Consider the following 54048-nt stretch of genomic DNA (forward strand, 5'->3'; position numbering starts at 1 on the left):
ACACCGTTGAAGAAGAAATAAGGAGAGCGAATATGGAACTTAAGCTTCTCCAAGACAACGGTACTTTAGGTGCAGGCGTACAAGCCTCGCCAGAAGTATTCGAGCGCGAATATAACGAAGCATTGGTACACCAAGTGGTAGTGGCATACCAAGCAAATGCACGTAGTGGAAACCGTGCACAAAAAGACCGTGAGCAAGTTAAGCACACAACCAAGAAGCCTTGGCGTCAAAAGGGCACTGGTCGTGCACGTGCTGGTATGAGTTCTTCCCCGCTATGGCGTGGAGGTGGTCGTATATTCCCGAATTCCCCAGAAGAGAATTTCAGCCAAAAAGTAAACAAGAAAATGTACCGCGCTGGTATGAGATCGATTTTGTCTCAGTTAGCTCGCGAAGGTCGCTTGAATGTTGTTGATCAATTTAATCTTGACGCTCCAAAGACTAAAGTTTTAGCTGACAAAGTTAAGGCAATGGGCTTGGATTCAGTTTTGATCATCGTTGATCAGGTTAGCGAGAATTTGTTCTTGGCATCACGCAATTTGCATAAGGTTGCTGTATGTGAGCCACAGCATGCTGATCCATTAGCTTTGGTTCAATACAAAAAAGTATTGGTTAGCAAAGCTGCGATCGCAAAAATTGAGGAGTTGCTGAAATGAGCCAAGTCCGTAAAAACGATCACAATCTAATGAAGGTTCTGCTTGGACCGGTTATCTCTGAAAAAGCAACTATGGTTGCAGAGAAAAACGAACAAGTAGTGTTCCAAGTAGCTCGCGATGCTAACAAGCTCGATGTAAAACAAGCAGTTGAATTGCTCTTTAAAGTGCAAGTTGACTCAGTTCAAATCGTGAATCAAAAGGGTAAGCCTAAGCGCTATGGCCGTTTTGAAGGTCGTCGTGACCACACTAAGAAGGCCTATGTGAATTTGAAGCCAGGTCAAGAAATTAACTTTGAAGCGGAGGCGAATTAATCATGCCTTTGATGAAGACAAAACCGACCTCACCAGGTCGTCGCTCAATGGTCAAGGTGGTCAATCCTGACCTGCATAAAGGTAAACCTTTTGCAGCGTTAGTAGAGCCACAGTTTCAAAAAGCGGGTCGTAACAATAATGGCCACATCACTACCCGTCATAAAGGTGGTGGTCATAAGCATCACTATCGTGTTGTTGATTTCAAACGTAACGACAAAGATGGCATTCCAGCTAAAGTAGAACGCTTGGAATACGATCCAAACCGCAGTGCAAATATTGCATTGATCGTGTTTGTGGATGGTGAGCGTCGCTACATTCCGGCTGCTAAAGGCATGACTGTTGGCCAAGCCATCATGAATGGTTCCGAAGCACCGATCAAATCTGGTAATAACTTGCCTATTCGCAATATTCCAGTTGGTAGCACTATTCACTGTGTTGAATTATTGCCAGGAAAAGGTGCGCAAGTTGCTCGTTCCGCCGGTGGTTCAGCAGTGTTGTTAGCTCGTGAAGGTGTATACGCTCAAGTGCGTTTGCGCTCCGGTGAAGTTCGCCGTGTTCTGATCGAGTGCCGCGCTACTATTGGTGAAGTTGGTAACGAAGAGCATAGCTTGCGCGTGATTGGTAAAGCTGGTGCAAACCGCTGGCGTGGTATCCGCCCAACCGTTCGCGGTGTGGCAATGAACCCAGTAGATCACCCACACGGTGGTGGCGAAGGTAAGACTGGCGAAGGCCGCGTACCTGTATCTCCATGGGGAACTCCAACCAAAGGTTATCGTACACGTCGCAATAAGCGTACAACATCGATGATCGTTCAACGCCGTCAAAAGCGCTAAGCGATTAAGGAAAAATAGATATGACACGTTCAGCTAAAAAAGGCCCATTTTGCGAAGCCAGCTTGGTAAATAAAGTTGAAGTCGCACAAGCCAACAAAGACAAGAAGCCGATCAAAACTTGGTCACGCCGTTCAACAATTCTTCCAGACTTTATCGGTCTGACAATTGCTGTACACAACGGTCGTCAACACGTTCCGGTTTATGTATCAGAAAACATGGTGGGTCATAAGTTAGGCGAGTTTGCCTTGACCCGTACTTTCAAAGGTCACGCTGCTGACAAGAAAGTTGTGAAGAAGTAAGGGGATGATGATGGAAGTTAAAGCTACTCACAAGAGCGCCCGCATTTCAGCGCAAAAGACACGTTTGGTCGCCGACCAAATTCGTGGTTTGCCGATTGCACGCGCATTAAACATTTTGAATTTCAGCCCCAAGAAAGCTGCCTTCATTGTGAAAAAAGTAGTTGAATCAGCGATTGCAAATGCTGAACACAATAAAGGTGCCGACATTGATGAGCTCAAGGTATCGGCGGTAATCGTTGATAAAGGTACATCCTTGAAGCGTTTCACTGCGCGCGCTAAGGGCCGTGGCAATCAAATCGAAAAACAAACTTGTCACATTAGCGTGACCTTGAGTAACTAAGGAAAGATATGGGACAAAAGATAAACCCAACCGGATTCCGACTCGCGGTAACGAAGAATTGGACATCACGTTGGTATGCAAACAATACTGATTTTGCAAAGATGCTGAAAGAGGACGTTGATGTCCGCATCTATCTGAAGAAGAAGTTGAAGAATGCATCTGTTAGCAAAGTAGTGATCGAGCGTCCTGCTAAGAATGCACGCATCACTATCTATAGCTCACGTCCAGGCGTTGTAATCGGTAAAAAAGGCGAAGATATTGAAGTTCTCCGTCGTGAATTACAAAAGCGCATGGGTGTTCCAGTTCACGTCAATATTGAAGAAATTCGTAAGCCAGAAGTTGATGCGCAATTGATTGCTGACTCTATTACTCAACAGTTAGAGAAGCGCATCATGTTCCGTCGTGCAATGAAGCGTGCAATGCAAAGTGCAATGCGTCTTGGCGCGCAAGGCATCAAGATCATGTCATCCGGTCGTTTAAACGGCGCAGAAATTGCTCGTCGCGAATGGTACCGCGAAGGTCGTGTTCCACTTCATACATTGAAGGCGGACATTGACTACGCAACATCAGAAGCTGAAACAACCTACGGCATCATCGGCGTAAAGGTTTGGGTTTACAAAGGCGATACATTGGGTCGTGGTGCAGAAGCTCAAGTAGCTGCTCCATCTACAGAACCAGCTGCCGAAGAAAAGAAAACTCGTCGTGCTCCAAGCAAAACAGCTGCTCGTAAACCAGCTGCTGGCACTGACAAGCCATTAGTTGCTGCTAAACCAGCAGTAAAGCGTGTGCGTAAGGTCGAAGCACCTGCCGCAGATACGCAGAAGTCAGGAGAGTAAGCATGCTACAACCAAAGCGTCGTAAGTATCGTAAGGAACAAAAAGGCCGTAACACTGGCGTGGCAACACGCGGTAGCTCTGTAGCCTTTGGTGACTTTGGATTGAAGGCCGTTGGCCGTGGTCGTTTAACTGCTCGTCAAATCGAGTCGGCACGACGCGCAATGACCCGTCATATTAAACGTGGTGGTCGTATCTGGATTCGTATTTTCCCAGATAAGCCAATTTCACAAAAACCTGCTGAAGTACGTATGGGTAACGGTAAAGGTAACCCAGAGTACTACGTAGCTGAAATTCAACCAGGCAAAGTGCTTTACGAGATGGATGGTGTGGATGAAACTTTGGCGCGCGAAGCTTTCAAGCTTGCTGCCGCTAAATTACCTTTGCAGACCACTTTCGTGATTCGCCACTTAGGTTGATCGGGATAGAGATTATGAAAAATAAAGAATTAGCAGCTAAAGATCTGACTGGCTTGAACGCAGAATTGACAGAGCTCTTAAAGACTAACTTTAAGCTCCGCATGCAAAAAGGCACTCAGCAACTCACTAATACCAGCCAATTGGGTAAGACTAAACGCGACATCGCTCGTGTAAAGACTTTTATCACCCAAAAGACTACACAGAAATAAGGAAAAAGGGCTATGACAGAATTATCTAAACCCTTACGCCGCACCCTTGTGGGCCGCGTTGTTAGCGACAAAATGCAAAAAACTGTGACGGTGTTAGTTGAGCGTCAAGTTAAGCATCCAGTGATTGGTAAGTATGTTGGCCAGTCCAAAAAGTACCATGCTCATGACGAAGCTGGCACATACAAGATGGGTGATACCGTTGAAATTGCTGAATCTAAGCCAATTTCACGTACTAAATCTTGGGTTGTGACCCGTTTAGTTGAGGGTTCAAAGGGTATTTAAGGTATTTTTTAGGGGATTTGTGAAGATTCTTCCCAAATCCCTGATTTACGTAGTAGAATAGAAGGCTTCTCTGGTTTTATTGGAGAATCAGTGTTTTTCATTAATTCCGGGTTTTAACTTTCGTTAAAGCCCATAGACGGAACCAAGACTGTTTGCCTTTGGCCAATAAGTTGGGGATTAGAAATGATACAAACCGAAAGTAGATTGCAGGTCGCCGATAACACAGGCGCCAGTGAAGTTTTGTGCATCAAGGTATTGGGCGGCTCTAAGCGTCGTTACGCCAGTATCGGTGATGTCATCAAAGTCAGCGTTAAGTCAGCTGCTCCACGTGGCCGTGTAAAAAAAGGCGATATTTATAACGCTGTTGTAGTGAGAACAGCTAAGGGTGTTCGCCGTCCAGACGGTTCATTGATTAAGTTCGATGCAAACGCTGCGGTATTGCTCAACGCTAAGTTAGAGCCAATTGGCACACGTATCTTCGGACCAGTGACACGCGAATTGCGTACTGAGAAGTTCATGAAGATCGTTTCTCTCGCCCCCGAAGTGATTTAAGAGGCTGATATGAAAAAGATTCGTAAAGGTGATTCCGTAGTTTTGTTGACTGGCCGCGATAAAGGCAAGCAAGGAACTGTAACGGCCGTTCTCGAGAACAAATTAGTGATCGAAGGCGTAAATATTTATAAAAAGAGCGTTAAGCCAAACCCAGCTGCAGGTGTAACCGGCGGCATGATTGACAAGACTATGCCTGTTCACATTTCTAATGTGGCTGTGGTTGACGGTAACGGCAAACCATCACGTGTTGGTATCAAACTCGTTGACGGTAAAAAGCAGCGTTTCCTCAAAACCACTGGCGCAACTTTAAGCGCATAAGGGGCACGGAGAAATTATGAGCACACGTTTCCAAGAACACTACCAAGAAAAAGTTGTTGCTGATTTGATTGCCAAGTTTGGTTACAAGTCGGTAATGGAAGTTCCACGTATCACCAAGGTTACCCTGAACATGGGCTTGGGCGATGCGGTGAATGACAAGAAAATTATCGAAAATGCAGTGGGTGATTTAACTAAAGTTGCGGGCCAAAAGCCAGTAGTAACTAAAGCTAAAAAAGCGATTGCTGGATTCAAAATTCGTCAAGGCTACCCAATCGGTGCCATGGTGACATTGCGTGGTTCACGCATGTACGAATTCTTGGATCGTTTCGTTACTGTTGCATTGCCACGCGTACGTGACTTCCGCGGTATCTCTGGCAAAGCATTTGATGGCCGTGGTAACTACAACATTGGCGTTAAAGAACAGATCATTTTCCCTGAAATCGAATACGACAAAATTGATGCCCTCCGTGGCCTCAACATCAGTATTACGACGACTGCTAAAACCGACGAAGAAGCAAAAGCTTTGTTGGCAGCATTCAAATTCCCTTTCCGCAATTAAGAGGCTAACGTGGCAAAACTATCCCTAATTGAGCGCGAGAATAAGCGCGCTAAAACTGTAGAGAAGTACGCTGTAAAGCGTGCCGAACTGAAAGCAATCATTGCTGATCAATCACGCAGCGATGAAGAGCGCTACGAAGCTCGCTTGAAACTACAGGCACTTCCACGTAACGCAAGCCCGATTCGTCAAAGAAATCGTTGTTCATTAACCGGTCGCCCACGTGGCACATTCCGTAAGTTCGGTTTGGCTCGTAGCAAGATTCGTGAAATCGCCTTCCGCGGCGAAATCCCCGGTTTAACCAAGGCCAGCTGGTAAGCGGCGAAAGAATTAGGAGAACTCATGAGTATCAGCGATCCAATCGCCGACATGTTGACCAGGATCCGCAATGCGCAAGCAGTGCAGAAACCACTAGTCACAATGCCGTCGTCAAAAGTTAAAGTAGCCATCGCAAAAGTTTTGCAAGATGAAGGCTATATCGAAAGTTTTGAAATCAAAGGCGAAGCAGCTAAGCCAGTGCTCCACATTGATCTCAAATACTATGCAGGCCGTCCTGTTATCGAGCGTATTGACCGTGTATCGACGCCAAGTTTACGTATCTATAAAGGCCGTCATGACATTCCAGAAGTAATGAATGGCTTGGGCATTGCAATTATTTCAACCCCTCAAGGCGTAATGACAGACCGTAAAGCACGTGCAACAGGCGTGGGCGGCGAAGTTATTTGCTACGTAGCTTAAGGAGCGAAATATGTCCCGCGTAGGTAAATCACCAATTACAGTTCCTAAAGGCGCTGAAATCAATATCAATGGTGCAAACGTGACTGTTAAAGGCCCATTGGGTACTTTGACGCATAACTTGCACCCTTCTGTTGGTTTGAAACAAGCAGATGGCGTATTGACAGTTGTTTTGAATAACGACTCACCAGAAGCTGGTGCACAGTCAGGTACAGCCCGTGCTTTGGTAAACAACATGGTTGTCGGCGTAACTACTGGCTTTGAGCGCAAGCTCAGCCTGGTAGGCGTTGGCTATCGTGCTGCAGCTCAAGGTGAAACATTGAAATTGCAGTTGGGTTTCTCACACGACATTATTTACAACCTTCCAAAGGGTGTAAAGGCGGAGACTCCATCGCAAACCGAAATCATTATTAAAGGTTCCAACAAGCAGCAAGTTGGCCAGGTCGCAGCCGAAGTTCGCGCATACCGTTCACCAGAGCCATACAAAGGCAAGGGTGTTCGCTACGTGGATGAGGTTGTGCATCTGAAAGAAACTAAGAAGAAGTAAGCGAGATTAGAAAATGAATAAAGACGAATCCAGACAAAGACGCGCTCGGCAGACTCGTATTCGCATTGCCGAAGCATTGGCAAATCGCTTAACAGTTATCCGTAGCAACACACACATTTCTGCACAGGTATATAGCCCATGCGGAACCAAAGTTGTAGCAGCCGCTTCAACAATGGAAAAAGAATTGCGCCAAGCGATCAAAAACGGCGGCAACGCTGAAGCGGCAAAACAAATCGGCAAATTAGTTGCTGAGCGTGCTGTTAAAGCAGGCATTGTTGATGTTGCATTTGATCGTTCCGGTCATCGTTACCACGGCCGTATTAAGGCCTTAGCTGAAGCTGCGCGTGAAGCCGGCCTGAAGTTCTAATAAGGTTTAGGAAAAAACATGGCAAAAATGCAAACTAAGATGCAAAACGAAGAGCGTGATGATGGTCTTCGCGAGAAGATGATCGCTGTTAACCGTGTAACTAAGGTGGTTAAGGGTGGTCGTATTCTCGGCTTCGCTGCACTCACTGTTGTTGGCGATGGCGATGGCCGCATCGGCATGGGTAAAGGCAAATCAAAAGAAGTTCCAGTTGCTGTTCAAAAAGCAATGGATGAAGCTCGTCGCAAGATGATCAAAGTAACTTTGCGCAAAGGTACTTTGCAGCACACTGTTACTGGTCAACATGGCGCGTCACGCGTTTTGATTTCACCAGCTAAAGACGGTACTGGAATTATTGCTGGCGGCCCAATGCGCGCAATTTTCGACGTAATGGGTGTAACTAACGTGGTTGCTAAGTCACTTGGCTCTACAAACCCGTACAACTTGGTTCGTGCAACCATTGATGGTTTGAGCAAGATGAGTACTCCTGCTGAGATTGCTGCGAAGCGCGGTAAGTCAGTTGAAGAGATTCTCGGCTAAGACCAAAAGATTAGGAATCTACAAATGACAACATCTAACTCCAAAGTCAAACTGCAATTAGTACGCAGCTTGATCGGTACACGCGAAAGCCACCGTGCAACTGTACGAGGCTTAGGCCTTCGTCGTATCAATTCAGTTTCTGAATTGGAAGACACTCCAGCTGTTCGCGGCATGATTAATAAAGTTTCTTATCTAGTTAAAGTTGTTAGCTAACTAGCAAGCAAATAGGCAAATATTATGGAACTCAATACACTTAAGCCCGCAGAGGGCTCCAAGAAAAACCGTCGTCGCGTAGGTCGCGGCATTGGTTCTGGTCTTGGCAAAACTGCTGGCCGTGGTCACAAAGGTCAAAAATCCCGTTCCGGCGGCTTCCACAAGGTTGGATTCGAGGGCGGTCAGATGCCAATGTACCGTCGTTTGCCAAAACGCGGTTTCGTATCTTTGACACGTCGTCACGTTGGTCAAATTACATTGAACGACCTAGCAAAAATCAATTTGCCAGAGGTGGACTTATTGGTTTTGAAAGCACATGGTTTTGCTGGCGAGCAAATCAATGCTGTTAAGGTTGTTAAGACAGGTGAACTCAAGATTGCCGTAACCCTTAAGGGCATTACAGCGACTGCTGGTGCAAAAGCAGCTATCGAAGCAGCTGGCGGCAAATTGCTTGAAGCGGCTTAATCGATCTTTTATTTAATATGGCTTTAGCACCTACCAATAACACAGGCACTGCAGCAGGAGGCAAGTTTGGCGAATTACGTCAACGCTTGATTTTCTTGGTGTTGGCTTTGCTCGTGTTCCGTTTAGGTGCACATATTCCAGTTCCTGGTATCGATCCAGACCAACTGGCACAATTATTTGCTGGCCAAAAAGACGGCATCTTGGGAATGTTTAACTTGTTCTCAGGCGGCGCGTTATCTCGCTTTACTGTATTTGCCCTGGGAATCATGCCCTATATTTCTGCATCGATCATCATGCAGTTGATGACTATCGTTGTGCCTTCATTAGAGTCTTTGAAAAAAGAAGGTCAAGCGGGTCAACGTAAGATTACTCAGTACACCCGTTATGGCACAGTATTTTTAGCAACTTTCCAGGCACTGGGAATCTCCGTTGCTTTGCAAGCTCAGCCAGGCTTAGTAGTAAATCCAGGTTTGATGTTTGAACTCAATACCGTAGTGACTTTGGTCACTGGCACGATGTTCTTGATGTGGCTAGGTGAACAAATCACTGAGCGCGGTTTAGGTAACGGCATCTCCATCATCATTTTTGGCGGTATCGTTTCCGGCTTGCCGAATGCATTGGCAAGCTTATTAGAGCTAGTTCGTACTGGTTCGATGAATATCATTTCTGCATTGCTGATTGTTGTAATTTGCGTAGCAGTAACTTATTTTGTAGTATTTGTAGAGCGTGGTCAGCGCCGTATCTTGGTGAACTACGCTAAGCGTCAGGTTGGCAATAAGATTTATGGCGGCCAGTCTTCTTATTTCCCATTGAAGCTAAATATGGCAGGTGTTATTCCCCCAATTTTTGCTTCATCCATTATTTTGTTCCCTGCAACGATTGCTGGTTGGTTCACATCAGGCGAACCAGGCAATATCGTCAGCAGAATCATTAAGGACTTGGCGGCAACCTTAGCTCCAGGTCAGCCTGTGTACACCATTTTGTACGCAGCAGCGATTATTTTCTTCTGTTTCTTCTATACCGCTTTGGTGTTTAACAGCCGCGAGACTGCTGAGAATTTGAAGAAGAGTGGTGCATTCGTTCCAGGTATTCGCCCGGGTGATCAAACAGCGCGCTATATCGACAAGATCTTGGTGCGTTTGACATTGGCTGGTGCGATTTACATGGTTTTGGTTTGTTTGCTACCAGAATTTTTAGTCTTGAAGTACAACGTGCCGTTCTATTTTGGCGGTACTTCATTGTTGATTATTGTTGTTGTTGCGATGGATTTTATGGCTCAAGTTCAGTCATTTGTGATGCAGCAGCAGTACGGTTCTTTGATGAAAAAAGCTAACTTTAAGATGGGCGCCTAACTGAATGTCTAAAGACGATGTAATTCAGATGGCGGGTGAGATTGTAGAAAATTTGCCGAATGCGATGTTTCGCGTGAAGCTAGAAAACGGACACGTGGTTCTTGGGCACATTTCTGGAAAGATGCGGATGCACTACATTCGCATTTTGCCGGGAGATAAGGTAACGGTGGAGATGACTCCTTACGACCTGACGCGCGCCAGAATCATATTCCGGGCGAAGTAAAGATTAAGTAGTACCTATTTTTAAGAGGTGAGTTATGAAAGTTTTAGCATCCGTTAAGTGTATTTGCAGAAATTGCAAGATCATTAAGCGCAAACGCGTTGTGCGCGTGATCTGTTCTTCAGACGCACGTCATAAGCAGCGTCAAGGCTGATCTGGTTAATTAAGAGGAAATCTCATGGCACGTATCGCTGGGGTAAACATCCCAAATCATCAACATACTGTTATCGGTTTAACAGCAATTTTTGGTATTGGCACAACTCGTGCTAACAAAATTTGTCAAACCACGGGTGTTGCAATCAATAAAAAAGTTAAAGATCTTACTGACGCTGACTTGGAAAAGTTACGTGATGAAGTAGGTAAGTTCATTACCGAAGGTGACCTTCGTCGTGAAGTAACTATGAGCATCAAGCGTTTGATGGACTTAGGTTGCTACCGTGGCGTACGCCATCGCAAGGGCTTGCCTGTACGTGGTCAACGTACTAAGACTAATGCGCGTACCCGTAAGGGCCCACGCAAGTCTGGCGTGCAACTGAAGAAATAATCAAGAAAGTTTATTGACATGGCAAAACAACAATCCGCTTCCGCCGCATCACAGCGCACTCGAAAGAAAGTTAAAAAGAACGTTGCTGACGGTATTGCACACGTTCACGCTTCTTTTAATAACACCATCATTACGATCACTGATCGTCAAGGAAATGCGCTTTCATGGGCAACTTCTGGCGGCCAGGGCTTCAAGGGCTCGCGTAAGTCAACACCTTTTGCTGCTCAGGTAGCTGCAGAAGTTGCTGGTAAAGCTGCAGTTGAATGCGGTATCAAGAATTTGGAAGTTCAGATCAAGGGCCCGGGCCCAGGTCGTGAATCAGCAGTTCGCGCTTTGAACTCTTTGGGCATCAAGATCACTGAGATTCAAGACGTCACTCCAGTTCCACACAATGGTTGCCGTCCTCCTAAGCGTCGTCGTATCTAAGCTAGGAAGTTGGCAGTACAAGTTTTAGTAGTTTTTTATTAAAAGCCCACTGTTCATCTGATTTAAAGGGTGAACTCACCGCCGGTCGCAAGACTGCGGCAAAGAAAGGAAAGCATCGTGGCACGTTACTTAGGGCCTAAGGCCAAATTAGCACGTCGGGAAGGTACCGACTTATTTTTAAAGAGCGCACGTCGCGCCCTGTCAGACAAGTGCAAGTTAGATACTAAGCCTGGTCAACATGGTCGTACATCTGGCTCAAGAACATCGGATTACGGCAATCAATTGCGTGAAAAGCAAAAGGTTAAGCGTATTTATGGCGTTTTAGAGCGTCAATTCCGCCGTTACTTCGCAGAAGCTGAGCGTCGTAAGGGCAACACTGGTGAAACATTGCTCCAGTTGCTTGAGTCACGTCTCGACAACGTGGTTTATCGCATGGGCTTTGGTTCAACCCGTGCTGAAGCGCGTCAGTTGGTTTCTCATTGTGCAATTTTGCTCAATGGTAGTCCAGTGAATATCCCATCTATTCAGGTTAAGCCTGGTGATGTTGTTGCAATTCGTGAAAAAGCGAAGAAGCAAGCGCGTATTACAGAATCATTGAATTTAGTTCAGCAAATGTCTGCAGTTACCTGGGTTTCAGTTGACGCAACTAAGCTGGAAGGAACATTTAAGCAAGTGCCCGACCGCGAAGATATCAGCGGCGAAATTAATGAAAGTTTGATCGTCGAATTGTATTCACGCTAATTAGGCACTCTCAAGGAAAAAATATGCAAACAAATTTGCTCAAGCCCAAAATTATTTCTGTTGAAGCGCTTACCGCCAACCAAGCTAAGGTTGTTATGGAGCCGTTCGAGCGTGGCTATGGCCACACACTCGGAAATGCATTACGTCGCGTACTCTTATCCTCAATGGTTGGTTACGCGCCAACTGAAGTAGCAATTGCAGGTGTTGTTCATGAGTACTCCACTTTGGATGGCGTTCAAGAGGATGTAGTAAACCTTTTATTGAACCTCAAAGGTATCGTATTTAAGTTGCAGTCACGTGATGAAGTCACGATCAATTTGCGTAAAGAAGGCCCAGGCGTCGTTACAGCAAAAGATATCGATCTTCCGCACGATGTAGAAATCATGAACCCTGACCACGTAATTGCTCACTTGTCTGCTGGTGGCAAGCTGGATATGCAGATCAAGGTTGAAAAAGGTCGTGGCTATGTGCCAGGTAACGTGCGTCAATACAACGATGAGACTACTAAGATTATTGGTCGTATTGTGTTGGATGCCTCATTTAGCCCAGTAAGCCGTGTTAGTTACGCTGTTGAATCTGCTCGTGTTGAGCAACGTACTGACCTTGATCGTCTCGTTATGACTATCGAAACCAATGGTGTGTTGTCACCTGAAGAAGCGATTCGTCAAGCAGCTAGTATCTTGGTAGATCAGTTGGTTGTATTCGCAGCTCTCGAAAGCAGTGAAGTTTCTGGTGATTTAGCACCAAGCCGCTCTTCAATGGTTGATCCTATGTTGATGCGTCCAGTAGATGACCTCGAGCTCACAGTTCGCTCTGCAAACTGCTTGAAGGCTGAGAACATCTATTACATCGGTGACTTGATTCAACGTACAGAGAATGAATTGTTGAAGACGCCTAATTTGGGTCGTAAGTCTTTGAATGAAATCAAAGACGTATTGGCTGCTCGTGGCTTAAGTCTTGGCATGAAACTCGAAAGCTGGCCTCCAGCTAACCTCGAGAAATAATTAGAAAGGAAGCATCATGCGTCACGGAAACGGCTTACGCAAACTAAACAGAACATCTTCACATCGCCTGGCGATGCTGCGCAATATGTCCAATTCTCTTTTGGAGCACGAAGTAATTAAAACCACTTTGCCAAAAGCAAAAGAATTGCGTATGGTTGTTGAGCCTTTAATTACCTTGGGTAAAAAAGACAACTTAGCAAACCGGCGCTTGGCATTTAACCGCACTCGTGATCGCGATATCGTGACCAAACTCTTTACAGAGCTCGGCCCACGTTATGCAACACGTCCAGGTGGCTACCTTCGTATTTTGAAGTTTGGCTTCCGTCATGGCGATAATGCGCCTATGGCTTTGGTTGAGTTGGTAGATCGCCCAGAAGTTGAAGAAACAGCAGCAACTGAAGAGGCTTAAGTCTCTAGCTTGCAAAAGAAAGCCAGGCTTCGGTCTGGCTTTTTTCATTTACGAGTTATAAAGATGGTATGCCTCAAGCTCTCTCAGTCAATTCTTATAAGCTATTAGTAGTTGTTACTAGTCTTCCAAATATGGAGGCAGCCACGGCTTTGGCTAAAGCCTTGGTTGAGACCCATCTCGCAGCCTGTGTCCAAATTAGCGAAGGGCTGTATTCGGTTTATCGGTGGGAAGGAAAGATTTGTGAAGAGCAAGAGGTGCTCTTGTCAGCCAAAACGGTATTGCATCAATGGGAAGAAATTTGTGCGTTTATTAAAGAAAGTCACCCGTATGATTTACCTGAGGTTTTGGCATTTTCACCAGAACAATATGAGCAACAGTATGGTCAGTGGGTCCGCTCTGAGGTAAATTCGAGGTAATGAGAGCTTACTTTTTTCTGGTGAAGATTTTTGCGCTACTAATTTTGCTTTCTGGGCAAGTATTTGCAGCACCCGATTTTTTGCCCCCAGAGAAAGCATTTCGGGTAGAAGCTTCTTGGTTAGAAAATGCTAATCAAATTGAGATCGAATTGATTCCTGCCAAGGGCTATTACATCTACCAAGAATCCCTTAAATTCCAGGCTGGTGCTCGGCCCGGAAACCTACATAATATAAGACCTGCATTACCGTCTGGTATTGAAAAGTTCGATGAAACTTTTCAGAAAAAATTGCAGATATACAAGCAGCCCTTTATGGCGCTATTGGATGTTAAGCCGATTACAGGTAAGCCTATCTATGCAGAGGTGACTCTGCAGGGATGCGCAGAAGCCGGCATTTGTTATCCACCCATGACCTTGAAGTTTTTATTAGCAGGGCCTGGTGTTAAGGCAGCGCCACTACCTGAAATATTGGATGGTGTAAAAGCTAGCGTTAATGCTTCAGTTGAATTTAGCTTGGCTGATTTATGGCGTGAACGAGACGATATTAATGCGATTAGTCGTTTTCTAGAAAGCACAGCTCCTGGGTATTTATTCCTAGCCTTTTTTGTATTGGGACTGGCCTTGGCATTTACGCCTTGCGTGTTACCAATGCTCCCGATTTTGTCGAGCGTAATCTTCGGTTCCCAAGGTGGCAAAACAATTTCTAAAGGACGCGCAAGCCTTTTGGCGCTCTCTTATGTTTTAGGTATGGCTATGGTCTATGCATTAGCGGGAACCTTAATGGCGGCACTTGGAGGTAGCGTACAAAGGGCCTTGCAAAGCCCGGTTGCATTAGCTGCCTTTGCCCTATTGCTGCTATCTCTCTCAGGCAGTCTATTCGGCCTCTATCAGCTTCGCTTGCCAAGCTCATGGCATCACCATGTCGATAAGTTGGCGGGTCGTCAAAGGGGGGGTAGCGTGCTTGGAGCCTTTGCCTTGGGCGGAATCTCCACCTTGGTTGCTAGCCCCTGTATTACAGCTCCCTTAGCGGGTGTTTTAGCCTTTATCGCCCAAACAGGGTCTATGAGCCTAGGGGCTGGATTGCTATTTGTCATGGCCTTAGGAATGGGACTGCCACTTCTTTTTATTGCGATTGAAGCGCGCATTTTGATTCCGTCGACCGGCATTTGGATGATATGGCTACAGCGCACCTTGGGCGTTTTACTTGTGGCTACTGCTGCTTGGATCGCATCTCCTTTGATCCAAAAAAATGAGCCTGCTGGGTCTGTAAAAACAGTGAATGGACAAAAAATCCATCAAGTCGGCGACTTGTCTTTTGTAGTAATTTATTCGCTAGCAGAGTTGGATGCACAGCTAATCAAAGCTAAGCAAGATCACAAATTAGTCTTGCTCGATTTCTATGCGGATTGGTGCATCAGCTGTAAGGAGATGGAGGTAAATACTTTTGCTAATCCAGAAGTCAGCGAGACATTAAAACAATTTGTTTTGCTGCAAGCTGATGTGACTGCAAATAGCCAAGAAAATCAAGCACTGCTAAAGCGCTATGGGCTGTTTGGGCCGCCAGGTATTCTGATCTTTAATCTAAATTCGCAAGAGCAGGCGGATCAACGCGTGATTGGCTATATGCCACCTCAGCGTTTTATTGAGCGCTTGCAAAAATTACTGCGGAAATAATGACGATGTTTAAAATACACTCGATTTATATTGCTTCCCAGGCTGGTCATCTCATGAGTAAAAGGGATAGCGCAAGGCTTACCGCTGGAGTTGGTATTGAGGGAGATAGATATGCTCTGGGTATTGGCGCATTCTCAGGCTCAATCCCGGCAAAGATCAGAGATATCTCTCTTATCGCACTTACAGGTATTGAATCTGCTAACGAAGAGTTAGTAGCGAGTGGATTAAAAACATATCTTTCAAGTGAAGCAAGAAGAAATATCGTTATAGAGGGCATCAGCCCAGAAGATCTCAATCAGTTAGTTGGGAAAGAATTTTTTCTGGGCTCAATTAGGCTAAGAGCTACAGAGTTATGCGTTCCTTGCGAGCGCCCGGCAAGCCTAAGTGGGAAGCCCAATTTTATTTCTGCCTTTAAAAATAGAGGCGGTATTAGGGCTCAAGTTTTAGACTCTGGTGAAATCAGAGTTGGCGATCAATTCAAGGATGTTTTACTTGCTTGACTGAATGAGTCTTGCCGCTTCAAGTGCGAAGTAAGTGAGAATACCATCAGCACCTGCACGTTTAAATGCTAGCAATGACTCCATCATGACGGCATCGTGATCGAGCCAACCATTTTGTGCGGCTGCTTTAAGCATGGCATATTCACCGCTTACTTGATAAGCATAAGTGGGGTAATTAAACTCTTCCCTAACTCTGCGCACGATGTCTAAATAGGGCATACCTGGCTTGACCATGACCATATCAGCACCTTCGCTAATATCCAGAGCAATCTCCCGTAAAGCCTCGTCGCTATTAGCACAATCCATTTGATAGGTTTTTTTATCAGCCTTGCCTAGGTTCTTTGCTGAACCTACTGCATCTCTAAAGGGGCCATAAAACGCAGAGGCGTATTTGGCTGAATAAGCCATGATGCGCGTATGAATCAATTGCTTTTGTTCGAGCGCTTCACGAATTTTTCCAATGCGTCCATCCATCATGTCTGATGGTGCAACGATATCGACGCCGGCCTCAGCCTGAGTAATCGCTTGCTGAACCAATATTACAGTCGTCTCATCATTGAGGATGCGACCTTGATCATCAAGCACCCCATCTTGACCATGGCTTGTGTACGGGTCAAGCGCAACGTCTGTCATGATGCCTAAATTGGGGAAGCGTTTTTTGAGTTCGCGGACTGCAGCAGGAATGAGTCCTTTAGGATTAGAGGCTTCTTTGCCGTCTGGAGTTTTTAATGCTGCATTAATGACTGGAAATAATGCTAATACAGGAATCCCTAGATCCACGCACTCTTGCGCAACTGGAAAGAGTAAATCTAGGGACATGCGACTCACGCCAGGCATTGAGGCAACACTTTCTGATTTGCCTTCGCCTTCGAGCAAGAAAACAGGGTAAATCAGATCGCTTGCTGAAACAGAATTCTCTTGCATGAGGCGACGTGACCACTCATCACGACGCATGCGGCGAGGGCGATGCCCCGGAAAATTAAGCAACGAGTTAGCTGGTGATGTCATCTTCATGAGTTTCTGCTTCAAATAGCCATTTAATAATTAAATTATCTGCCTCTTCAAGGCCAATACGTTTTGTACTTGAAAATAATTGTGCCGTAAGTTGCTTGGAGTCGCCCGTGCCATCAGGTAATGCTGGATCATATTGCTGCAGTTGCTTCTTAACAGCCTCAAGAGCGTGTTTGCATTCGCTTTTATTCAATTTGTCGCATTTACTCAGCAAAATGTGGATTGGCTTGCCAGTTGGCACAAACCACTGAATCATTTGCTCATCTAGGTCGGTAATCCCGCGCCGGGCATCCACAATCAGGACCATGCCGACCAATTGTTCCCGCTCTTGCAAATAGTCGCTTAGAAGGCTATTCCAGTGGTATTTGGTTTCATGGTTAACAGCGGCATAGCCGTAGCCTGGCAAGTCCACCAAATAGGCTAAAAGGTCATCTTTAGCGAAAAGGCCAAAATAGTTGATATGTTGGGTGCGACCAGGCGTTTTACTGGCAAAAGCGAGCCTTTTCTGATTGCAAAGGACGTTAATAGCACTGGATTTGCCAGCATTTGAGCGGCCAGCAAAGGCTGCCTCACGCAGGGGCGTGGCAGGCAGACAATGGGTGTCATTGACTGTGGTGGCAAATCGGGCTTGAAAGAGTTTAGACATGTCCTGAAGCTATTGTAAAATCACGCAAAATCATGAAATATCTCATGGTGTTGGGTAAAAAGGTTGTAAATGCAGGGCCCAAACACTTTTAGGAATTTTTGCCAAGGTAAACATAATGCGTCAAAGCTCCCAAATCTCCAAATTAACTGGCTTACGTGCTGGTTTTGCGGTTCTTTCTATTTTCGCTCTGATTGGTATTTCTGGGGCTGCCATTGCTTCTGATGCCGCTCCAATGGCTCCAGCAGTTGAAGCCAAGGCTGCAGTGCCAGGCAAACCAAAGGCTGATCCGGCTGCTGGTGAGGCTCTTTACTCCAATGGAGACGCGACCCGTGGTGTAACCGCTTGTATTACTTGCCATGGCCCGAAAGGCCAAAGCGCAGTTAGTACATGGCCTAAGTTATCTGCGCAACACGCCGCATATACCACTAAGCAATTGAAGAATTTTAAAGAAGGCACTCGTGCTAACCCAATCATGATGGGTATGGCTGCAACATTGACAGAACAAGATATGCAAAACATTTCTGCCTTCTTGTCTAAGCAAGTGATCTCACAAGGCGTTGCACAAAACAAAGAAACGATTGAGCTGGGTCAAAGTATTTACCGCGGTGGTATTGCTGCCAAGGGCGTTCCAGCTTGTGCTGCTTGCCATAGCCCTACAGGCGCTGGTATTCCTGCTCAATACCCATTGTTAGGTGGCCAATGGGCTGATTACACAAATGCACAGCTGCTTGCGTTCCGTGAAGGCGTTCGTAAAAATAGTAGCCAAATGACAACGATTGCGACCAAACTTTCTGATAAAGAAATGAAAGCTGTTGCCGACTACATCGCTGGCTTGCATTAACAAATTCTGAGTTTCAATAAAAAGCCCGCTCATGAAGCGGGCTTTTTATTTGCTTCTACTTTTCGGAAATTAGTTTGGCAGCATTGTTTCGCTTGAAAACAGGTCTGATGTTTTTTCACGGGCACGAATGACATAAGCACTTTTGCCATCAACCATAATCTCTGCTGGTTTTGGGCGAGTGTTGTAGTTCGATGCCATCACAAAACCATAAGCGCCAGCAGAAAGAATTGCTAGAAGATCACCCTCCTCCACTGCAAGTTTGCGATCTCTACCAAGCCAATCACCAGATTCACAGACAGGCCCAACAACATCGTAGGTCAAGCTCTTAGCCTCTTTGGTTTCAACAGGAACAATGCCATGATGCGCTTCATATAAGGCTGGGCGCATCAGTTCAGTCATGGCAGCATCAACAATGCAGAAGTTTTTCTCGAGACCAGGTTTGAGGTACTCAACAGTGGTGAGCAGTACGCCGGCATTGCCTACCAAGGATCTGCCTGGCTCAAGAACAACATCTAGATGAGCAAAACCTCTATCTGCTACATGGTTCAAAAGAGTATTGGTGAACTCAGTAATGTCAGGAGGTATTTCATCGCCATAGGAGATTCCGAGGCCGCCACCCAGATCAAGATGATGAATCACAATGCCTTCTTTCTTGAGGATCTCGACTAAATCTAAGACTTTATCTAAGGCGTCTAGGTAGGGCGCGGTCGTGGTAATTTGGGAGCCAATATGGCAGTCAATTCCAACCACATCAATCTGTGAGAGTTGGCTAGCTTCACGATAAGTTTTTAAAACCTCGTGATAGGCAATGCCAAATTTATTTCCTTTTAAGCCGGTAGAAATGTAAGGGTGTGTTTGCGCATCGACATCTGGATTAACGCGCAAAGAAATTGGAGCGCGGCAGTTCAATTTGCTTGCGACACGATTGATATTGTGAAGCTCGGCAATGGATTCCACATTGATACACTTCACTCCAACCTGAAGCGCAGAGGCGATTTCAACAGCAGATTTACCAACGCCGGCGAATACGAGACTTCTAGGATCGGCGCCAATCGCGAGAGCACGAGCTAATTCACCACCACTCACTAAGTCAAATCCCGCACCGAGTTTTTTGAAGCAATCAATCACCGCCAAATTACTATTGGCTTTCATGGCGTAATGCACGCGTGCACGGCGCTTGCCATTGCTATCAATGCAAGCCTTGTCATAGGCCTGGTAGGCCTCAGTCAGCGCCTTTTTGCTGTAGATATAAAGCGGCGTACCAAATTCTTTTGCTAAGTCTGCAAGCGGAATTTCTTCGGCATACCAATGACCTTCACGCTCAGTAAATCCAGATAATTTGGGAAGTGGAATTGCCTTACTTGTCATTACTTGGCCGATGATGAATTGCTGGTATCAGCAGGAGTTTGTGGTGGATAGAGCTTGCCTTTTGGTTCCGGCTCCGTTGGGGCTGGCGGCACATTTGGCACATTTGGAATAAATAGAGGACCCCTAACCCCACATCCAGCAAGGGCTATTAGGAGGGCAATACAGAGGGCTCTATTGAGAATCGCTATCATGAATGTCTCTAAAACGAATGATTGAATATAGCATGCAGGACTCGGGTATGAATCCAAATAATTTGAGCGTGGAAACCATTGATGACAAGCAGTTTCATCAACTGGGCAGCAATTTATTGCAGTCTATTGAGGTGGCTTTAGAAGCCGCTGACGATGAACTGGATCTCGATTTGGATGTGGAGCGCCAGGGGGGCAACGTCATCACTATCCGCTTTCGGGATAAAAGCGTGATTGTGGTCAATACGCAGCCACCTTTGCATGAAATTTGGGTGGCAGCTAAGTCTGGCGGCTATCACTACCGATGGTCAGGAACCCTAGCTAAGCCTTTGTGGCTTGATACCAAAACCGGCAAAGAATTGCTGAGTGATTTGACTGATTTCGCCAGCGTACAAGCTGGTCAAGCGGTCAAGATTGGATTGCTTAATCCTTAGACTGCGCCAGTAGCGGCCAAGGTTTCGATTACCTGGATATCAGGCACGCTCTTGATTTGAGCCTTACCCATTTTTTCCAAGAGCACATAGCGAATTTGGCCGCCCTCAGTTTTCTTATCAACCTGCATTAGTTCCATATAGCGTTCTGCGCCAAATTTTGGTGGAATGGTTGGCAAGTTCATTGACTTGATAATTTTTGTGAGGCGCTCCAGCTCCGCTTTACTGATGAGGCTTAAGCGACAAGATAAATCAGCGCCCATCACCATACCGCAGCCAACGGCCTCGCCATGTAGCCATTCCCCGTAACCCATGCCAGCCTCTATTGCATGTCCAAAGGTGTGGCCAAAGTTGAGGGTTGCACGAATGCCGCCCTCTCGTTCATCGGCAGAGACTACTGTGGATTTAATTTCGCATGAACGAAGTACTGCGTGACCCATTGCATCGGTATCGCAAGCAAGTAAAGCCGATGCATTTGCTTCGATCCAATCTAAAAATTGAGCATCAGCAATTGCACCGTGTTTCACTACTTCAGCAAGCCCAGCCGAGAGCTCTCTGGGGGGCAAAGTCTTGAGCGTGTTGAGATCTGCAATGACGGCTACAGGTTGATGAAAAGCCCCAATCATGTTCTTGCCCAAAGGATGATTGATACCAGTCTTCCCTCCAACCGAAGAATCAACCTGGGCTAGCAAAGTAGTGGGAACTTGAATGAATCGAATGCCTCGCATAAAACTGGCCGCAGCAAAGCCCGTCATATCTCCAATCACGCCACCGCCTAAGGCTATCAACATGGTTTGGCGATCGGCACCAAACTTCAAAAGATCATCAAAAATAAGCTGCAGATTTTTCCAGTCTTTGTATGACTCCCCATCAGGCAGAGTAATCGTCCTGACAGGTTTTCCGAATATTTCTATGGTCTTAGAAAGGCGTGCAGCATAGAGTGGCGCAACCGTAGTATTAGTAACGATATAAATTGAAGTTGCTTTTTCGCAGGCAGAAAATAAGCTGGGCTGATCAATCAGGTCGGTGCCAATGTAGATTGGATAGCTGCGGTTGCCAAGATCAACTTCAAGTGTTTTCATTATAGTTTTCAAGCGGAGAGTTCAAGTTGCATGATTAGGGTGTTGACCAGTTGATTGACGCTGGGCTTGCCAGTTTCAATAACGTGATCAGCAATTTCGCGATAAAGCGGGTCGCGAATGATATATAAATTTTCTAGAACTTTTTTAGCGTCACCATTGCGAAGTAGGGGGCGTCCTTCACTACCCTTGGTGCGATGCCAAAGCTCGGTTGGATTTGCATGTAGATAAATCACGGTACCGTATTCGCTGAGGGCTTGACGATTTTCAGGAAGCAAAACTGCTCCGCCTCCGGTGGCAAGAACAATGTCATGTTCGCTGGTAATTTCTCGAATGGCTTGAGCCTCGCGTTTGCGAAACCCTTCTTCACCTTCCATTTCAAAGATAACCGGAATCTTTACACCACAGCGTTCTTCAATCACATGATCGGCATCTAAAAAGCGGCGCCCTAATTTTTTGGCCAACACTTTTCCGACCGTTGACTTTCCGGCGCCCATGAGGCCGATTAGAAAGATATTGTTTTTCGAAGAGTTCACCCTTCGATTTTATTAGGGTTTGTCGAGAACGGTAGGGGTTAGGAAGACCAGTAGTTCGGTTTTATCTTGTAATTTAGATTTATGGCGAAATAAGTGGCCAATGAGCGGAATATCTCCCAGTAAAGGCACTTTGACTTCATCCTCTCGTTCTGTGGTTTGAAAAATGCCCCCAATGATGGCTGTGCCACCGTTTTCAACGGTAACCTCAGAACTCAGGCTTTTCGTATCAATTGCGTACCCTTGTTCAGTTTTCATGCCAATGGTGTCTTTGTTGATGCCAACCAGCATGGAGATCTTTCCATCAGGATGAATTTTTGGCAAAACCTCTAAACGTAAATTTGCCTTCCGAAATTGCAATTTGCTGCCACTTTGGGAGGTGGTTTGATAGGGGAGCTCAGTACCTTGCTCGATCGTAGCTTTTACCTGATCTCCGGTCATGATGCGTGGATTGGAGAGGATCTTGCCTTGACCGTCGGACTCAAGGGCAGATAGCTCCATTTGCAAAAGACGGCTCCCGCTTTTTGAAACGAGAGTTGCGGCGACTGTTGCTGGATTAAAGCCGCTTAATCCCGACCCACCCAAATCAACATTACTAGATAGTTTTTTATCTGGGCTAATGCCTAAAGAGTTTGCTTGGTAACCAAGCTTGACTCCCAGCTCGCGGGCAAAGCGCTCATCTGCTTCTACAATGCGGGCCTCTATGAGGATTTGTCTTGGACTATTAATATGGTCGCCACCAAAGGGCAGAGCGGCATCTTCACGCCGATGCTTTTGGAATGCAGCAATTTCTGCATGGGGGCCGATCCAGTAAATATCCCCGTTGCGAACTAGCCGCAGCCCCCTGCTCGCCAGAATCGAGTGAAGCGCTGTTTGCCACGGGGTATTCTTGAGCTCAACAGTAATTCTCCCTTTGATCGATTCGCTCAATAAAAAGTTAGTGTTGCCAAGCTTGGCAAGGATCTGTAAAAGTTCGACGACTTCAATATCGGTAAATTGCAGACTAATGGGAGCATCCACTAAATTTTGTTTAGGCATGTTTGCCTGAGTGGGGTCAACTAAAAAAGTGAGTAAAAGACTAATACAAAAGCCGAATTTTCTTATTTGTTTATTCATGTGTTTTAGGCTTTGTTTCATTCGGATTTGGAGGGTCTGAGAATGACAGTTTTGCCCTGAGGGTGGGTGAAAGCAGCAAAGTCTTTTTCAAGCTGCGTCAATCGCCAATCGCCCAAAACGAGCGCACCTGTTTCAAACATCGCGTTGCTCCTACCGGCTTGGAAAAACCCTTGGTGGGCGCCACCCATTTGACTTACCCCTAAATAACGCCAGCGTCGAAGTTCTGACTCATGAGGATGGGTCTTGGGCTTAGCAACAGCCCTGCTGATTGGCTTATTTTCCTTTAATGAGTGAATACTTACTTCTATTAATTCTATTACTTCATATAGATCATCTTGATCACGTTCCAGATCAGTGCGCAATAGGGCAAACGCTTTTTTGAGTTCAGATATCTCCTTAGGGGAGTCTTGAGCTAGGACTTCAGAACTTCTTTTTAGGGACTCATAGGCCATTAATAACGCTATGCCAACAGCGATTGCGCATAACCCTAAAGCGAAAGCACCCCCTAATTTATGCACTTGAATGGGCGGGATTAAATTTTTTAAATCCTCCAGTTTTGGCTGCCCATTATTCTGGTTTTGATGCTCGGGGCGATCGATTTTTGGGGAGCTTGTTTTGCGGATTCCGTTTGGATCAGGAATAGCTGGATCGTCACCAAGCTCACTCAAGATTTCATCGAAAGAACGGGGGGAAATATGGCGGGATGGCATCACCATATTTTTTATACTTAAGCAATGGATTGCCATCAGCATGGTTTGAACCTTATGTCGGGAAAGATCAGTTAAAAAACCCAAAAACAAGGGTTTTGGAGCTTTTAAGAAAATTACCCAAGCACCCTATAATTTGAGCTTATGGCCCTCCCACCAAAAGATAAGCCGCCACAAAACCAGCGACCAGTCCGTCAGTTCGACAGAAGTCCACGGCATCCACGAGTAGGGCCTGGCTCACCTCGTAAATCTTCTAGCAATCCCTTAGTGAAGGCCATGCTAATTATTGGCGTGGCATTTGCCTTGGTAGTAATGCTTTTAATGGGTTATGCCTTTTTGGTAGCAAAACCGAACTTACCGAAAATTTCGGCATTAACAGACTACAACCCAAAAACACCACTCCGGATTTATACGGCAGATAAGGTATTGATTGGTGAGTTTGGCGAAGAGCGCCGTAAGGTTATTCCTTTGGACGAAATACCGCTTAGCATGCGCAATGCTGTTCTAGCTATTGAGGATGATCGCTTCTACTCTCATGGCGGAGTCGACTATGTAGGCATTTTGAGGGCCGCCCTGACTAATTTGCGTGGGCATTTATCTCAGGGTGCTTCAACCATCACCATGCAAGTAGCGCGAAACTTCTTTTTGAGCAATGAGAAAACTTTTAGTCGAAAAATCTATGAAGTGTTGTTGGCCTGGGAAATTGAGTCTCAGCTAACAAAAGACAAGATTCTTGAAATTTACATGAATCAAATTTTCTTAGGGCAAAGGGCCTATGGCTTTTCAAGTGCAGCCCAGATTTATTTTGGTAAAGAATTAAAAGACATCACGATTGCTGAGTCTGCAATGTTGGCTGGCTTACCTAAGGCTCCCTCGGCATATAACCCTGTAAGCAATTTCCGTCGCGCCAAAATTCGTCAAGAATATATTTTGCAGCGCATGCGGGATCTAGGGTACATTTCATCGGAAAACTATCAAAAAGCCATGGTTGAGGAGTTGCATATTCGCGGCCTTGGCAATGAATTTGCGGTGCGCGCGGATTTCCCAGCAGAAATGGTGCGTCAGCTTTTGTTTACTCAATACGGTGAGGCCATTTACTCGCAAGGAATAGATGTTTACACAACAATCTTAAAAGCAGATCAAGATGCTGCCTATAAGGCAGTCCGTCGCGGTATTTTTGAGTATGATCTGCGTCATGCTTATCGTGGTCCAGAGGGTTTTATCGACCTTCCTGAGGATCGGGTGAAGCGTCAGCGTGCCATTGATGAGGCTTTACTTGCTTACCCACAGTTGGATGATTTGCAATCAGGGGTTGTGCTGGATGTAAAGCCAAAAGAAATGCAAGTCATGATTGCTACGGGCGATACGATTACCTTGAAGGGTGAAGGTATGAAATTAGCATCGGCATCGATCACTGATAGCACCCAGCCTAAAAAACGCTTACGTCCAGGCGCTGTCGTGAGATTGCTTTTGGATGGTGGGGTTTGGAAGTTAGCACAATTGCCTCAAGTCGAAGCAGCTTTCGTCTCAATGAATGCAGAGACCGGCGCGATCTTGTCCTTGGTAGGTGGCTTTGACTTCCGTCGCAATCAATTCAATCACGTGACTCAAGCGCTGCGTCAGCCAGGCTCATCCTTTAAGCCTTTCATCTATGCAGCGGCAATTGAAAAAGGCTTTACGCCAAGCACCATGGTGAATGATGCGCCTTTATCGATTGGCAGCATGGAGACCGGAAGTCAAGCTTGGGAGCCAAAAAACTACGATGGTAAATATGAGGGCATGATGCGATTGCGCAATGCTTTGGCTAAATCGAAGAACTTAGTTTCTGTTCGCATTATTCGTGCGATTGGCCCTTCTTATGCACAAGAATATATTCAGCGTTTTGGCTTTGAGCCTGAAAAACACCCACCTTATTTGACAATGGCTTTGGGTGCAGGTTCGGTGACGCCATTGCAAATGGCGTCGGCCTATAGCGTATTTGCAAATGGTGGCTACCGCGTTGACCCCTTCTTGATCGATAAGATGGTTGACTCCAAAGGAACAGTTTTGTTCGAGGCAAAGCCTGCCCGTGTTGGTGACGGCGCCAATCGTGTTTTGGATGCCCGCACTGCTTTTGTAATGGACAGTATGTTGCAAGAGGTTACTAAGACAGGCACTGCAGCATCTGCTAGAGCTAAGCTCAGTCGTAATGATATTGCCGGAAAGACTGGTACTACCAATGATTCACATGATGCTTGGTTTGCTGGATACAACCCAAAAGTAGTTGCGATCGCTTGGATTGGTTTTGATAAGCCGGCCAGCCTGGGTGATCGTGAGACTGGTGGCGGTCTTGCCTTGCCAATGTGGATATCCTATATGTCAGTAGCTCTGAGGGATGTGCCGCAGGAGTCCCGCGTGGTTCCAGAGGGTGTGACACAATCCGATGGAGACTGGTTTATTCCTGACTTTTCTCGTAGCGGTGGCCCACGCGAACTGCAATAGTTCGTTTTCAACATGGCTCGGCAAGCGCGCACTGTAATACCTGGCCAAGCAATGCATGTCATGGTGCGCGGCAATAATCGAGAAACTCTTTTTTTTAACCCAGAAGATCGTCACATTTATTTGGAGTGGTTGCGAGAAGCGGCAAGACAATTTGCCTGTGCAGTCCATGCATTTGCCTTAATGCCTAACCATGTGCATTTGCTGATGACGCCACAATATGAAGATTCACTTGCTAAAACAATGCAATCTCTAGGTAGGCGCTATGCGCAGTACTTCAATCAACAACACCACCGGTCGGGAACAATTTGGGAGGGCCGCTATCGCTCTTCCTTGATTGACCCGGATTATTTTTTGCGTTGTATGCGCTACATTGAACTGAACCCGGTGAGGGCTGGCTATGAATCAAGTCCTCAAAATTCAGGGTGGACTAGCTTTGCCACCCATATCGGCGGTAAGGCGGATCCATGGCTGGTGGATCATCAGGTTTTTTGGAAGCTCGGAAACACCCCTTTTGAGAGGCAAATGAAATGGGCAGAGTTTGTCAAGGATGGTGCACCTCACTGGGAAGACCGACAGATCACCGAATCCTTGCTTCGATCTAAGCCTTGGGTAAGTGATATCTACGCAAACAAGCTTTTTAAGGAAAATCCAGATATTGCTAAAATTCGATACCGTGGACGCCCTAGAAAAATTAACTCAATAAATTCAATTACTTAGATTCTTTCTGCTGTGCCTCTGCTTGACTTCTGAATGACTCTGTCCCTATTTAAATAATTCATTTTGGTGCGGTTAGTTAAAAAATGGGACAGACACATTTTATTTCTATTGCATCGGTATGGGTATTCACCTATATTTGATCCTCCAAAAGTAATCAGGCCATTGATGCCACTCGGAAACACTATGACTACACAATTTAATTCTGATCTTCGCCCAATTGCTCAAGGTCTATATGACCCCCGTAATGAGCATGATGCTTGCGGCGTAGGATTCGTAGCGCACATCAAGGGTAAGAAATCCCACGAGATTGTTGCTCAAGGCTTGCAGATTCTGGAGAACTTAGATCACCGGGGTGCGGTCGGTGCTGATCCGTTAATGGGTGATGGCGCTGGTATTTTGATACAGATTCCAGATACTTTGTATCGCGAGGAAATGGCAAAGCAAGGTGTGACATTACCGCCGCTCGGTGAATATGGCGTCGGCATGATTTTCTTGCCAAAAGAGCATGCGTCCCGTTTAGCTTGCGAACAAGAATTAGAACGCACTGTACGTTTAGAAGGTCAGGTTGTTTTGGGTTGGAGAGATGTACCGGTTGACGTGAAATTGCCGATGTCTCCAACAGTGCAAATGACAGAGCCATTCATTCGTCAAATTTTTATTGGCCGTGGCCGCGACATCATGACAACAGACGCTCTTGAGCGTAAGTTATATGTCATACGTAAAACGGCAAGCCATGCAATTCAGGATTTGCATTTGAAGCACGGTAAAGAATATTTCGTTGCTTCAATGTCTGCGAGAACCATTGTTTATAAGGGTTTGCTTTTAGCGAACCAAGTGGGCGCATATTACCAAGATCTACAAGATAAGCGCACAGTATCAGCACTTGCATTAGTGCATCAACGGTTTTCTACCAATACTTTCCCTGCATGGGAATTGGCCCATCCATATCGCATGATTGCGCACAACGGCGAGATCAATACTGTTAAGGGTAACGTCAATTGGGTGAATGCACGAGAGGGAGCAATCAGCTCTCCAGTGCTAGGTGATGATTTGAAAAAATTGTGGCCACTCATTTATCCGGGTCAATCTGACACTGCTTGCTTCGATAACTGCTTAGAGTTGTTGGTGATGTCTGGCTATCCATTGGCACAAGCCATGATGATGATGATTCCTGAGGCCTGGGAACAGCATGCGTTGATGGATGACAATCGCCGTGCTTTCTATGAATATCATGCGGCGATGATGGAGCCGTGGGACGGTCCAGCAGCAATGGCCTTTACTGACGGTCGTCAAATTGGCGCAACCTTAGATCGAAATGGTTTACGTCCTGCGCGTTACTACGTAACTGATGATGACTTGGTCATCATGGGCTCAGAGGCTGGTGTATTGCCAATTCCTGAAAATAAAATTGTTCAGAAATGGCGTTTGCAGCCAGGCAAGATGTTTATGATCGACATGGAACAAGGTCGCATCATTGATGATGTTGAGCTCAAGAATGCTGTATCAAAAGCGAAGCCTTATAAGAGTTGGATCGATGCAGTTCGCGTCAAGCTGGATGAAGTTGATGCCAGCAAAGCGGACTTGATAGATGAAAAAACCACAATTCGTCCAGCGGCTAAATTATTAGATCGCCAACAGGCATTTGGCTACACCCAAGAGGACATCAAGTACCTCATGGCTCCAATGGCTATGAATGGCGAAGAAGCTATTGGTTCAATGGGTAACGATAGTCCCCTGGCTGTTCTCTCAAATAAAAATAAGCCTCTTTATAACTACTTCAAGCAGTTATTTGCACAGGTCACCAATCCTCCGATTGATCCAATCCGCGAAAACATGGTGATGTCTTTGGTCTCCTTTATCGGACCAAAGCCAAACTTGTTAGACACCAACAACATTAATCCTCCAATGCGCTTGGAAGTGAGTCAGCCAATTTTAGATTTTGATGACATCACGAAGATTCGTCATATTGGTCACTACACCAACGGCAAGTTCCGCTCATACGAATTAGATATTTGCTACCCAGCAGCATGGGGTAAGGCTGGCATCGAAGCACGCTTGGCATCTTTGTGTGCAGAAGCGGCGGATGCAGTGCGCTCCTGCTACAACATTTTGATCGTCAGCGATCGTCAAGTGGATGAGAAACATGTTGCTATCCCAGCTTTATTGGCGACCTCTGCAATTCATCAACATTTGGTTGAAAAAGGATTACGTACTAGCGTAGGTCTCGTTGTTGAAACTGGTAGCGCACGTGAGACACATCACTTTGCACTCTTGGCAGGTTACGGCGCTGAAGCCATTCACCCATACCTCGCCATGGAAACTTTGACCGAAATGGCTAAAGGCTTGTCAGGTGATTTGTCTAGTGAGAAGGCCGTTAAGAATTTCATTAAGGCGGTTGGTAAAGGTTTGCAAAAGGTCATGTCCAAGATGGGCATCTCTACCTATATGTCTTATACCGGCTCTCAGATTTTTGAAGCAATTGGACTGAACCACGAAATCATTAATCAGTATTTCAAGGGCACCCCATCTAACGTAGGTGGTATTGGTGTATTTGAAGTGGCTGAAGAAGCTTTGCGTATGCATGCCGCCGCGTTTAGCAATGACCCGGTATTAACCAACATGCTTGATGCTGGTGGTGAGTATGCTTTCCGTATCCGTGGTGAGAACCATATGTGGACACCGGACACAATTGCGAAATTGCAGCATTCCACTCGCATTGGTGCAGAGAAGGGCTACCAGACCTATAAAGAGTACGCCAACATCATCAATGACCAAACTAAACGCCAAATGACTTTGCGTGGCTTGTTTGAGTTCAAGATTGATCCAGCAAAAGCAATTCCATTGGATGAAGTGGAGTCTGCAAAAGAAATCGTGAAACGTTTTGCTACGGGCGCAATGTCTTTGGGCTCAATTTCTACTGAAGCACATGCTACTTTGGCCATTGCAATGAACCGTATTGGCGGTAAGTCCAATACTGGCGAGGGCGGCGAAGATCCAAACCGCTATGTGAATGAACTCAAAGGTATTCCAATCAAGAAGGGTGAAACCCTGGCAAGTGTTTTGGGTAGCGATGTTGTTGAGGCGAATATTCCATTATTGGATGGTGACTCCTTGCGTTCAAAAATTAAACAAGTTGCATCTGGTCGTTTTGGTGTAACCACTGAATATTTGCGCTCTGCTGATCAAATTCAGATCAAGATGGCACAAGGTGCTAAGCCAGGTGAAGGCGGTCAATTGCCGGGCGGAAAAGTATCCGATTACATTGGTAAATTGCGCTTCTCCGTGCCAGGAGTGGGTTTGATTTCTCCTCCTCCACACCACGATATTTACTCAATTGAAGATATTGCACAATTGATTCATGACCTAAAGAACGTCAATCCAAAAGCAGATGTATCTGTCAAGTTGGTATCTGAAGTTGGTGTTGGTACGGTTGCAGCTGGTGTTGCGAAGGCAAAAGCAGACCACGTTGTAATTGCTGGCCATGATGGCGGTACTGGCGCATCACCACTATCTTCTATTAAGCATGCTGGTTCACCATGGGAACTCGGTTTGGCTGAAACCCAACAAACCTTGGTTCTGAATGGTTTGCGTAGCCGCATTCGTGTGCAGGCTGACGGTCAAATGAAGACTGGTCGTGACGTTGTCATCGGCGCATTGTTAGGTGCAGACGAATTTGGTTTTGCAACTGCCCCATTAGTGGTTGAAGGTTGCATCATGATGCGCAAGTGTCATTTGAATACCTGCCCTGTAGGCGTTGCTACTCAAGACCCAGAACTGCGTAAGAAGTTTTCTGGCAAGCCAGAGCATGTTGTGAATTTCTTCTTCTTCATTGCTGAAGAGGCTCGAGAGATCATGGCGCAATTGGGTATTCGTAAGTTTGATGACTTGATCGGTCGCGTTGATTTGTTAGATACCCGCAAAGGCATTGAGAACTGGAAGGTTCATGGCTTGGATTTCAGCAAGATCTTTGCTGCGCCACAAGTAGCTGCAGAGGTGCCGCGGTATCAAGTATTGACACAAGAACACGGCTTGGCAAGTGCTCTCGACAATATCCTGATTGAGAAGAGTGAGCCTGCTTTAGAGCGTGGCGAGAAAGTGTCATTCATCGTTCCAGTGAAGAACGTAAACCGCACTGTGGGTGCAATGCTCTCTGGCGAAGTGGCGCAGCGTTACGGTCATGCTGGCTTGCCTGACGACACTATCCATATTCAATTGAATGGCACTGCTGGCCAGAGCTTCGCGGCCTTCTTGGCGCGTGGCATCACTTTGGATTTGGTTGGTGATGGCAATGACTATGTTGGCAAGGGCTTATCTGGCGGACGCGTGATTGTCCGTGCTCCTCACGAGTTCCGTGGTGATACAGCTCAGAACATCATTGTTGGCAATACTGTTTTATATGGTGCGATTGCTGGTGATGCCTTCTTTAATGGAGTTGCTGGCGAGCGTTTTGCAGTGCGTAATTCTGGAGCCACTACGGTTGTAGAAGGTACTGGAGACCACGGCTGTGAATACATGACAGGTGGAACTGTGGTTGTGCTCGGCTCAACTGGCCGTAACTTTGCTGCTGGTATGAGCGGTGGCATCGCTTATGTATATGACGAAGATGGTATGTTCGATAAGCGCTGCAATACCAGCATGGCAAGCTTAGAGAAAGTACTGCCTTCAGCAGAGCAAATTGCCAAGATGCCTCAGTCTGAGTGGCATGCCCCAGTTGATGTAAAAGATGGTGGCGAACGTTTAACAGACGAGCAAATTTTGAAGGGCTTAATCGAGCGTCATTTCCGTTACACCGGTTCAGAGCGTGCTAAAGCGCTATTAGCCGATTGGGAAAATGCCCGTGGCCGTTTTGTAAAAGTCCTCCCAACTGAGTACAAACGTGCTCTAGGTGAGTTATGGGATAAGGCACAAAATAAAGCTGTCGCCGCTTAATTAATACGGATATTAAGAAAAGATACTAAGGATTAGATATGGGTAAGGTCACTGGTTTTATGGAGTTTGAGCGCGTCGATGAAACATACGAAGCGCCCGTTAAACGTCTCCACCATTACAAAGAGTTCGTTGCCGCATTAACTGATGAAGAAGCAAAAGTTCAGGGTGCTCGCTGTATGGATTGTGGCATTCCGTTCTGTAATAACGGCTGCCCGGTTAACAACATCATTCCTGACTTCAACGATTTGGTATTTCATAACGACTGGAAGAATGCTTTAGATGTTTTGCAATCAACCAATAATTTCCCAGAGTTCACTGGTCGTATTTGTCCGGCGCCTTGCGAGGCTGCTTGCACCCTCGGTATTAACAATGATGCGGTTGGAATTAAATCCATAGAGCATGCGATTATTGATAAGGGCTGGGAGAATGGTTGGGTTAAGCCTCAGCTATCCAAAACTAAGACCGGTAAAAAAATCGCTATCGTTGGTGGCGGCCCTGCAGGTATGGCAGCCGCTCAGCAATTGGCGCGTGTTGGTCATGATGTGACTGTATTTGAGAAGAATGACCGTGTTGGCGGTTTGCTTCGCTACGGTATTCCTGATTTCAAAATGGAAAAGTGGTTGATCGATCGTCGCGTGGAACAAATGCAAGCTGAAGGCGTGAAATTTGAAACGGGTGTTTTTGTCGGCAAAGAAGCCATGGGCGCCGAAGTAAAAAATTACTCCACAAAAACCGTTTCGCCTGAGCAATTAATGAAGGATTTTGATGCGGTAGTCATTACCGGCGGCGCAGAGCAGCCACGCGATTTACCTGTTCCAGGTCGGGAGTTGGCGGGTGTGCACTATGCATTGGAGTTTTTGATTCCGCAAAATAAAGAGAATGCTGGCGACTTCAAAAATGAAATTCGTGCTTCTGATAAACATGTTGTAGTCATAGGTGGTGGCGACACTGGTTCAGATTGCGTTGGCACATCGAACCGCCATGGCGCTACAAAAATTACCCAGTTTGAATTGCTCCCACAGCCTCCGGAAGTGGAGAACAAGCCTTTGGTATGGCCTTATTGGCCAACAAAATTGCGCACTTCTTCTTCCCATGAAGAGGGCTGTGATCGTGACTGGTCGGTAGGCACAAAGCGTTTTGAGGGTAAAAACGGCAAAGTAGAAAAGCTGATTGGTGTCCGTTTGGAATGGAAAGACGGCAAGATGGCTGAAGTTCCCAACTCTGAATTTGAGATCAAGGCAGATTTAGTACTGTTGGCAATGGGATTCGTATCTCCAGTGCAACAGGTTCTCAATGCTTTTGGTGTTGAAAAAGATGCCCGTGGTAATGCCAAAGCTACAGTAGATGGCCAAAATGCTTACCAAACCAACATTCCAAAGGTGTTTGCAGCTGGTGATATGCGTCGCGGACAGTCTTTGGTGGTTTGGGCAATTCGTGAGGGGCGTCAATGTGCTCAGGCAGTAGATGAGTATTTAATGGGGTCATCTGTTTTACCCCGATAATATCGGGGATATGAACACTGTCTACCTAAACTCTTTGGATCCAAGCACGCAATCAGTAGGCGAAGTTGTCGTTTCTATTCAGGATGTGGACTTTTCCTATGCGCCAGGTGAGCGACAGATTTTGTCGGGCCTCAATATGGAGTTTCGTCGCGGCCAAGTAGTCGCGGTCATGGGAGGATCAGGCTGCGGAAAAACTACTATTCTGCGTTTAATCGGCGGTCAATTTACTGCTCAATCTGGCCAAGTATTGTTTGAAGGTAAAGATATTGGCAAGATGAATAGCGATCAATTAATGGCTGCTCGCCGCCGCATGGGCATGCTATTTCAGTTTGGCGCATTATTTACCGATCTCAGTGTTTTTGAAAATGTCGCCTTTCCTTTGCGTGAGCACACCGATCTAAGCGAAGCCCTTTTGCGCTCCTTAGTATTGATGAAGTTAAATGCAGTCGGGTTGCGCGGCGCCCGTGATTTAATGCCATCACAAATTTCTGGTGGCATGGCGAGACGTGTTGCACTTGCGCGCGCCATCGCTTTAGATCCTCCGCTCATCATGTATGACGAGCCCTTTGCAGGCTTAGATCCAATTTCCCTGGGAATTACCGCACGCTTGATACGGGATCTTAATAACGCCCTGGGAGCCACGAGTTTACTGGTTACCCACGATGTTGAAGAAACTTTTGAAATTGCTGACTATGTGTATTTTATTGCGAATGGCCGCATTGGTGCGCAAGGTACGCCGGATGAATTAAGTCGCTCTACAGATCCATTTGTGAGGCAGTTTTTGGATGCAGCACCTGATGGTCCCGTACCCTTCCATTATCCAGGCCAAAGCTTGGCAGAAGATTTTGGGGTCAGCGTTTAATGGTTGCCCTTCATAAAATTCTCGATTTATTCGGTGACCTTGGATTTTTTGTTCGCCGTAACTTAAGTAGCCTTGGTCTTGCAGCGAGAATGTTTGTAGCAGTGATTTTGCGTTCGGGATTTTTGCTCAAAAGACCTCGGTTAGTCGTAGATCAAATCCTATTTGTTGGTAATCACTCTTTTGTGATCATTGCGGTTTCCGGTTTATTTGTGGGATTCGTGCTGGGATTGCAGGGTTACTACACCTTAAATCGGTATGGCTCAGAGCAGGCATTGGGTTTATTGGTGGCACTTTCCTTGACTCGTGAATTAGGCCCAGTGATTACTGCTCTATTGTTTGCTGGTCGTGCTGGGACTTCATTGACCGCAGAAATTGGTTTGATGAAGGCTGGCGAACAGCTCAGTGCAATGGAAATGATGGCGGTTGACCCATTGGGTCGGGTGATTGCCCCTCGGCTTTGGGCTGGCATTATTTCCATGCCAATTTTGGCAACGATTTTTACCGCGGTAGGCGTGATGGGGGGCTATTTTGTTGGCGTCCCCTTGATTGGCGTTGATTCTGGGGCCTTTTGGTCTCAGATGCAGGGTGGAGTAGACCTCTTTTCAGATATTGGCAATGGCCTAATCAAAAGCATGGTCTTTGGTGTAGCAGTGACCTTTATTGCCCTTTATCAAGGCTATGAAGCGAAGCCTACGCCTGAGGGCGTATCACAAGCCACCACTCGGACGGTGGTGATTTCCTCTTTATCGGTTTTAGCATTGGATTTCCTGCTAACCGCAATGATGTTCTCGAACTAGAAAGAATAAACTGGGGCTCTTATGAGAAAAAGTGCAATTGATATTTGGGTAGGAATTTTTGTTGCCATTGGTTTGTTGGCAGCTTTATTTCTTGCACTAAAGGTTGGCAATATGAATGCAGTGTCATTTGCACCAACTTACAAAATTTCTGCACGCTTTGACAATATCGGTGGTTTAAAGCCTCGTGCGCCCGTGAAGAGTGCTGGCGTGGTAGTTGGTCGTATTGCCAATATTTCTTTTGATGATAAAACCTATCAAGCAACTGTCGTGATGACCATTGAAGAGTCTTATAAGTTCCCCACAGATTCTGCGGCCAAAATTTTGACTTCAGGATTATTGGGTGAGCAATACATCGGCTTAGAAGCGGGTGGCTCAGATGACTTTTTGGCGGATGGTGAAAAAATTTCCCAGACTCAATCGGCGATTGTTTTAGAAAACCTTATTAGTCAATTCCTTTACAACAAGGCTGCAGATAGCGGTCAAGATAAGGGCGCGGCAAAATGAATTTATGGCCCTGTGGTCTGCAGCATAAGCTTAAGCGCCTAGCATTACTGGGCTTGGCTACAGTCCTAGTAGGCTGTGCCTCAATACCCGCAGGCGTTGAGCGCTCACCACAAGATCCTTGGGAGCCCTTTAATCGTTCGGTCTTTGAATTTAACGAGGGGCTGGATGCCTATGTCTTGAAGCCAGTAGTTGCTGGCTATCGTTTCGTTTTGCCTGAATTTGTCCGCGAAGGTATTTACAACTTCTTCAGCAACTACAACGATATCTACACAGCTTTGCAAAACATGTTGCAGGGTAAGCCTGACTATGCCTTTAATGATTTGATGCGCGTCGTCGTCAACACCACCTTTGGTTTGGGCGGTTTTATTGATATGGCCACTCCGGGCGGTTTAGATAAACATAAGGAAGACTGGGGTCAAACCTTTGGCGTCTGGGGTGTTCCTGCTGGCCCATATGTAGTGTTGCCATTCTTTGGGCCTAGTAACGTACGCGATACCTTCGGTACCGTTGCCGACTTGGAGACGGATTACTTCTTCAAATACATCCATCCAGTGGGTTTGCGTAACAGCCTTACTGGGTTACGTGTAGTGAATGCTCGCAATACCTATTACGAAGCTGGTGATTTATTGGATGGGGCTGCAATAGATAAATACAGCTTTATGCGTGATGCTTACATTCAGCGTCGTCAGTATCAGATTAATGAAGGGCGAGATGATGAAGAGCCTACGATGCCGGTTTACCAGAATCCATACGAATAAATAGTGAGACAGGTGTATATGAAAAGTTACAAAATAATTTCCCAGCATTTGGTAGCAGGCTTGCTTCTTATTTCTGGCGCAGTTTTTGCTCAAACCCCTGATCAAGCGACTGCTCCAGACGCCTTAATCAAAATGGTGGTGACCGATGTCATGGCTTCTGTGAAGGCTGACCCTGATATTCAGAAGGGCAATATTCCAAAGATTGTGGACTTGGTTGAGAAGAAAATTGTTCCGTTTACAGATATGCGTCGTACAACAGAAATGGCAATGGGTCCTAATTGGAAAAAAGCAAGCCCTGAACAACAGAACCAATTGGTGATGGAATTTAAAAATCTCTTGATTCGCACATATTCTGGTGCCTTGAGTCAATTGCGTGACCAAACTGTGCAATTCAAGGCGCTTCGTGCCGCCCCTGACGATAAGGAAGTGGTTGTCAAAACCGTTGTCCTTGGTCGTGGAGACCCAGTGCCCTTGGATTACCGCCTTGAGAAAACAGAGAAGGGCTGGAAAGTCTATGACATGAACATCATGGGTGTTTGGTTGGTTGAGGCTTATCGAAATCAGTTTTCAAACCAAATTAGCCAAAATGGAATTGATGGTCTCGTAAAGTTCTTGCAAGATCGCAATAAGCAGTTGGCTAGCGCTAAGCCAACAAATTAATAGCAAGATTCATTTAGACATTTGACAATGACTTTTTCTTTGCCTAAGACAGTAACGCAGGAAAATGCCCTGCAGCTTGAAAAAGAAGGCTTATTAAATTTGCCTAATCTACGAGCAATTGATTGCGATTCACTAAAAGATTTTGATTCCACTGTATTAACTGTTCTATTGGCATGGCAAAAGAAATTACAGGCTGATGGACGCTCCCTTGTTATTGAGCATGCCCCTGAAAAGTTAAAAGTCTTGGCCAGTGTCTACGGTGTATCTGCATTGCTAGGCTTGTAACAGCATGCATCCAGCAATCTCAATTAAAAATATATCTAAATATTACGGAGCACTTCAGGCTCTGGATGATGTTTCTTTGGCCATTGAGCCGGGTGAATTCTTTGGCTTACTCGGCCCCAATGGTGCTGGTAAAACTACCCTGATTTCTATCTTGGCAGGCTTGGTTACTCCAAGCAAGGGTCATGCAGCCATTATGGGCGCAGATGTTCAGAGGGCATTTCGTGAGGCTCGCCGCATGTTGGGCGTTGTTCCTCAAGAATTGGTATTTGATCCTTTCTTTACTGTTCGTGAAACCTTGCGTTTTCAATCGGGTTATTTTGGTATTCGTCATAACGATGACTGGATCGACGAGATCATTGCAAACCTTGATCTCACAGCAAAAGCAGATAGCAATATGCGCTCATTGTCTGGTGGTATGAAGCGTCGCGTCTTAGTTGCTCAGGCATTGGTACACAGGCCACCAGTGATTATTTTGGATGAGCCTACTGCTGGCGTAGATGTGGAGTTGCGCCAGTCTCTATGGCAATTTATTAGCCGACTCAATCAAGATGGCCACACAATTGTGTTGACTACCCATTACCTAGAAGAGGCAGAAGCCTTATGTCAGCGCATTGCCATGCTTAAGCAAGGCAAGATTGTTGCCTTAGATACCACTGCCAACCTGTTGACTCGTTATGGTTCAGTAAAAAAAGATGGCGAAGGTAAGACAGATTTGGAAGAGGTCTTTGTCAATATTATGTCCGGAGGTGCTTTGTGAAGCATGGGCTAAGTAGACATTCCTTAGAGTACGGCAGTGGTTTTCCAACATTGTTGCGCAAGGAAATACTGCGCTTTTATAAAGTCGGATTTCAGACTGTAGCTGCTCCAGTATTAACGGCCATTTTGTACCTCATGATTTTTGGTCATGTACTCGAAGGCAGAGAAGTGTATGGCCGTCTAAGTTACACGGCATTTCTAATACCCGGCTTGGTCATGATGAGCGTTTTGCAAAACGCGTTTGCAAATACCTCCTCATCCTTAATACAGTCTAAGGTTACGGGTAACTTGGTATTCGTTTTGCTTGCCCCCTTGAGCCATTTTGAATTCTATGCAGCTTATATTTTGGCGGCTGTATTTCGTGGTGTAGTGGTGGGCTTCGGCGTGTTTTTGATTACCGCTTGGTATGGCTTGCCAGCAATAGAGTTCCCATTGTGGATTTTGACTTTTGCATTTTTGGGTGCTGCTATTTTAGGTAGTTTAGGATTGATTGCTGGCATCTGGGCCGATAAATACGATCAACTGGCTGCTTTTCAAAATTTCATCATCATGCCCGCCACCATGTTGTCAGGTGTTTTCTACTCAATTCATTCTCTTCCGCCAGCATGGCAGGCGGTGTCCCATTTCAACCCATTCTTTTACATGATTGATGGTTTCCGTTACGGCTTCTTCGGGATTTCTGATATTTCTCCGTGGAATAGTTTGGCAATCGTTGCTTGCTTCTTTATTGTCGTTTCAGTGATTGCTTTGCGCCTGTTACAAAAGGGCTACAAGCTCCGCCATTAATGATTTGCACTATTTAGTTTTATTAGGAGAGAAGTATGTTGCCAACCCCAGAACAAATTGAGGGCTACATTCAGCAGGGAATTGTCTGCACCCATATTCAAGTCGAAGGCGATGGCCAGCATTTCTTTGCAACCATTGTTAGCCCAGAATTTGAGGGCAAGCGTTTGGTGCAGCGTCACCAATTGGTATATGGTGCTATGGGTGATCGCATGAAAGCAGAGGTACATGCTTTATCGATGAAAGTATTTACCCCAGAAGAGTTTGCTCAAAACTCCGCCACCTAAAATATTAATAACAGAACTCAATAAGTCTCTAGTGGAATCGTTTCATGGATAAATTACGAATGGTTGGCGGCACACCCCTCAAAGGTGAGGTAGTGATCGCGGGGGCTAAAAATGCGGCTTTGCCAATTCTTTGCGCATGTTTGCTAACTGATCAACCAGTGGTGCTACGTAACGTCCCAGATTTGCAGGACGTGCGCACGATGCTCAAACTCTTGCAAGAAATTGGTGTCACCATCAATTTTCCTGATGCGAATGATCGCAGTCATTTAGTGCTAAGCGCAGCGGTGATTAAGAGTTCAGAAGCAACGTATGAGATGGTGAAAACCATGCGCGCTTCCATTTTGGTTCTAGGTCCACTTTTAGCCAGAATGCATAGTGCTAAGGTTTCTTTGCCGGGAGGTTGTGCTATTGGCGCTCGCCCTGTAGATCAGCACATCAAGGGCCTAAAGGCTATGGGTGTAAGCATCAAGATTCAGAGTGGTTATATTCAAGCTGAGACAAGGCCACCAACAGATCGCCTAAAGGGTGCATCGATTTTGACCGATATGATTACCGTAACGGGCACAGAAAATTTATTGATGGCTGCGACCTTAGCCTCAGGCACAACGATTCTCGAAAATGCGGCCCGCGAACCAGAAGTTGGCGATCTTGCTGAGTTGTTAGTGAAGATGGGCGCAAAGATTTCTGGGATTGGCACTGACCGTTTAGTAATTGAGGGTGTTGAAAAACTTCATGGCGCTGAGCATTCAGTCATTCCAGATCGTATTGAGGCAGGCACATTCCTGTGCGCGGTTGCTGCTGCCGGTGGCGAAGTGCTTGTGAAGCATTGCCGCCCTGACACACTAGATGCAGTGATGGTGAAATTAAAAGACGCTGGCTTACAAATGGAGGTTGGCCCTGATTGGATTAAGGCATCGATGCAGAGTCGCCCCAAGGCTGTGAGTTTTCGTACCTCAGAGTACCCGGCCTTCCCAACGGATATGCAGGCGCAATTGATGGCTGTAAATGCTGTCGCAGCAGGTAGCTCAACGATTACTGAAACAATTTTTGAAAATCGTTTTATGCACGTTCAAGAGTTAAATCGCTTGGGCGCTGACATCGCGATTGAGGGAAATACTGCAATTGCGCAGGGCGTAGAAAAGCTCTCGGGCGCAATTGTGATGGCGACTGATCTGCGCGCCTCCGCTAGTTTAGTGATTGCTGGCTTAGCGGCTCAGGGTGAAACTCAGGTTGACCGGATCTACCATTTAGATCGTGGCTATGACCGCATGGAGCAGAAATTGACACTATTGGGCGCAAAGATTGAGCGCATAAAGTAAGCCTGATGGATAATTGGTCCATGAAATTGACTTTAGCTCTCTCCAAGGGGCGCATCTTCGAAGAAACTGCAGAGATCCTATCCAAGGTCGGCATTGTGCCGAAGGAAGATCCAGAAAAGTCGCGCAAACTCATTATTGAGACCTCAAATCCGGATGTACGTTTGATCATTGTGCGTGCCTCGGATGTGCCTACCTATGTGCAATTTGGGGGTGCTGATTTCGGAGTCGCAGGTTTAGATGTGCTGATGGAAAAAGGGACCGACGGTCTTTACGTCCCATACGATCTCAATATCGCTAAGTGCCGCATGTCGGTTGCTGTGCGTGAAGGCTTTGACTATGCAGCAGCAGTGAAGCAGGGCTCCCGTTTAAAGGTGGCTACGAAGTACCTTAACTGTGCACGCGAACACTTTGCTAATAAGGGTGTGCATATCGATACGATTCAGCTTTATGGTTCTATGGAGTTGGCCCCGCTTGTAGGTTTAGCAGATGCGATTGTGGATTTAGTTTCAACGGGCAACACGCTTAAGGCGAATGGCTTGGTTGAAGTCGAGCCAATTGCGGATATCAGTGCGCGCCTAGTGGTGAACCAAGCTTCATACAAACGCAAACGCGCTCAGCTGCAACCTATTTTTGAGTTGCTGAAGTAAAACGCAATATTGTTTCCTACTGAAATGTCTGCACAAATCAAAGTCAAGCGCCTCAATAGCCAAGATACGGGTTTTAAAGAAATCTTGCTCTCCAGCCTTTCGCTGCCTATGGCTGACGATGAGGCAATTGATGCTGCCGTCGCTAAGATTCTTTTAGCAATCAAGGGGAGGGGTGATGCAGCAGTCTTGGACTTCACCAATCAATTTGATCGTTTAAATGTTGCTAGCGTTTCTGAGTTAGAGATTCTCTCTAAAGACTTAGAGCAGGCTTATCGGTCTTTATCAGCAGAGCAAAAGAGTGCATTGGATATTGCCGCACAACGAGTGCGCGCATATCACGAAAAACAAAAGATTGAAGCGGGTTGTCACTCCTGGGAATATGAAGAGGCAGATGGTACCCGCTTAGGCCAAAAAGTGACTGCACTCGATCGGGTTGGAATTTATGTTCCCGGCGGTAAGGCTGCATACCCATCATCTGTTTTGATGAATGCCATTCCGGCGAAAGTGGCTGGCGTTGAGCAAGTCATCATGGTTGTGCCAACGCCCGAGGGCGCACGCAATCCATTGGTATTGGCTGCTGCCTATTTGGCAGGTGTAGATCGTGTCTTTACGATTGGTGGGGCGCAGGCAGTTGGTGCGTTGGCCTATGGCACTGAGACTATCCCATCGGTAGATAAGATTGTTGGTCCGGGTAATGCCTATGTTGCTGCAGCTAAGCGCAGAGTATTTGGGATTGTCGGCATCGACATGATTGCGGGCCCTTCAGAAATTTTGGTCCTTTGTGATGGCTCAACTAATCCCGATTGGATTGCGATGGATCTGTTTTCTCAAGCAGAGCACGATGAGCAGGCCCAGTCTATTTTGCTTTGTCCAGATGCTGCGTTTATTGAACAAGTGCAAGCCAGTATGAATAAGCTTCTTCCCGAGATGCCAAGAGCTAAAGTAATTGAGGCGTCTTTGACTAATCGCGCACTCCTCGTTCAGGTCAGGGATATGAGTGAAGCTTGCGAAATCGCCAATGCGATCGCCGCAGAGCATTTAGAAATTTGCGCGGCCGATCCTCGCAAGTGGGCAGAGAAAATTCGTCATGCCGGTGCGATCTTTATGGGTAAATACACCAGTGAGTCCCTTGGGGATTACTGCGCTGGACCGAATCACGTCTTACCAACAGCCCGCACAGCCCGTTTCTCATCGCCATTAGGCGTGTACGATTTTATTAAGCGCTCTAGCATGATCGAAGTGAGTGAGGCCGGTGCTCAGACTCTAGGATCAGTTGCCAGTACTCTGGCCCACGGCGAAGGCTTGCAGGCCCATGCGCGTGCAGCTGAAATGCGTCTGAAGAAATAAATCCAGACGCATTTTGAAAATAAACTCGAATTAAATTAAGCTAGAATTTCTTTTAAAGTGGCGACGAGTTCGCCGCTTTGTACATCCGTGCCAATCGTAATGCGCAAGAAATCTTCTATGCGTGGTAACTTAAAGTGGCGCACGATGATACCGCGATCTCGCAAGGCTTGATAAAGCGTTGCGCCAGCATGCTGAGGATGCCGGGTAAAGATGAAGTTTGCAGTTGACGGCAGCGTTTCAAAGCCTAAAGCATTTAGCTCGCTCACTAACTTAGTGCGTGTTTGTATAACCTTCTTAGAGGTTTGCTCAAGGTGGGCTTGATCATCGATGGCAGCAATGGCACCTGCTTGTGCAAGGCGACCCAGGGGGTAGGAGTTGAAGCTATTTTTGACGCGCTCTAAACCTTCTATCAAGACGGGGTGCCCAACTGCAAAACCAACGCGCAAACCAGCAAGTGCGCGTGACTTAGAAAGGGTATGAACGATTAGAAGATTTTCTGGGCAAGCGTCACCACGCAATAGCGGAATGCAAGACTCTGTACCGTAATCGACATACGCTTCATCAATCACCACGACAGAGTCTTTGTTTCGAGCGAGTAAGGATTCGATTTCAGAACGGGGAATAGATCGACCAGTAGGCGCATTTGGGTTGGGGAAAATAATTCCACCATTTGGAGCACTGTAGTCAGCGATCTCGATTTCAAAACTATTTGCTAGCGGCACCATTTTGTATTCAATACCAAATAGTTTGCAGTAGACAGGGTAGAAGCTATAAGTGATGTCGGGAAAGTGAACTGGCTTGTTATGTTTGAGAAGGCCTGCAAAAACATGGGCTAAGACTTCATCAGAGCCGTTTCCTAAAAACACTTGCTTTGGGTTCAGACCATGTAATTTAGCAATAGCCTGTTTAAGCGCAGCGCCCTCTGGATCAGGATAAAGGCGTAAATCTTCGTTGTTCTGTGCCTCAATCGCGGCAAGAGCCTTGGGCGAGGGACCATATGGGCTTTCGTTCGTGTTGAGTTTTACCAGCCGCTGCATTTGAGGCTGCTCCCCCGGGACATAAGGGGTTAAGGTTTGAACAACGGGGCTCCAAAAACGGCTCATTAGGGTACTCAGCTCAAAAATCAGAATAAAAGTGAAGCAATAACTGCATTTATTTCTCTTCTAGGAATGATATTATGAGGCTTCAATCAACACTTCGCCTCGCGGCGCAATGAAGCATGCGGCAAGCCGACGTTACCCGAAACACTTCGGAAACCAAAATTCAAATTTCCATCAATTTAGATGGTACTGGTAAGGCTGAGCTGGCCTCTGGTGTTCCTTTTCTAGATCATATGTTGGATCAGATTGCCCGTCACGGCATGATTGACCTCAAAGTAGTCGCAAATGGCGATACCCATATCGATGATCACCACACCGTAGAAGATGTAGGAATTACCTTGGGTCAGGCCTTTGCTAAGGCGGTAGGCGATAAAGCGGGTATTACCCGTTATGGCCATTCCTATGTGCCTTTGGATGAAACCCTCTCGCGTGTCGTTATTGATTTTTCTGGCCGCCCAGGATTGGAATTCAACGTGCCATTTACTCGTGCCCGGGTAGGCGACTTTGATGTTGATCTTAGCATTGAGTTCTTCCGTGGTTTTGTAAATCACGCGGGAGTGACTTTGCACATTGATAATCTGCGTGGCATCAATGCGCACCATCAAATTGAAACTGTGTTCAAGGCTTTTGGCCGCGCTTTACGCATGGCTGTAGCGATTGATTCACGGGCATCTGGTGCCGTTCCTTCAACTAAAGGCAGTCTCTAATTTAGACACCCCATAGTTGCTCTGCAGACAACAGCGAAAGATAAGCTAAATTGGCGCAAACTATTGCGATCGTTGATTATGGAATGGGTAATCTCCGTTCTGTATATCAAGCATTTCATCATGTAGCTCCGGATGACAATGTATTAATTGCCCACAATCCTGAAGAAATTCGTTCTGCAAATCGTGTTGTTTTGCCCGGTCAAGGTGCAATGCCAGATTGCATGAAGCATCTCGCAGAGTCTGGTTTATTGGGGGCCCTATTAGAGGCATCAAAAAACAAGCCCCTACTCGGAGTGTGTGTAGGGGAGCAAATGCTTTTTGATCAAAGCGCTGAAGTGCGAACAACAAAGCAGAATCAGTGGACTCCGTGTTTAGGCTTGATTCCCGGCGAAGTTCGCCGTTTTGAGTTGGCTGGTAAAAAGCAGGCTGATGGTTCTGCTTATAAAGTGCCACATATGGGTTGGAACCAGGTGCGTCAAGACTCTAAACACCCCTTGTGGAGCGGTATTCCTGATCTTACGAGTTTTTATTTCGTCCATAGCTACTATGTTGTGCCGCAATGCAAAGAAGATATTGCAGGCTCTACCGAGTACGGCGATTGGTTTACTTCTGCAGTTGCGCGAGATAATATTTTTGCTACACAATTTCATCCAGAAAAAAGTGCAGAATACGGATTAAAGCTTTACCAAAATTTTGTTTCTTGGCAACCTTAATACTTTTAACCTTTAGTTATGCTGCTGATTCCTGCAATTGATCTCAAAGACGGCCACTGCGTTCGACTTGAACAAGGCGATATGGATAAAGCCACGGTTTTCTCTGAGGATCCTGGTGCCATGGCTGCACACTGGATTAGTAAAGGCGCGCGTCGTTTACATCTAGTCGATCTTAATGGCGCATTTGCAGGCAAGCTTAAAAACGAATCTGCCATCAAATCGATTCTTAAAGCAGTTGGCGATGAGATTCCTGTGCAATTGGGTGGCGGCATTCGTGATCTTGAAACAATTGAGCGTTTATTGGATGATGGCATTAGTACTGTGATCATTGGCACTGCCGCAGTGAAGAATCCTGGTTTTGTACAAGACGCATGCACTGCATTTCCTGGCCATGTCATGGTCGGCTTAGATGCACGTGACGGCAAGGTGGCTACAGATGGTTGGAGCAAGATCACCGGACATGAAGTGATTGATCTTGCTAAGAAGTTTGAAGACTGGGGTGTTGAGGCGATCATCTATACCGACATTGGTCGTGATGGCATGCTCAAGGGTGTCAATATTGAGGCCACCATTAAGCTCGCTCAGGCTATTCGTATTCCAGTCATTGCGAGTGGCGGCCTCTCGAATAATAAAGATATCGAAGCACTCTGCAAGGCGGAAGAAGAGGGTGTCATGGGTGTTATTGCAGGTCGCTCTATCTATGCTGGAGATCTTGATCTTGCGGCCGCTCAAAAATATGCAGACGAGTTAACCCTCCAGTACGCAAAGAAAATTATCTAGTGTTAACGAAGCGAATCATTCCTTGCCTCGATGTCACTGCAGGGCGGGTTGTTAAGGGTGTTAACTTCCTTGGTTTGCGCGATGCAGGCGATCCTGTGGAAATCGCTAAACGTTATGACACCCAGGGTGCTGACGAACTTACTTTCTTAGATATCACTGCTACATCCGATGGCCGTGATCTTATTTTGCACATCATTGAAGATGTTGCTTCTCAGGTATTTATTCCTTTAACTGTTGGTGGGGGTGTACGCGCAGTCGCTGATGTGCGTCGCCTGCTCAATGCTGGCGCAGATAAAGTCAGCATGAATTCCTCTGCAGTTGCTAACCCAGATTTAGTTTCTGATGCTGCCGCTTATTACGGCTCCCAATGCATTGTGGTCGCAATTGACGCCAAACAAACTGCTGCTGGCAATTGGGAGGTCTTTACCCATGGCGGCAGAACAGCTACTGGAATTGATGTGGTCGAGTGGGCCAGCGAGGTTGCCAAACGTGGTGCCGGTGAAATTTTGCTGACCAGCATGAATCGTGACGGTAGTAAAGACGGTTTTGATTTAGCCTTAACTGCGGCCGTGAGCGATGCAGTATCTGTGCCGGTGATCGCATCGGGTGGCGTTGGCAATTTACAGCATTTAGTCGATGGGATTACTAAAGGCCATGCCGATGCCGTGTTGGCAGCCAGCATTTTTCATTATGGTGAGTACACCGTAGGGCAGGCAAAAGAATATATGGCGGCCCAAGGAATTCCCGTTCGTATTTAGGCTGTATTTCTAGATTCGCTGTAAAGTTAGGGCATGAGCAATCTCAAGAGCACCTTCACCCCTGCCCAGTTGTTACAAGCCGGCGCTTGGCTTGATGCTGTGGCATGGAATGAGCAAGGTTTAGTTCCAGTAATCACACAAGAAGTCGGCAGTAAAGATATCTTGATGATGGCCTGGATGAATCGCGATGCCTTATTAGCTACCCTGCGTTTAGGCGAGGCGATTTACTGGACACGCTCTCGGCAAAAGCTTTGGCATAAAGGCGAAGAATCTGGTCACACTCAAAAGGTAAAAGAAATTCGCCTAGATTGCGATGGCGATACGATCTTATTGATGGTTGAGCAAAAGGATGGAATCGCTTGTCATACCGGAGAGCACAGCTGTTTCTTTTTGCAATGGGACTCTGCTAAATCTGCTTGGGTTGATGAATCCAAAAAGTAGACCTGCTTGATAAAACACATAAAATGAAGCAATGACTTGTTCAACCAATAAACCCTCTAATTTAGATTCTGCATTCGCGCATTTAGCCGATGTTGTAGATCAACGTCGTGATGCGTTTAAGGCGGGACAAGCTGACCCCAAGACTTCCTATACAGCTTTGCTTTTCTCAAAGGGCGATGACGGAATTCTGAAGAAAATTGGTGAAGAAGCAACTGAGGCAGTCATGGCTGCTAAAGATGCTCGTAACTCCAACTTGGCCGCCGAGCAGCAAAAGCTGTTAGTGGCTGAAATGGCAGACCTGTGGTTTCACTGTCTCATTGCCTTGTCGCAATTTAACTTGCGGCCAGAAGACGTTATTGCAGAGTTAGATCGTCGCTTAGGAACATCGGGGATAGAAGAGAAGGCAGCCAGAAAAGCATCGGGTAAGGAATAAATAGGCATGTCACACGATCCAAACTGCCTGTTTTGCAAGATTTCACAAGGCTTAATTCCATCCCAGAAGGTTTATGAGGATGAGGAAATCTATGCCTTCAAGGATATTAATCCAGCCGCACCAGTGCATTTTCTAATGATTCCCAAAAAACATATCCCTATGCTGGAGTCGGCAGAAAGCATTGATGCCCCTTTGCTGGGTAGAATGATGGAATTAGCGCCGCGTCTTGCCAAAGAGCAAGGTTGCCGTCCTGGTAAGGATGGCGGCTTTAGGTTAATGGTGAATAATGGTGTCGATGGAGGGCAGGAGGTTTATCACTTGCATTTGCATGTGATGGGCGGTCCGCGCCCCTGGAAAAAATAATCCAAGGAGATTTAAGATGGGCTCATTTAGCATTTGGCATTGGTTAATTGTTTTGGTCATCGTGATGTTGGTATTTGGTACCAAGAAATTGCGTAATATCGGCCAAGATCTAGGCGGCGCTGTAAAAGGCTTTAAAGATGGTATGAAGACATCCGAAGAGCCTAAGGAACAAATTCAGCAAAGTAGTGCAACAGGAGAAAAGACTGTTGACGTGCAAGCCAAAGACCTCAACAAGTGATTCCTGATGGCGCAATAGAAACCCATGTGGTTTATAGAAGACTGCTGAAATGATTGATCTTGGGGTTTCAAAACTTGCGCTTATCGCAGTAGTTGCTTTAGTCGTAGTGGGCCCAGAGCGCCTACCAAAAATTGCCCGTATGGCGGGGAATTTATTTGGTCGTGCACAGCGTTATATGGCCGACATTAAATCCGAGGTGAATCGCCAGATGGAAGTTGAGGAATTTAAAAAGTTCCGCGAAGAAAGTGCATCCGCTCTCAAGGAGGTTGAGAACAGTATTCATTCAACCGTTCAAGAGGCTAATACCCACCTCAGTGATCAGGCTGATATTTTTGAAACCAGTTTTGAGAAATTGCCACTTGATGAGAGAGCCGTGTGGGATAAGACTAAGCGTCAAGGTCGCAATAGCTGGGGCGTCAGACGTGCGGCTAGACCAATCTGGTTCAAGCGCTCGGCAGGTGTGCGGACACGCGTTCAATCGGGTGCTGCCAGAATGAAGCGCTTTCATCACAGCAGTATCAAATAAATAAAGCCAGAATAAAAATACTTTCGCATGTCAGAAAATAATTCCACTGAAGATTCAGGTTTGCAAGAATCTTTTCTTTCGCATTTATTTGAGTTGCGTGATCGTGTCATCAAATCTGCTATAGCAATTATTGTTGTGTTTGTTTGCCTGGTGTATTGGGCGCCAGATATTTTCCATTTGTTTTCACAGCCACTGCTAGATTCATTACCGGTGGGCGGCAAGATGATCGTGACGGATGTCACGGGATCTTTCTTTGTGCCCATGAAGGTCACTATGCTCGTTGCCTTCATCATTGCATTGCCAGTAGTCATGTATCAGTTGTGGGCCTTTATTGCGCCAGGCTTGTACATGCATGAGCGCAAATTGGTAATTCCATTGGTTGTAAGTAGCTATAGCTTATTTATCTTCGGCATGGCATTTGCCTATTTTTTGGTATTTCCGACCGTGTTTAATTTCATGGCCAGCTATAACGCACCGCTGGGTGCAGAGATGTCCACTGATATCGATAAATATCTCAGCTTTGCTATGAATACCTTTTTGGCCTTTGGTATTACTTTTGAAGTGCCTGTAGTGGTAGTTGTCTTAGTGCGCATGGGCATGGTGCCTTTGGCCAAGTTGAAAGAGATCCGTCCCTATGTGATTGTGGGCGCCTTTGTGATCTCTGCAGTCGTTACGCCACCCGACGTACTCTCACAACTGCTGCTGGCTGTTCCGATGACCTTACTTTATGAGTTAGGCCTATTGGTTGCGCGCTTTTATGTGCCCAAGCCTGCCGATGATGGGGCTAGCAAAGAAGATCAAGCCAGCTCAGCATCGGCTTGATTTTTAGAGCCCTTAGAAAAAGTAGCTATTAGCCAATTGGTAACGCGATCAAAATGGTAACGTCTTTGGCGTAAGTTACCTTCTATCTCTAAATCAGAACCAGCAAATGCTTTACCTGCTGCTAATAAGGCGCGACGCTGCTGAATTGTTTCAATCTGAATGAGTCGCGGCAAGATCTTTGGGAGTTCCCAGCGAATATCAACCACTACACAGTGCTCATGTTGCAGCTGACCTACGTCGCAGAGTAGCAATTCTGCTTTGCTGAAATTAAATTGATTGGCGATGACGATGCGGTGGCATAAGAGCAGCCAATCTTCATCCAATTTATGTTCAGCATGATGGTTGATAGCGTGTTCAGCATATTGCGCCAGTTCAAACCACTCATTGGATTTGATATTGGGGCAGCTCTCTAAAATTTTGCTGAGTAATTCTTTTGCTTCTGCTACGCCTTGTTGGTGTGCCTGCCATACCCAATACGACGCTTGCAAGCCGCGCACTTTTTCTTCGGACTTTTCACGTTTGCGCCAAAGATTGGCGCCTTTCCGCAACTGGGCTTCTGCGTGACCAAGATCGGCAGCACGATCAAAGCAGCGATCACTTTCTGCGGCGTTGTAGCCAGAAAATTGTGGACGGCGATAAATTTCACCAAGTACATACCAAGCATCGCGATCACCATCTTTAGCTGCGAGCTCCAACCAGTGCGCCGCTTTCTTAAGAGAGGCATTTGACTTAGTATCGCTGCCATCTAGTTGTGCAAGGCGCAGACCTAATGTCAGTTTTGCAATGGTCAACCCGTGCTCGGCAGCTTGCAGTAAAGCTTCTTCATCTTGCTTGTCGAGCCACGCATTCCATAAAGAAGATAGCACTTCATTTTTTGGTTGTAATTTAATCAGCAGTTCTTTTGCAGAGACTGTGAATGGAGAATCTATTTCAGAAAGTTCTTGTAGGTAGTCCCGAGCCAATTTTTGCAGGTCTGCGAAATCTAGATTAATGATCTGTTCAAGTGCAGGGACTGTCGTTGATTTGTTTATCCAGTCAACCAACTGTGATTGAGTTTCTTGGTAAGTTGGATTTATTAAAAGATTGGCTAGCTGCCACTTCGCCGCAAGGCTGGATTTATCTTGAGCAGTTTTTTCTGCCAATTGCCAAAATGAAGCCCAGCCGAATCCAAAGGCAGGGCTATTAAACGTCTCTGCCAATGGAATATTGGCCACTTGTGTGAAAAGTTCAGAAATTTCGTAAGTTATTGAGTGTTGGTCATCAAGTGCTTGATTTTTAATAGAAAAATAAGATTTTTCTAGCCAAATCAGTGCATTGCCGGGTTGAATGGGGGTTTTAAATGCCCCAGTCATGTAGGCTTCCGCTAATTTTTGTTGCGCCAATACATCACCTAAGCGGGCAGAACTGAGGATTTTTAGGAATTCGCGACTTGCCATATGACAATTTTGTCATCTAGAAGCCCTAAAAGACAGAAATCAAAACCCTTGTTGCCGAGATACAACGAAGAAAGCCAAAAAACTACCTTTTGACAAGCAAAAAGAGCTCCTAAATACCCTTACCCTCAGTCTAGAAGGACAAAACCAGCAAAATTCATTGGTCCCAGTCTTATCGGGCATTACTTTTAATTTTTGGAGATTTAAAGAATGAAAAAATCGCTATTAGCAGTTGCAGCTTTAGGTGCTTTTGCATCTGCTGCTCAAGCTCAGTCCAGCGTAACCGTTTACGGTGTAATGGACGTTGGCTACGTTGGTTCTAACAACCGCATTGCCAACAACACTGCCGTAAATACTGGTACTGTTTCAAGAAACACAGCAAGCGCATTTGCTGACGCAGCTGAAAGCACATCACGTTTGGGTTTCAAGGGTACTGAAGATTTGGGCGGCGGTTTGTCTGCATTCTTCACTATTGAAACTGCAATTACTCCAAACGTACAAAACGCAATTTCTTCTTCAACATCAGCTAACCGTCAAACATTTGCTGGCTTGAAAAAGAACGGCATCGGTTCCTTCGCTTTTGGTACACAGTACACAACTATTCATAACGCTGTTGCGGCATCAGATCCTGGCGCTCAAAACAACATGATGGGTAACGTTATTTATGACAAGATTACTGCCGGCGTTTCAGTAGCTGGTGGTACAGGCACCACTACTGCTGGTTCATGGCAATATGCTGGTAACCAGAACAATACTTCTTACACAGTTCGTGGCAATAACATGTTGACTCTTCAGTCAGACACGTTTGCTGGCTTTCAGGCTAACGCGTTCTACTTGTTGAATAATCAAAACGCTAACCAGAGTACTACTGTATCTGGTAACAACACTACTATTTCCGGTGGCTCTACAAACCACAGCGGTTTTGGTTTGGGCGCAAACTACAACTGGCAAAAATTATTGGTAACTGCTAACTTCCAACAGTTCACTGATAAGGCTCCGTACACACAAACTGGAACTAATCAACTTTACACATCAGGAAACCCAATCCAAAACGGTTTCGGTGGAAACTCAGCGGCAGGTACTAATGCTAAAGATAACCAGCAATACTATGCTGCTACTTATGACTTTGGTATCTTGAAGGCCTATGTACAGTACGTAAATCGTAAGACTATGGATGTGAACAATCCAAATAACTACGTTGCACGTACCGCACAGCAGATCGGTATTCGTTCTTTTGTTACTCCAGCTATTGAAGCTTGGGCAAGTGGCGGTATGGGTAAGTTGACTGTTTCTAATGCATACACTGGTAGCAATGCATTTGTTGTTAATACCGCAGGAACAGGTAGCAATGCCGCTGGTTTCGGCGCTTTCCAACTGGGTTCCAATTACTGGTTGAGCAAGCGTACAAACTTGTATGCGATCTATGGTCAGCAATACACTCGTAACCAGTCATGGACTACGAATGGCAACCCAACAAGCTATAACAGCAACGCCTACGCTTTAGGCTTGCGTCATACTTTCTAATTTACTGCTAGCGTAAGCTAGTAATAATTAGTTGCGAAGCATCAAAACCCGCTACAGAAATGTAGCGGGTTTTTTTATGTTAATCCTAATTTAGCGCCTAAAATTAAGTTTGAAAATCATCGGGTAAAGACAATTCGAAGCAAATGGCCTCCAAAATCCAAGCGCTACTATCGCGTGCAACGCAAACTTTCCAGGAGGGGCAATTGGAGGCCGCTGGAAAATTATTGTTAGAAGTGCTAGATATAGAGCATGAAAATATAGCTGCCAAGGAGTTGCTGGCGTATGTTTATGGCAGCAAAGGTGATGAGCTTCATGCTCGGCAGTTATTAAGAGAGGTCGTAGGTAGCCCTGACGCCTCATTAACTGCACTATACGAGTATGGAGCATTATTGCTTAATAGCTCTCCAGATGAGGCTATTAACCCCCTAGAGAGAGCGCTAGCGATTCAACCACACTCTTTTGAGGTGCTGCATGATTTAGCTACTGCATATGCATTTACGGGTAGGAAAAAAGAAGCTATAGAAAAGTACACTTTAGCAGCTAAATTAAATGGTAATTCTAGCGAATTGTTTTACAACATCGGGTGCCTTCATGAAGAGTTATTTGACTTCGAAAAGGCAAATTTATGTTACAGAAAGTCATTAAGCCTCGACCCTCAATTTGCTCGGCCTCTTATAAATCTGGGTTTGAATCTGAATCAGGCTGGTAAATATGATGAAGGAATTGCATTACTTGAGAAAGCTCATGCACTTCAGCCGGATGTAGATTTTATTTTTGGCCACATAATTCACGGAAAGATGCAGATAGGCTTTTGGGCAAACTATGAAAAAGATCTTGAAAGATTAAAGAATAACGTTAGCAATGGACAGAGAATAATTCATCCTCTGAATTTTTTGAGTTTAGTAGATGACCCATATCTTCAGCAGCGAGCAGCTGAAATTTATGCCCAATCTAGGCCGCACGGATCTCCACATATTCGAGAGCTCAATCAGCAGAAAAATAAAAAAATTAGAGTTGCTTATTTTTCTGCTGATTTTCAGAACCATCCGGTAACGCATTTAACTGCTGAACTGTACGAGTTGCACGATAAAGATATTTTTGAAATATATGCATTTTCATCTGGCTTCAAAACCAATGATGAACAAAGACTTCGATTAATGAAATCTTTTGATGAGTTCATTGATATCCTTAGTCTTTCTGATGATGAAGTAATCTCCCTTGCTAAATCTAAGGGAATTGATATTGCCGTAGATTTGGGAGGGTACACGGATAAGGCCCGCATCGGAGTGTTTGAGAAGCGGGTTGCCCCAGTTCAAGTAAGTTACCTTGGGTATTTAGGAACTCTTGGATCCTCATGTATGGATTACATTTTTGCAGATCACAATGTAATCCCAATTGAAAGTCAAAAGTTTTTCTCTGAAAAGATTGCCTACCTACCTCAGGGTTACCAAATCAATGATCGTCAAAGAGTTATAGCCAATAGTAAATTTACGCGTGCTCAATTTAATTTGCCAGATGAGGGCTTTATATTTTGCAGCTTTAATAATAGTTACAAGATTAATCCGGAGGTTTTTTCTAGTTGGTGTCGGATTCTCAAGAGGGTTGATGGTAGTGTTTTGTGGTTATATGAGTCGAATAGGTGGATTGCAGAGAATCTTCGCAGGGAGGCTGAGTTCAGAGGTGTGGATCCGTCTAGGCTAATATTTAGTGGGGTTTTACCCGTACCCGAATATTTGGCGAGATATAGGCTAGCAGATTTATTTTTGGATACCTTCCCCTATAACGCGGGGACCACTGCAAGTGATGCCTTGTGGTCCGGCCTGCCAGTACTTACGCGATCTGGAAAATCTTTTCCTAGCAGAATGGCGGGAAGTATTTTGAAGGCGATAGATTTGCCGGAGC

71 protein-coding genes (2 of these 71 running past the window's edge) are annotated in these 54048 nt (G+C 45.9%); 61 read left to right on the forward strand and 10 right to left on the reverse strand.

Going from position 1 to position 54048, the window contains the following annotated elements:
* The 31 genes from rplC to C2740_RS00450 form a co-directional block, all read left to right on the forward strand.
* A protein-coding gene (gene rplC / locus C2740_RS00300) for a 50S ribosomal protein L3 (RefSeq protein ID WP_215294244.1) crosses the window boundary here: on the forward strand, nucleotides 1-21 show its 3' portion. The gene continues 636 nt to the left of window position 1, outside the view; only the last 21 of its 657 coding nucleotides appear in the window; the start codon falls outside the window, past its left edge; its stop codon occupies nucleotides 19-21.
* Between the two features lie 11 nt (nucleotides 22-32).
* A complete protein-coding gene (gene rplD / locus C2740_RS00305) occupies nucleotides 33-653 on the forward strand; it encodes a 50S ribosomal protein L4 (RefSeq protein ID WP_215293447.1) in 621 nt (206 codons plus the stop codon).
* Nucleotides 650-964 carry a 50S ribosomal protein L23 gene (rplW, locus tag C2740_RS00310; protein ID WP_071464440.1) on the forward strand — a complete coding sequence of 105 codons (315 nt, stop codon included), beginning with the start codon at nucleotides 650-652 and terminating at the stop codon, nucleotides 962-964. Before rplD ends, rplW begins: the two co-directional genes overlap by 4 nt.
* 2 nt (nucleotides 965-966) lie before the next feature.
* Nucleotides 967-1797 (forward strand): 50S ribosomal protein L2, encoded by an 831-nt coding sequence (gene rplB, locus C2740_RS00315; RefSeq protein ID WP_215293448.1) that lies wholly within the window; start codon nucleotides 967-969, stop codon nucleotides 1795-1797.
* A 20-nt stretch (nucleotides 1798-1817) separates the two neighbouring features.
* On the forward strand, nucleotides 1818-2096 hold the full coding sequence (gene rpsS, locus C2740_RS00320; RefSeq protein ID WP_088525610.1) for a 30S ribosomal protein S19: 279 nt from the start codon (nucleotides 1818-1820) through the stop codon (nucleotides 2094-2096).
* A 7-nt stretch (nucleotides 2097-2103) separates the two neighbouring features.
* Nucleotides 2104-2436: a 50S ribosomal protein L22 gene (rplV, locus tag C2740_RS00325; protein ID WP_215294245.1), complete on the forward strand. Its 333-nt coding sequence runs from the start codon at nucleotides 2104-2106 to the stop codon at nucleotides 2434-2436.
* Nucleotides 2437-2444: 8 nt separating this feature from the next.
* Nucleotides 2445-3272: a 30S ribosomal protein S3 gene (rpsC, locus tag C2740_RS00330; RefSeq protein WP_215293449.1), complete on the forward strand. Its 828-nt coding sequence runs from the start codon at nucleotides 2445-2447 to the stop codon at nucleotides 3270-3272.
* 2 nt (nucleotides 3273-3274) lie between these two features.
* On the forward strand, nucleotides 3275-3688 hold the full coding sequence (gene rplP / locus C2740_RS00335; protein WP_071464443.1) for a 50S ribosomal protein L16: 414 nt from the start codon (nucleotides 3275-3277) through the stop codon (nucleotides 3686-3688).
* Nucleotides 3689-3702: 14 nt separating this feature from the next.
* A complete protein-coding gene (gene rpmC / locus C2740_RS00340) occupies nucleotides 3703-3897 on the forward strand; it encodes a 50S ribosomal protein L29 (RefSeq protein WP_215293450.1) in 195 nt (64 codons plus the stop codon).
* A 12-nt stretch (nucleotides 3898-3909) separates the two neighbouring features.
* A complete protein-coding gene (gene rpsQ / locus C2740_RS00345; RefSeq protein WP_215293451.1) occupies nucleotides 3910-4179 on the forward strand; it encodes a 30S ribosomal protein S17 in 270 nt (89 codons plus the stop codon).
* Nucleotides 4180-4362: 183 nt separating this feature from the next.
* On the forward strand, nucleotides 4363-4731 hold the full coding sequence (gene rplN / locus C2740_RS00350) for a 50S ribosomal protein L14 (RefSeq protein WP_011901910.1): 369 nt from the start codon (nucleotides 4363-4365) through the stop codon (nucleotides 4729-4731).
* Between the two features lie 9 nt (nucleotides 4732-4740).
* Nucleotides 4741-5049, forward strand: a complete 309-nt coding sequence (gene rplX, locus C2740_RS00355; RefSeq protein ID WP_011901911.1) for a 50S ribosomal protein L24 — start codon at nucleotides 4741-4743, stop codon at nucleotides 5047-5049.
* Nucleotides 5050-5065: 16 nt separating this feature from the next.
* Nucleotides 5066-5608, forward strand: coding sequence for a 50S ribosomal protein L5 (gene rplE, locus C2740_RS00360; RefSeq protein WP_215293452.1), 543 nt, complete (start codon nucleotides 5066-5068; stop codon nucleotides 5606-5608).
* Between the two features lie 9 nt (nucleotides 5609-5617).
* Nucleotides 5618-5923, forward strand: coding sequence for a 30S ribosomal protein S14 (gene rpsN, locus C2740_RS00365; RefSeq protein WP_011901913.1), 306 nt, complete (start codon nucleotides 5618-5620; stop codon nucleotides 5921-5923).
* A gap of 24 nt (nucleotides 5924-5947) precedes the next feature.
* Nucleotides 5948-6343 carry a 30S ribosomal protein S8 gene (rpsH, locus tag C2740_RS00370; protein WP_068947700.1) on the forward strand — a complete coding sequence of 132 codons (396 nt, stop codon included), beginning with the start codon at nucleotides 5948-5950 and terminating at the stop codon, nucleotides 6341-6343.
* Between the two features lie 10 nt (nucleotides 6344-6353).
* On the forward strand, nucleotides 6354-6887 hold the full coding sequence (gene rplF, locus C2740_RS00375; protein WP_215293453.1) for a 50S ribosomal protein L6: 534 nt from the start codon (nucleotides 6354-6356) through the stop codon (nucleotides 6885-6887).
* Between the two features lie 13 nt (nucleotides 6888-6900).
* A complete protein-coding gene (rplR, locus tag C2740_RS00380) occupies nucleotides 6901-7254 on the forward strand; it encodes a 50S ribosomal protein L18 (RefSeq protein ID WP_215293454.1) in 354 nt (117 codons plus the stop codon).
* Nucleotides 7255-7272: 18 nt separating this feature from the next.
* Nucleotides 7273-7791, forward strand: a complete 519-nt coding sequence (gene rpsE, locus C2740_RS00385; RefSeq protein WP_011901917.1) for a 30S ribosomal protein S5 — start codon at nucleotides 7273-7275, stop codon at nucleotides 7789-7791.
* A gap of 24 nt (nucleotides 7792-7815) precedes the next feature.
* Nucleotides 7816-8004 carry a 50S ribosomal protein L30 gene (gene rpmD / locus C2740_RS00390; RefSeq protein WP_215293455.1) on the forward strand — a complete coding sequence of 63 codons (189 nt, stop codon included), beginning with the start codon at nucleotides 7816-7818 and terminating at the stop codon, nucleotides 8002-8004.
* 24 nt (nucleotides 8005-8028) lie between these two features.
* Nucleotides 8029-8469: a 50S ribosomal protein L15 gene (gene rplO, locus C2740_RS00395; RefSeq protein ID WP_215293456.1), complete on the forward strand. Its 441-nt coding sequence runs from the start codon at nucleotides 8029-8031 to the stop codon at nucleotides 8467-8469.
* A gap of 17 nt (nucleotides 8470-8486) precedes the next feature.
* A complete protein-coding gene (gene secY / locus C2740_RS00400) occupies nucleotides 8487-9821 on the forward strand; it encodes a preprotein translocase subunit SecY (RefSeq protein WP_215293457.1) in 1335 nt (444 codons plus the stop codon).
* A gap of 4 nt (nucleotides 9822-9825) precedes the next feature.
* On the forward strand, nucleotides 9826-10044 hold the full coding sequence (gene infA, locus C2740_RS00405; RefSeq protein WP_112202623.1) for a translation initiation factor IF-1: 219 nt from the start codon (nucleotides 9826-9828) through the stop codon (nucleotides 10042-10044).
* Nucleotides 10045-10078: 34 nt separating this feature from the next.
* Nucleotides 10079-10195, forward strand: coding sequence for a 50S ribosomal protein L36 (rpmJ, locus tag C2740_RS00410; RefSeq protein WP_012357167.1), 117 nt, complete (start codon nucleotides 10079-10081; stop codon nucleotides 10193-10195).
* 24 nt (nucleotides 10196-10219) lie between these two features.
* Nucleotides 10220-10585: a 30S ribosomal protein S13 gene (gene rpsM / locus C2740_RS00415; protein ID WP_071464450.1), complete on the forward strand. Its 366-nt coding sequence runs from the start codon at nucleotides 10220-10222 to the stop codon at nucleotides 10583-10585.
* 18 nt (nucleotides 10586-10603) lie between these two features.
* Nucleotides 10604-11011, forward strand: a complete 408-nt coding sequence (gene rpsK, locus C2740_RS00420; protein ID WP_088525623.1) for a 30S ribosomal protein S11 — start codon at nucleotides 10604-10606, stop codon at nucleotides 11009-11011.
* Nucleotides 11012-11128: 117 nt separating this feature from the next.
* Nucleotides 11129-11752: a 30S ribosomal protein S4 gene (gene rpsD / locus C2740_RS00425; RefSeq protein ID WP_215293458.1), complete on the forward strand. Its 624-nt coding sequence runs from the start codon at nucleotides 11129-11131 to the stop codon at nucleotides 11750-11752.
* 23 nt (nucleotides 11753-11775) lie between these two features.
* On the forward strand, nucleotides 11776-12756 hold the full coding sequence (gene rpoA / locus C2740_RS00430; protein WP_011901925.1) for a DNA-directed RNA polymerase subunit alpha: 981 nt from the start codon (nucleotides 11776-11778) through the stop codon (nucleotides 12754-12756).
* 16 nt (nucleotides 12757-12772) lie between these two features.
* Nucleotides 12773-13165, forward strand: coding sequence for a 50S ribosomal protein L17 (rplQ, locus tag C2740_RS00435; protein ID WP_215293459.1), 393 nt, complete (start codon nucleotides 12773-12775; stop codon nucleotides 13163-13165).
* Between the two features lie 68 nt (nucleotides 13166-13233).
* Nucleotides 13234-13581: a divalent-cation tolerance protein CutA gene (gene cutA, locus C2740_RS00440; protein ID WP_215293460.1), complete on the forward strand. Its 348-nt coding sequence runs from the start codon at nucleotides 13234-13236 to the stop codon at nucleotides 13579-13581.
* Nucleotides 13581-15254 (forward strand): protein-disulfide reductase DsbD, encoded by a 1674-nt coding sequence (gene dsbD / locus C2740_RS00445; RefSeq protein WP_215293461.1) that lies wholly within the window; start codon nucleotides 13581-13583, stop codon nucleotides 15252-15254. The genes cutA and dsbD overlap by 1 nt, the downstream gene beginning before the upstream one ends.
* Before the next feature lie 5 nt (nucleotides 15255-15259).
* The gene (locus tag C2740_RS00450; RefSeq protein WP_251369649.1) at nucleotides 15260-15754 is read left to right on the forward strand and encodes an MOSC domain-containing protein; all 495 of its coding nucleotides are present in this window, start codon (nucleotides 15260-15262) and stop codon (nucleotides 15752-15754) included.
* Here the strand turns inward: C2740_RS00450 and hemB are convergent.
* Both hemB and yihA read right to left on the reverse strand, forming a co-directional pair.
* A complete protein-coding gene (hemB, locus tag C2740_RS00455) occupies nucleotides 15743-16762 on the reverse strand; it encodes a porphobilinogen synthase (protein ID WP_215294247.1) in 1020 nt (339 codons plus the stop codon). The genes C2740_RS00450 and hemB overlap by 12 nt on opposite strands.
* A complete protein-coding gene (yihA, locus tag C2740_RS00460; RefSeq protein WP_215293462.1) occupies nucleotides 16746-17411 on the reverse strand; it encodes a ribosome biogenesis GTP-binding protein YihA/YsxC in 666 nt (221 codons plus the stop codon). The genes hemB and yihA overlap by 17 nt, the downstream gene beginning before the upstream one ends.
* A gap of 115 nt (nucleotides 17412-17526) precedes the next feature.
* Between yihA and C2740_RS00465 the strand changes: the two genes are divergently transcribed.
* On the forward strand, nucleotides 17527-18252 hold the full coding sequence (locus C2740_RS00465) for a cytochrome c (protein ID WP_215293463.1): 726 nt from the start codon (nucleotides 17527-17529) through the stop codon (nucleotides 18250-18252).
* A gap of 69 nt (nucleotides 18253-18321) precedes the next feature.
* Here C2740_RS00465 and lysA read toward each other — a convergent pair whose 3' ends face one another.
* A complete protein-coding gene (gene lysA, locus C2740_RS00470; RefSeq protein ID WP_215293464.1) occupies nucleotides 18322-19620 on the reverse strand; it encodes a diaminopimelate decarboxylase in 1299 nt (432 codons plus the stop codon).
* Nucleotides 19620-19811, reverse strand: coding sequence for a lipoprotein (locus C2740_RS00475; RefSeq protein ID WP_215293465.1), 192 nt, complete (start codon nucleotides 19809-19811; stop codon nucleotides 19620-19622). The genes lysA and C2740_RS00475 overlap by 1 nt, the downstream gene beginning before the upstream one ends.
* A gap of 47 nt (nucleotides 19812-19858) precedes the next feature.
* On the opposite strand from C2740_RS00475, the gene cyaY reads away from it, so the two are divergent.
* Nucleotides 19859-20242: an iron donor protein CyaY gene (gene cyaY / locus C2740_RS00480; RefSeq protein ID WP_215293466.1), complete on the forward strand. Its 384-nt coding sequence runs from the start codon at nucleotides 19859-19861 to the stop codon at nucleotides 20240-20242.
* On the opposite strand, the gene aroB is transcribed toward cyaY, so the two are convergent.
* The 4 genes from aroB to C2740_RS00500 form a co-directional block, all read right to left on the reverse strand.
* A complete protein-coding gene (gene aroB, locus C2740_RS00485) occupies nucleotides 20239-21321 on the reverse strand; it encodes a 3-dehydroquinate synthase (protein WP_215293467.1) in 1083 nt (360 codons plus the stop codon). The two genes, cyaY and aroB, sit on opposite strands and share 4 nt — an antisense overlap.
* Nucleotides 21322-21329: 8 nt before the next feature.
* Nucleotides 21330-21854, reverse strand: coding sequence for a shikimate kinase (locus tag C2740_RS00490; RefSeq protein ID WP_215293468.1), 525 nt, complete (start codon nucleotides 21852-21854; stop codon nucleotides 21330-21332).
* 12 nt (nucleotides 21855-21866) lie between these two features.
* Entirely contained in the window at nucleotides 21867-22889 is a 1023-nt protein-coding gene (locus C2740_RS00495; protein WP_251369651.1) for a secretin and TonB N-terminal domain-containing protein, read from the reverse strand.
* 95 nt (nucleotides 22890-22984) lie between these two features.
* Nucleotides 22985-23683, reverse strand: coding sequence for a hypothetical protein (locus C2740_RS00500; protein WP_215293470.1), 699 nt, complete (start codon nucleotides 23681-23683; stop codon nucleotides 22985-22987).
* Between the two features lie 135 nt (nucleotides 23684-23818).
* Between C2740_RS00500 and C2740_RS00505 the strand changes: the two genes are divergently transcribed.
* The 16 genes from C2740_RS00505 to hisD all read left to right on the forward strand — a co-directional run bounded on the left by C2740_RS00505 (nucleotide 23819) and on the right by hisD (nucleotide 42308).
* Nucleotides 23819-26155: a penicillin-binding protein 1A gene (locus C2740_RS00505; protein WP_215293471.1), complete on the forward strand. Its 2337-nt coding sequence runs from the start codon at nucleotides 23819-23821 to the stop codon at nucleotides 26153-26155.
* A 12-nt stretch (nucleotides 26156-26167) separates the two neighbouring features.
* Entirely contained in the window at nucleotides 26168-26872 is a 705-nt protein-coding gene (locus tag C2740_RS00510; protein ID WP_215293472.1) for a transposase, read from the forward strand.
* Nucleotides 26873-27055: 183 nt separating this feature from the next.
* A complete protein-coding gene (locus tag C2740_RS00515) occupies nucleotides 27056-31801 on the forward strand; it encodes a glutamate synthase-related protein (RefSeq protein ID WP_215293473.1) in 4746 nt (1581 codons plus the stop codon).
* A gap of 38 nt (nucleotides 31802-31839) precedes the next feature.
* Nucleotides 31840-33303: a glutamate synthase subunit beta gene (locus C2740_RS00520; protein ID WP_215293474.1), complete on the forward strand. Its 1464-nt coding sequence runs from the start codon at nucleotides 31840-31842 to the stop codon at nucleotides 33301-33303.
* A 10-nt stretch (nucleotides 33304-33313) separates the two neighbouring features.
* Nucleotides 33314-34165 carry an ABC transporter ATP-binding protein gene (locus C2740_RS00525; protein WP_215293475.1) on the forward strand — a complete coding sequence of 284 codons (852 nt, stop codon included), beginning with the start codon at nucleotides 33314-33316 and terminating at the stop codon, nucleotides 34163-34165.
* Nucleotides 34165-34962, forward strand: a complete 798-nt coding sequence (mlaE, locus tag C2740_RS00530) for a lipid asymmetry maintenance ABC transporter permease subunit MlaE (RefSeq protein WP_251369652.1) — start codon at nucleotides 34165-34167, stop codon at nucleotides 34960-34962. Before C2740_RS00525 ends, mlaE begins: the two co-directional genes overlap by 1 nt.
* A 21-nt stretch (nucleotides 34963-34983) precedes the next feature.
* Nucleotides 34984-35466 carry an outer membrane lipid asymmetry maintenance protein MlaD gene (mlaD, locus tag C2740_RS00535; protein ID WP_215293476.1) on the forward strand — a complete coding sequence of 161 codons (483 nt, stop codon included), beginning with the start codon at nucleotides 34984-34986 and terminating at the stop codon, nucleotides 35464-35466.
* Nucleotides 35463-36224 carry a VacJ family lipoprotein gene (locus tag C2740_RS00540; protein ID WP_215293477.1) on the forward strand — a complete coding sequence of 254 codons (762 nt, stop codon included), beginning with the start codon at nucleotides 35463-35465 and terminating at the stop codon, nucleotides 36222-36224. The genes mlaD and C2740_RS00540 overlap by 4 nt, the downstream gene beginning before the upstream one ends.
* An 18-nt stretch (nucleotides 36225-36242) precedes the next feature.
* The gene (locus C2740_RS00545) at nucleotides 36243-36884 is read left to right on the forward strand and encodes a phospholipid-binding protein MlaC (RefSeq protein WP_215293478.1); all 642 of its coding nucleotides are present in this window, start codon (nucleotides 36243-36245) and stop codon (nucleotides 36882-36884) included.
* A 27-nt stretch (nucleotides 36885-36911) separates the two neighbouring features.
* The gene (locus C2740_RS00550) at nucleotides 36912-37169 is read left to right on the forward strand and encodes a lipid asymmetry maintenance protein MlaB (RefSeq protein ID WP_215293479.1); all 258 of its coding nucleotides are present in this window, start codon (nucleotides 36912-36914) and stop codon (nucleotides 37167-37169) included.
* Nucleotides 37170-37173: 4 nt separating this feature from the next.
* A complete protein-coding gene (locus C2740_RS00555; protein ID WP_215293480.1) occupies nucleotides 37174-37926 on the forward strand; it encodes an ABC transporter ATP-binding protein in 753 nt (250 codons plus the stop codon).
* A complete protein-coding gene (locus C2740_RS00560; protein WP_215293481.1) occupies nucleotides 37923-38711 on the forward strand; it encodes an ABC transporter permease in 789 nt (262 codons plus the stop codon). Before C2740_RS00555 ends, C2740_RS00560 begins: the two co-directional genes overlap by 4 nt.
* 35 nt (nucleotides 38712-38746) lie before the next feature.
* Entirely contained in the window at nucleotides 38747-38995 is a 249-nt protein-coding gene (locus C2740_RS00565) for a BolA family protein (RefSeq protein WP_215293482.1), read from the forward strand.
* Between the two features lie 44 nt (nucleotides 38996-39039).
* On the forward strand, nucleotides 39040-40314 hold the full coding sequence (gene murA / locus C2740_RS00570; RefSeq protein ID WP_215293483.1) for a UDP-N-acetylglucosamine 1-carboxyvinyltransferase: 1275 nt from the start codon (nucleotides 39040-39042) through the stop codon (nucleotides 40312-40314).
* A 20-nt stretch (nucleotides 40315-40334) separates the two neighbouring features.
* Nucleotides 40335-40961 carry an ATP phosphoribosyltransferase gene (hisG, locus tag C2740_RS00575; RefSeq protein WP_215293484.1) on the forward strand — a complete coding sequence of 209 codons (627 nt, stop codon included), beginning with the start codon at nucleotides 40335-40337 and terminating at the stop codon, nucleotides 40959-40961.
* Nucleotides 40962-40970: 9 nt separating this feature from the next.
* Nucleotides 40971-42308: a histidinol dehydrogenase gene (gene hisD, locus C2740_RS00580; RefSeq protein WP_371818573.1), complete on the forward strand. Its 1338-nt coding sequence runs from the start codon at nucleotides 40971-40973 to the stop codon at nucleotides 42306-42308.
* Between the two features lie 35 nt (nucleotides 42309-42343).
* Here hisD and hisC read toward each other — a convergent pair whose 3' ends face one another.
* Entirely contained in the window at nucleotides 42344-43411 is a 1068-nt protein-coding gene (gene hisC, locus C2740_RS00585; RefSeq protein WP_215293486.1) for a histidinol-phosphate transaminase, read from the reverse strand.
* 116 nt (nucleotides 43412-43527) lie between these two features.
* Here hisC and hisB point away from each other — a divergent pair, with 116 nt between their 5' ends.
* Genes hisB through tatC form a run of 10 tightly spaced genes read left to right on the forward strand, consistent with a single transcriptional unit; the run spans nucleotide 43528 to nucleotide 49189 of the window.
* The gene (hisB, locus tag C2740_RS00590; RefSeq protein ID WP_215293487.1) at nucleotides 43528-44115 is read left to right on the forward strand and encodes an imidazoleglycerol-phosphate dehydratase HisB; all 588 of its coding nucleotides are present in this window, start codon (nucleotides 43528-43530) and stop codon (nucleotides 44113-44115) included.
* 50 nt (nucleotides 44116-44165) lie between these two features.
* The gene (hisH, locus tag C2740_RS00595) at nucleotides 44166-44828 is read left to right on the forward strand and encodes an imidazole glycerol phosphate synthase subunit HisH (protein ID WP_215293488.1); all 663 of its coding nucleotides are present in this window, start codon (nucleotides 44166-44168) and stop codon (nucleotides 44826-44828) included.
* 18 nt (nucleotides 44829-44846) lie between these two features.
* On the forward strand, nucleotides 44847-45608 hold the full coding sequence (gene hisA, locus C2740_RS00600; RefSeq protein WP_215293489.1) for a 1-(5-phosphoribosyl)-5-[(5-phosphoribosylamino)methylideneamino]imidazole-4-carboxamide isomerase: 762 nt from the start codon (nucleotides 44847-44849) through the stop codon (nucleotides 45606-45608).
* Entirely contained in the window at nucleotides 45608-46366 is a 759-nt protein-coding gene (gene hisF / locus C2740_RS00605) for an imidazole glycerol phosphate synthase subunit HisF (protein ID WP_215293490.1), read from the forward strand. Before hisA ends, hisF begins: the two co-directional genes overlap by 1 nt.
* Before the next feature lie 33 nt (nucleotides 46367-46399).
* On the forward strand, nucleotides 46400-46807 hold the full coding sequence (gene hisI, locus C2740_RS00610; RefSeq protein ID WP_215293491.1) for a phosphoribosyl-AMP cyclohydrolase: 408 nt from the start codon (nucleotides 46400-46402) through the stop codon (nucleotides 46805-46807).
* 31 nt (nucleotides 46808-46838) lie between these two features.
* The gene (locus C2740_RS00615) at nucleotides 46839-47240 is read left to right on the forward strand and encodes a phosphoribosyl-ATP diphosphatase (protein WP_215293492.1); all 402 of its coding nucleotides are present in this window, start codon (nucleotides 46839-46841) and stop codon (nucleotides 47238-47240) included.
* A 6-nt stretch (nucleotides 47241-47246) separates the two neighbouring features.
* Entirely contained in the window at nucleotides 47247-47603 is a 357-nt protein-coding gene (locus C2740_RS00620; protein ID WP_215293493.1) for a histidine triad nucleotide-binding protein, read from the forward strand.
* A gap of 16 nt (nucleotides 47604-47619) precedes the next feature.
* Nucleotides 47620-47841 (forward strand): Sec-independent protein translocase subunit TatA, encoded by a 222-nt coding sequence (gene tatA / locus C2740_RS00625; protein ID WP_215293494.1) that lies wholly within the window; start codon nucleotides 47620-47622, stop codon nucleotides 47839-47841.
* Nucleotides 47842-47890: 49 nt separating this feature from the next.
* Nucleotides 47891-48367, forward strand: coding sequence for a Sec-independent protein translocase protein TatB (gene tatB / locus C2740_RS00630; protein WP_215293495.1), 477 nt, complete (start codon nucleotides 47891-47893; stop codon nucleotides 48365-48367).
* A 27-nt stretch (nucleotides 48368-48394) separates the two neighbouring features.
* The gene (tatC, locus tag C2740_RS00635; RefSeq protein ID WP_215293496.1) at nucleotides 48395-49189 is read left to right on the forward strand and encodes a twin-arginine translocase subunit TatC; all 795 of its coding nucleotides are present in this window, start codon (nucleotides 48395-48397) and stop codon (nucleotides 49187-49189) included.
* On the opposite strand, the gene C2740_RS00640 is transcribed toward tatC, so the two are convergent.
* On the reverse strand, nucleotides 49165-50625 hold the full coding sequence (locus C2740_RS00640; protein WP_215293497.1) for a tetratricopeptide repeat protein: 1461 nt from the start codon (nucleotides 50623-50625) through the stop codon (nucleotides 49165-49167). The two genes, tatC and C2740_RS00640, sit on opposite strands and share 25 nt — an antisense overlap.
* Nucleotides 50626-50832: 207 nt before the next feature.
* Here C2740_RS00640 and C2740_RS00645 point away from each other — a divergent pair, with 207 nt between their 5' ends.
* Both C2740_RS00645 and C2740_RS00650 read left to right on the forward strand, forming a co-directional pair.
* Nucleotides 50833-52146, forward strand: a complete 1314-nt coding sequence (locus C2740_RS00645) for a porin (protein ID WP_215293498.1) — start codon at nucleotides 50833-50835, stop codon at nucleotides 52144-52146.
* Nucleotides 52147-52349: 203 nt separating this feature from the next.
* On the forward strand, nucleotides 52350-54048 hold the 5' portion of the coding sequence (locus tag C2740_RS00650; protein ID WP_215293499.1) for a tetratricopeptide repeat protein. Its footprint extends 218 nt past the window's final position; 1699 of the gene's 1917 nt are visible here — the first part of the coding sequence; it begins with the start codon at nucleotides 52350-52352; its stop codon lies off the right edge, out of view.

Origin of the sequence: Polynucleobacter sp. MG-5-Ahmo-C2 (genome assembly GCF_018687735.1) — a bacterium.
In the GTDB taxonomy this organism is placed as follows: domain Bacteria; phylum Pseudomonadota; class Gammaproteobacteria; order Burkholderiales; family Burkholderiaceae; genus Polynucleobacter.

What these genes read in the sequence shown, in the direction of transcription:
- C2740_RS00500 (WP_215293470.1), bottom strand. Translation starts at nt 23,683, where the DNA reads ATGGTGATGCCATCCCGCCATATTTCCCCCCGTTCTTTCGATGAAATC.
- C2740_RS00505 (WP_215293471.1), top strand. Translation starts at nt 23,819, where the DNA reads ATGGCCCTCCCACCAAAAGATAAGCCGCCACAAAACCAGCGACCAGTC.
- hemB (WP_215294247.1), bottom strand. Translation starts at nt 16,762, where the DNA reads ATGACATCACCAGCTAACTCGTTGCTTAATTTTCCGGGGCATCGCCCT.
- yihA (WP_215293462.1), bottom strand. Translation starts at nt 17,411, where the DNA reads ATGTCTAAACTCTTTCAAGCCCGATTTGCCACCACAGTCAATGACACC.
- C2740_RS00510 (WP_215293472.1), top strand. Translation starts at nt 26,168, where the DNA reads ATGGCTCGGCAAGCGCGCACTGTAATACCTGGCCAAGCAATGCATGTC.
- murA (WP_215293483.1), top strand. Translation starts at nt 39,040, where the DNA reads ATGGATAAATTACGAATGGTTGGCGGCACACCCCTCAAAGGTGAGGTA.
- rplE (WP_215293452.1), top strand. Translation starts at nt 5,066, where the DNA reads ATGAGCACACGTTTCCAAGAACACTACCAAGAAAAAGTTGTTGCTGAT.
- C2740_RS00450 (WP_251369649.1), top strand. Translation starts at nt 15,260, where the DNA reads ATGTTTAAAATACACTCGATTTATATTGCTTCCCAGGCTGGTCATCTC.
- rplP (WP_071464443.1), top strand. Translation starts at nt 3,275, where the DNA reads ATGCTACAACCAAAGCGTCGTAAGTATCGTAAGGAACAAAAAGGCCGT.
- rplO (WP_215293456.1), top strand. Translation starts at nt 8,029, where the DNA reads ATGGAACTCAATACACTTAAGCCCGCAGAGGGCTCCAAGAAAAACCGT.
- hisC (WP_215293486.1), bottom strand. Translation starts at nt 43,411, where the DNA reads ATGAGCCGTTTTTGGAGCCCCGTTGTTCAAACCTTAACCCCTTATGTC.
- rpoA (WP_011901925.1), top strand. Translation starts at nt 11,776, where the DNA reads ATGCAAACAAATTTGCTCAAGCCCAAAATTATTTCTGTTGAAGCGCTT.
- tatB (WP_215293495.1), top strand. Translation starts at nt 47,891, where the DNA reads ATGATTGATCTTGGGGTTTCAAAACTTGCGCTTATCGCAGTAGTTGCT.
- rplR (WP_215293454.1), top strand. Translation starts at nt 6,901, where the DNA reads ATGAATAAAGACGAATCCAGACAAAGACGCGCTCGGCAGACTCGTATT.
- rplQ (WP_215293459.1), top strand. Translation starts at nt 12,773, where the DNA reads ATGCGTCACGGAAACGGCTTACGCAAACTAAACAGAACATCTTCACAT.
- lysA (WP_215293464.1), bottom strand. Translation starts at nt 19,620, where the DNA reads ATGACAAGTAAGGCAATTCCACTTCCCAAATTATCTGGATTTACTGAG.
- tatA (WP_215293494.1), top strand. Translation starts at nt 47,620, where the DNA reads ATGGGCTCATTTAGCATTTGGCATTGGTTAATTGTTTTGGTCATCGTG.
- hisB (WP_215293487.1), top strand. Translation starts at nt 43,528, where the DNA reads ATGCGGCAAGCCGACGTTACCCGAAACACTTCGGAAACCAAAATTCAA.
- aroB (WP_215293467.1), bottom strand. Translation starts at nt 21,321, where the DNA reads ATGAAAACACTTGAAGTTGATCTTGGCAACCGCAGCTATCCAATCTAC.
- rpsE (WP_011901917.1), top strand. Translation starts at nt 7,273, where the DNA reads ATGGCAAAAATGCAAACTAAGATGCAAAACGAAGAGCGTGATGATGGT.
- rplN (WP_011901910.1), top strand. Translation starts at nt 4,363, where the DNA reads ATGATACAAACCGAAAGTAGATTGCAGGTCGCCGATAACACAGGCGCC.
- rplV (WP_215294245.1), top strand. Translation starts at nt 2,104, where the DNA reads ATGATGGAAGTTAAAGCTACTCACAAGAGCGCCCGCATTTCAGCGCAA.
- rplX (WP_011901911.1), top strand. Translation starts at nt 4,741, where the DNA reads ATGAAAAAGATTCGTAAAGGTGATTCCGTAGTTTTGTTGACTGGCCGC.
- rpsM (WP_071464450.1), top strand. Translation starts at nt 10,220, where the DNA reads ATGGCACGTATCGCTGGGGTAAACATCCCAAATCATCAACATACTGTT.
- rpsK (WP_088525623.1), top strand. Translation starts at nt 10,604, where the DNA reads ATGGCAAAACAACAATCCGCTTCCGCCGCATCACAGCGCACTCGAAAG.
- C2740_RS00615 (WP_215293492.1), top strand. Translation starts at nt 46,839, where the DNA reads ATGACTTGTTCAACCAATAAACCCTCTAATTTAGATTCTGCATTCGCG.
- C2740_RS00475 (WP_215293465.1), bottom strand. Translation starts at nt 19,811, where the DNA reads ATGATAGCGATTCTCAATAGAGCCCTCTGTATTGCCCTCCTAATAGCC.
- hisA (WP_215293489.1), top strand. Translation starts at nt 44,847, where the DNA reads ATGCTGCTGATTCCTGCAATTGATCTCAAAGACGGCCACTGCGTTCGA.
- C2740_RS00465 (WP_215293463.1), top strand. Translation starts at nt 17,527, where the DNA reads ATGCGTCAAAGCTCCCAAATCTCCAAATTAACTGGCTTACGTGCTGGT.
- cutA (WP_215293460.1), top strand. Translation starts at nt 13,234, where the DNA reads ATGCCTCAAGCTCTCTCAGTCAATTCTTATAAGCTATTAGTAGTTGTT.
- rplB (WP_215293448.1), top strand. Translation starts at nt 967, where the DNA reads ATGCCTTTGATGAAGACAAAACCGACCTCACCAGGTCGTCGCTCAATG.
- dsbD (WP_215293461.1), top strand. Translation starts at nt 13,581, where the DNA reads ATGAGAGCTTACTTTTTTCTGGTGAAGATTTTTGCGCTACTAATTTTG.
- rplW (WP_071464440.1), top strand. Translation starts at nt 650, where the DNA reads ATGAGCCAAGTCCGTAAAAACGATCACAATCTAATGAAGGTTCTGCTT.
- rpmC (WP_215293450.1), top strand. Translation starts at nt 3,703, where the DNA reads ATGAAAAATAAAGAATTAGCAGCTAAAGATCTGACTGGCTTGAACGCA.
- rpmD (WP_215293455.1), top strand. Translation starts at nt 7,816, where the DNA reads ATGACAACATCTAACTCCAAAGTCAAACTGCAATTAGTACGCAGCTTG.
- mlaE (WP_251369652.1), top strand. Translation starts at nt 34,165, where the DNA reads ATGGTTGCCCTTCATAAAATTCTCGATTTATTCGGTGACCTTGGATTT.
- rpsS (WP_088525610.1), top strand. Translation starts at nt 1,818, where the DNA reads ATGACACGTTCAGCTAAAAAAGGCCCATTTTGCGAAGCCAGCTTGGTA.
- mlaD (WP_215293476.1), top strand. Translation starts at nt 34,984, where the DNA reads ATGAGAAAAAGTGCAATTGATATTTGGGTAGGAATTTTTGTTGCCATT.
- C2740_RS00645 (WP_215293498.1), top strand. Translation starts at nt 50,833, where the DNA reads ATGAAAAAATCGCTATTAGCAGTTGCAGCTTTAGGTGCTTTTGCATCT.
- C2740_RS00620 (WP_215293493.1), top strand. Translation starts at nt 47,247, where the DNA reads ATGTCACACGATCCAAACTGCCTGTTTTGCAAGATTTCACAAGGCTTA.
- C2740_RS00515 (WP_215293473.1), top strand. Translation starts at nt 27,056, where the DNA reads ATGACTACACAATTTAATTCTGATCTTCGCCCAATTGCTCAAGGTCTA.
- rpsC (WP_215293449.1), top strand. Translation starts at nt 2,445, where the DNA reads ATGGGACAAAAGATAAACCCAACCGGATTCCGACTCGCGGTAACGAAG.
- tatC (WP_215293496.1), top strand. Translation starts at nt 48,395, where the DNA reads ATGTCAGAAAATAATTCCACTGAAGATTCAGGTTTGCAAGAATCTTTT.
- C2740_RS00540 (WP_215293477.1), top strand. Translation starts at nt 35,463, where the DNA reads ATGAATTTATGGCCCTGTGGTCTGCAGCATAAGCTTAAGCGCCTAGCA.
- rplD (WP_215293447.1), top strand. Translation starts at nt 33, where the DNA reads ATGGAACTTAAGCTTCTCCAAGACAACGGTACTTTAGGTGCAGGCGTA.
- hisG (WP_215293484.1), top strand. Translation starts at nt 40,335, where the DNA reads ATGAAATTGACTTTAGCTCTCTCCAAGGGGCGCATCTTCGAAGAAACT.
- hisI (WP_215293491.1), top strand. Translation starts at nt 46,400, where the DNA reads ATGAGCAATCTCAAGAGCACCTTCACCCCTGCCCAGTTGTTACAAGCC.
- C2740_RS00555 (WP_215293480.1), top strand. Translation starts at nt 37,174, where the DNA reads ATGCATCCAGCAATCTCAATTAAAAATATATCTAAATATTACGGAGCA.
- C2740_RS00520 (WP_215293474.1), top strand. Translation starts at nt 31,840, where the DNA reads ATGGGTAAGGTCACTGGTTTTATGGAGTTTGAGCGCGTCGATGAAACA.
- C2740_RS00640 (WP_215293497.1), bottom strand. Translation starts at nt 50,625, where the DNA reads ATGGCAAGTCGCGAATTCCTAAAAATCCTCAGTTCTGCCCGCTTAGGT.
- rpsH (WP_068947700.1), top strand. Translation starts at nt 5,948, where the DNA reads ATGAGTATCAGCGATCCAATCGCCGACATGTTGACCAGGATCCGCAAT.
- secY (WP_215293457.1), top strand. Translation starts at nt 8,487, where the DNA reads ATGGCTTTAGCACCTACCAATAACACAGGCACTGCAGCAGGAGGCAAG.
- C2740_RS00495 (WP_251369651.1), bottom strand. Translation starts at nt 22,889, where the DNA reads ATGCCTAAACAAAATTTAGTGGATGCTCCCATTAGTCTGCAATTTACC.
- rpmJ (WP_012357167.1), top strand. Translation starts at nt 10,079, where the DNA reads ATGAAAGTTTTAGCATCCGTTAAGTGTATTTGCAGAAATTGCAAGATC.
- C2740_RS00565 (WP_215293482.1), top strand. Translation starts at nt 38,747, where the DNA reads ATGTTGCCAACCCCAGAACAAATTGAGGGCTACATTCAGCAGGGAATT.
- C2740_RS00545 (WP_215293478.1), top strand. Translation starts at nt 36,243, where the DNA reads ATGAAAAGTTACAAAATAATTTCCCAGCATTTGGTAGCAGGCTTGCTT.
- C2740_RS00550 (WP_215293479.1), top strand. Translation starts at nt 36,912, where the DNA reads ATGACTTTTTCTTTGCCTAAGACAGTAACGCAGGAAAATGCCCTGCAG.
- C2740_RS00525 (WP_215293475.1), top strand. Translation starts at nt 33,314, where the DNA reads ATGAACACTGTCTACCTAAACTCTTTGGATCCAAGCACGCAATCAGTA.
- rplF (WP_215293453.1), top strand. Translation starts at nt 6,354, where the DNA reads ATGTCCCGCGTAGGTAAATCACCAATTACAGTTCCTAAAGGCGCTGAA.
- rpsQ (WP_215293451.1), top strand. Translation starts at nt 3,910, where the DNA reads ATGACAGAATTATCTAAACCCTTACGCCGCACCCTTGTGGGCCGCGTT.
- infA (WP_112202623.1), top strand. Translation starts at nt 9,826, where the DNA reads ATGTCTAAAGACGATGTAATTCAGATGGCGGGTGAGATTGTAGAAAAT.
- cyaY (WP_215293466.1), top strand. Translation starts at nt 19,859, where the DNA reads ATGAATCCAAATAATTTGAGCGTGGAAACCATTGATGACAAGCAGTTT.